This window comes from Paenibacillus thiaminolyticus (genome assembly GCF_003591545.1).
In the GTDB taxonomy this organism is placed as follows: Bacteria; Bacillota; Bacilli; order Paenibacillales; family Paenibacillaceae; genus Paenibacillus_B; species Paenibacillus_B thiaminolyticus_A.
Genome location: NZ_QYZD01000013.1, coordinates 57,672 through 115,342 on the forward strand (window position 1 = coordinate 57,672; position 57,671 = coordinate 115,342).

The window sequence follows — 57,671 nt, forward strand, 5'->3', positions numbered from 1 at the left end:
TCGATGTCGGCGCAGCCGCGATGGCGACCGTATGCGTTGAATTCGAGGGGAGATAAGGGCATGGCGAACCATTTATCATTCCGGGAAGACGGCACATTCAAAATATTGCAGTTCACCGACGTTCATATCGGCGACGGCACGGATGGGGCGGAGCAAGATAGGCAATCCGTTGCCTTGATGGAGCGGCTGATCGAGCAGGAGCAGCCCGATCTTATCGTGTACACGGGAGATCTGTGCTGGAGCCACGGCGTGGACGATCCGAGGAAAGGCTTGCGCCTCGCTATTTCCCCCGCCGTGCGATCCGGCCTTCCCTGGGCGGCCGTGTTCGGCAATCATGACGCGGAAGGAAGCGTAAGCCGCGAGCAGTTAATGGATGTGATGCGGGAGAGCGCCACATGCCTGGCCGAGCCGGGACCGGCCGATCTAAGCGGCGTTGGCAATTATTCGCTGCCCGTTCATAGTTCGGCCGGGGAGAGGGAGGCGGCGATGCTGTATTTTCTCGATTCCGGCTGTGAAGCGCCGAAGCATATCGGCGGCTACGAATGGATTCACAGCGATCAGGTGGAATGGTACGCGCAGGTGTCGAGAGAGACGACGCAGCGCAGCGGGGCGCCGCTGCCTTCCTTGGCCTTCTTCCATATTCCGCTGCCGGAATATGACGAGGTGTGGCGGGCCGGAAATATCAGCGGCAATAAATTTGAACGGGTGTGCGCGCCCAAATTAAACTCCGGCCTGTTCGCGAAAATGGTGGAGATGGGCGATGTGATGGCTACTTTCGTGGGCCATGATCACGATAATGATTATATCGGAGCGCTACAAGGCATATCGCTCGGCTTCGGCCGTACGACGGGCTATAACTGCTACGGCCGCTTGCAGCGGGGCGCGCGGGTCATTGAATTGGCGGAAGGCAAGCGCGACTTCCGTACCTGGCTCCGTCTAGACGATGGCACGGTGCAGTCATGAAGTTCACGATAGGCAGCACAGAAGCGGCACAAGTCATTATCTATCCTATTTTCCTGGAAACGGCAGCAGCTCCCTTTCAATCGCTTCCGCTCCATCAACATATGGGTGAGCGCGGGGCCGTCACCTGGTATTACGACAAGCAGGACGAGCAGCATCAGCTGCTCGTCGGGCTCGGAAGCCTGCAGTCGTTCGAACCGGAAGGTCTGCGCGAGGCTGCCGGCAATGCGGCGCGCGCCGCGGAGCAGCACAAGCTGTGCACCGCCGCGGTATGCCTGGACGGATGCGAGGACATCGGCGACATGCGGGAGGCGGTGGCCGCCTGGGTCGAAGGCTGGCTACTGGGGACGTATGCCTTCGACAAATATAAATCGAAGCAAGCGGTCCGATATGTGGAGACCGTCCGCCTCGCTCTTGAGCCTCAGGCCGGCTTGGAGGAGGCGATTGCGCTTGGGGAGGCGCGCGCCGCGGGCATCGCGTTTGCGCGCGATATTGGCAACGAGCCGGCCAATCATATGCGGCCGAAGACGCTCGCAGAGCGCGTGGCGGCACGGTTCGCCGCCAGTGGCGTGCAGGTGGCATGCTACGAGGGCGAGGAGCTGGCGGCGCGGCAAATGTGCGGGTTGATCGGCGTCGGTCAAGGAAGCCCCTATCCGCCCGTCCTGATCGAAATGCGTTATTGCACTGATCCGTCCATGGAGCTTATTGCGCTCGTAGGGAAAGGAATAACCTTCGATACGGGCGGAATCAGTCTGAAGCGGGATCATGATATAAGCGATATGAGAATTGACATGGGCGGGGCGGCCGCCGTCATCGGCGCGATTGAGATTATCCGCCGCAGCGGAATCCGGGCCAATGTGGCGGCAATCATCCCCGCCGCCGAAAATATGCCGGACGGCAGCGCGCTGCTGCCGGGAGATGTATTGACGTACCCGAACGGCGTCTCGGTTCAGGTCGGCAATACCGATTCGGAAGGCCGGCTCGTGCTGGCGGACGCGTTGATTTATGCGAATGCGATCGGAGCTAAGGAAGTAGTCGATATGGCGACGCTGACGTACTCCTGCCAAGGCGCACTCGGTTCGAAGTATGCGGGGATCTGGGGAGACGAGCCCACCGTGTCGGCGCTCCGGAGCCTGGGCCGGGTCACGGGGGAGAAGGTATGGGAGCTTCCGCTCGCGGAGGAATATGCGGGCTACTTGGCAAGCGATTATGCGGATATATGCAATATCAGCCGGGTTGGCGAGGCCGGAGCGATTACGGCGGCGTTGTTCTTGCGCCACTTCGTGCATCCGTCCATGAGATGGGCTCATATTGATATGGCGGCCATGAAGGAGGCCGCGTCCACGGCCGGGTACGTCGCTGCCGGAGCCACAGGCTACGGGGCCCGCTTGCTGGCCGAATTTGTGGCGGAGCGTTCGCGTTCGTCGTAAAGCTTGTTACAGCAACGTACGTCCCAGCACAAGCACGTCACAGCAAAGCACGTCACAGCGAAACACGTTCACAGCAAAGCATGTCACAGCGAAACACGTTCACAGCAAAGCTCGCTATAAAAGCTCGTTCACGAGAAGGAGAGACAGGTGGGGAGAAGCCGTGATTAAAGCGATCTTGTTTGATTTTGACGGACTTATTCTGGATACGGAAACGACCGAATTTATCGCTTTTCAAGAAATATGCAGGCAGTATGATTATGAGATGCCCCTGGACGTATGGAGCCAATGGACGGGATCGACCGACTCGGTGCAGCGCGCTTGCCGCCATTTGGAGCAGGTGATCGGTACTCCGCTTGATCACGACGAGATTCGGTCCCGCCACGGAGAAGTCTTTCGCGGCATGATCGCCACGGCAGACTTGTTGCCGGGCGTCGTCGAGAAGCTGGAGGAGGGCAAGCGGCGCGGGCTGCGGATCGGATTGGCGACCAGCGCCCATTATGATTGGGCTGTCGGCTATGTGAAGAAGTACGGGCTGCTGGATTATTTCGATTGCATTCGCACGAAGGAGGACGTGATCCGCTCCAAGCCGGATCCCCAAATCTATCGCGAGGCCCTAGCCGGACTGAGCATCCAGCCACAGGAGGCGATCACGTTTGAGGATTCGTTGTTCGGGCTCCAGGCCGCCAAAGCCGCGGGTGTCTATTGCGTTGTGGTGCCGAATGCGCTCACACAAGGATTTACGTTTGAGCAAGCCGATTTGCGGCTGCAGTCGCTCCTTGAGATGGATCTGGAGCAGATCATTGCCCGCGTGACTCGGCACTAAAAGGGAGGGACATCCGTGACACGAAAATTTCCTATGGTAGGCGCGCATACCGGGGGAGGAGCGGCTCCGGACAATACGCTGGAGTCCTTCTGGGAAGGAGTGCAATCGGGCGCCGATATCGTCGAGATCGATCTGAGAGCGGCCGCGGACGGCACCGCCGTTCTGCTGCACGATGCTTCTCCGTTGCTGCGCCAGCGTACGTATGAGCAATTGAACCGGGTGGAGAACCGGATTCAATTAAGCCGTATCTACGAGCATCGGGATATCGTGAAGCTCGACCACATTCTCGACATCGCCAAGCCGCAAGGCATCAAGCTCAATCTGGATATTAAAAACGAGGAAACGGTGGCTCCGGCGATGGAATGTGTCCTCCGGCACGGCATGGAGAACCAGGTATTCGTAACGGGGTGCAGCATAGGGATTGCAGGCACATATAAAGGGATCCGCGTCGTATACAATACGCCGGATGAGTTAAGCGAAGCGGATATCGCCGATTACGGGGCGTTCGCGCAGCGGGTGTGCGACGAAGCGCTGCAGTACGGCGCCTACGGCTTGAACATGGATTACCGGACATGCCGCAGGGAGCTGGTGGAAGCGGCGCATGAGCGACAATTGGCGGTCTGGGTGTATACGGTGAACGCGGCAGATGATATGAAGCGATATATCGGCATGGGTGTCGATGCGATTACGACGCGAAGGCCTCTTGCGCTCCTGGCATTGAAGCCGTCAACCGGGCGATAACGGGACGGAATGCCCCTGTCCCGCCCATATGTGAACGGAAATGTTGCTTTCTCGGCTCGCGCACGATATAATGTACGGCATTAACCGCATATCAGAAGACGATGATCGGGAGAGTACCGAACGTGCAGCCGTCAGCAGAGAGCCGGAACAGGTGGAAGCCGGCACGGCAGCGTCAGGGAAGCGGACCCGGGAGTTGAAGGCCTGAACCGAAGCCGCCGCGCAATGTAGCGGAGAGGCGGGAAGTAGGGCATTCCGGCGCAGCCGTTATTCGGGAATAAGGGGAACCAGGCATCAGTATGCCCAGTTCAATGAGAGTGGTACCACGGATCTAATGCCTCCGTCTCTTTGCAGACGGGGGCTTTTTCTATTTTGATGAAAATGTAATGGAGGTTGTTGTCATGTTAAAACACGATGCGGCCGAGCTGCTGCAACCCTTCGTGCAATTGCCGATGGAGGATCTGTTGCGCAGTCTGGAGCTGCCGCCGAAGCCAGAACTGGGCGATTATGCATATCCTTGCTTCCCGCTGGCGAAGCAGCGGAGACAGGCCCCGCACCAGATTGCGGCCGAGATCGCCGCGCAGGTGAACGAGCAGGGCGGGGACGGCGTCCGCGCCGAAGCGGCTGGCGGATATGTCGATCTGTTCTTCGATCCGGCCGCGCAGGCGCCGAAGCTGCTCGAGCGCATGCTCCAGCCCGATTATGGACGCTTGCAGACCGGAGCCGGCAAGCGGGTCGTCATTGACATGTCGTCCCCGAATATCGCGAAGCCGTTCGGCATCGGGCATTTGCGTTCCACCGTTATCGGCAATGCACTGGCCAATCTGTATAAGCAGGCCGGGTATGAGGTGGAAAAAGTGAATCATCTCGGCGATTGGGGCACCCAATTCGGCAAGCTGATCGCGGCCTACAAGCATTGGGGCGATGAAGAGACGCTCCGCCGCCAGCCGATTGAAGAGAGTCTGAAGCTGTATGTGAAGTTCCATGAGGAAGCGGAGCAGCAGCCGGAACTGGAGGACGAGGCGCGCGAATGGTTCCGCAAGCTGGAGCAGGGGGATGCGGAGACGCTGGCCTTATGGTCGTATTTCGTCGATGTGAGCATGGAGGAATTCAACCGGGTGTATGAGCGGCTGGGCGTTCAGTTCGATCATGTGCTCGGCGAGAGCTATTACAATGACAAGATGGGGGCGGTCGTAGAGCGGCTGACGGAACTGAACCTGCTGGAAGAGAGCGATGGCGCCATGGTCGTCCGTCTTGATGAGGAAGGTATGCCCCCTTGTCTTATTCTGAAATCGAACGGGACGACCATCTATCCGACACGCGATCTGGCTACGGCGATCTACCGGAAGGAAGTAATGGGCGCCGACAAGCTGCTGTATGTAGTCGGTGCGGAGCAGCAGCTTCATTTCCGCCAAGTGTACGCGGTGCTTCGTAAGATGGGGTATGCCTGGGCGGAGGATTGCGAGCATGTCGCCTTCGGCTTAATGACCTTCAACGGCAAGAAGATGTCGACGCGAAGAGGCAAGGTTGTCTTTCTGGATGAAGTGCTGAATGAGGCGGTCGGCAAGGCGATGGCGATTGTCGAGGAGAAGAACCCGCAGTCTCCGGACAAGGAGAGCATCGCGGAGGCGATCGGGGTTGGAGCGATCGTGTTCGGTGACGTGAAGCACAGCCGGATGCTGAGTGTGGACTTCCAACTGGACGAGGCGCTGCGCTTCGAAGGGGAGACCGCCCCTTATATGCAGTACACGTACGCCCGCACACTGCGTCTGTTGGAGAAGGGGCAGGAAATGAACGGAATGGGTGCACAGGACGGTGCACAAGACGCTGCCGAAGCAGCCGCTGCGCCGCTTCCGGGCCTGCACTTGTCCGGTCCGGAAGCATGGGCCTGCGTAAAGACGCTCTCCCTGCTCGAGGAGACGGTCGCAGCCGCCGTCCAGCATAACGAGCCTTCGCTATTCGTGCGCATGCTGCTGGAAGTGGCGAAGCAGTTCAACCGCTTCTATCACCATGAGCCGATTCTGGTGGATGATCCGGAAGCGAGAAGAGCGAAGCTGGCGCTGACCGCCGCTGTCTCCCGCATCCTCCGTCAAGGGCTGCACATTATCGGAATTCAGACCCCCGTACGAATTTAGCGCTTGGGACGCTGCGGATTACGGGCCGCTTCCTCACCGAGGAGCGGCCCGATAGATGCGGCGAACCGGCATTAGTAGGCGCGATTCGTATAGGATGTCGCCGCGTGGGACGGCTGAACATAGCTAAGGTTGCTGACGCTTTGCATCGACTGCTCCATTTGCTGGCAGAGCTGGGTCACATGCTGCATTTGCTGCATTGCCGTCTGATGGCCTTGCAGCGCCGTCTGGATAATTTGAACCGCTTGGCGCTCGCGCTGAGCCAGTTCCTCCAGACGGGAAGCGTTCTGCTGCTCCTGCTGCATCAACTGCTGGTACATTTGCGATGCTTGCTGCGTTTGGCGCATCATTTGAGCAATGATTTGCTCGCACTGATTGATTTGAGATGAGATGGATGTATTGTACATCGTTATTGCCTCCTCGGTGTTGTTAATTGTTGCATACTTGGTTAGTGTTGCGCATACATGAGAAATTATGCATAAATCGGTTTTTTCCGTTTCAAAGCGTTACATGCGGATGAAAACGCTTTTATAAATTTTGGGCAGACCATCCCCTATAATAGCCTCAAACTGATTTAGTCATCATGATTTCATAACGATGCATATGGATGAAGGAATGGCAATCATGACCGACAAATTGCGTTGGGGCATACTCGGGTGCGCCAGCATTGCGATGCGCGCCGTCATCCCCGGCATTCGCGCTTCCGAGACGGGGGAAGTGGCGGCGATCGCAAGCCGCGATCTGATCAAAGCGGAGGAGACGGCCCGGAAGCTCAACATTCCGCACGCGTACGGAAGCTACGAGGAGATGCTCGCTGATCCGGATATCGATGCCGTCTATATTCCGCTTCCGAATCATCTTCATATGGAATGGACGATTCGGGCGGCGGAGCGATGCATGATGTCGGCTGTTATCCCATCAGCGCGCCCGGTATGTGGTCGGCATGGAGCCGGTCGCTGCGACGGTGCAGGCGTTCTTCTCCCGGAGCACGGGGATGTGGATATGATGGCGTCCGGCCTGCTGGAGTTCCCGAACGGGGTAGGCCTGACATTCGATTGCGCCATGTGGGCGGCCTCCCGTAATACGCTGGAGATTCTCGGATCGGACGGACGGATTGTGCTGCCCTCGGCTTTTGTCGGCAATCCGGCCTTCACTGTATACGGCATGAACGGGACACGGGAAGAAACGCCGCCGGAGCTGAATACATATGCGCTGCAGGCCGACAATCTGGCGCGGGCCGTCTGGGGCAGGGAGAAGCTGCTGTTCGAGCCGGAGGATGCCGTGCTCAATATGAAGGCGGTCGACGCCTGCTTGGCCTCCGCCCGAGATCGGCGGCGAGTTGCCATTCACGATATGTGACGGACAGGGAGGAGCATACCGAATGAAGATGCTGGACATTCACGGGCTGGATCAGCCTGTAAGGCGAAGGAACCGTATTGGCCGGACTGCATCAGCGCCGATGCGGAGACCATCGGCTGGCACCGCCGGACGGGGCTGGCGCTTTTATCCTGGTCCTCCCAGGCGCGCGGATTTTTCACGGGCCGTTACACGAGAGAGGATTGCCTGGACCCGGATCTGGTGCGCGTCTTCTACAATGACGCCAACTGGGAACGTTACGATCGGGCCAGCAAGCTCGCCGCGAGCAAAGGAGTAGAGACGATACAGATTGCCCTTGCCTACGTCCTGCATCAGCCGTTCCCGACGGGAGCCATTATCGGCGCCCGCAACCGCAAGGAGCTGGAATCCTGCTTTGCGACAGCACGGCTGTCGCTAACCGAACAAGAGATTGCATGGCTTGATTTACAGCCTGCATGAAGTCATGCTTGAAGCACCCGCTGTCCCGTGAGGGAGGGCGGGTGATTTGATGTCTAGAGGCGGAATTACGGAAGGGGCCTGCGAATCCCGGCACCGCTGCAGTTCCTCAAACAGATGCCAGAGCGCCGGGACGGTCATCAGCGCTTCCGGAGAACATGATGCATAAAGCTTGACAATGAATCGCGAATGTGAAAAAATCTAACTAACGTTAGTTAGGTAAAAGAATGGAGGAATAACGCATGACGGCCAATCGTATTCTGGAAGCCGCCTTGGGACATTTCGCAGAGAGCGGCTATGAAGGAGCTGCTCTGTCCGATATCGCCCGCCAGGTCGGTATTCGAACGCCATCGATTTACGCGCATTTCAAGAACAAGGATGATCTGTTCTTGAGTGTCATCGACAAGGCGGTAGCGGATCAATTGGAACGGCTGGCGGTTTACTTTGCTCAACAGGGGGAGAAGAATACCATTCAGGATCAGTTGTATGGGCTGATTATCGATTACGAGGAACGGTATCAGAGCGACAGTAATGTGAAATTCCTGCTTCGCATGATGTTTTTCCCGCCGCCGCCTCTGCTGGCTCCGGTTATGGAGCGGGTGAATGGCTACCTGGACGAGATGGAACGCATGCTGGCCGGAGTGTGCGAACAGGGGATGGCGAACGGGCAATTGGCCAAGCTTGACTTGAATACCGTCACCGCCGCCTTCATGTGCTTGCTGGACGGGGTGCTGGTGGAGATGCTGTTGGGCGGCCCGGTGCGCTTCCAGAAGAGACTGGATGCATCGTGGACGATGTTCCGGCGGAGCATCTCCCCGTAATCGGCTGGGAATGGATAAGCCATACTACGCATAGAGGCGGGCAACAGGAGGGGTGAGACTTTGAATATTCATTGGATCAAAGTATTTATCGCTGCATTTTTTGAAGTGTTTTGGGTCATTGGCTTGAAGCATGCCAGCAATGTATGGGAATGGATAGGCACAATCATTGCCATTATCATCAGCTTCTACATCATGATTATGGCGGGAAAGAAGCTGCCGGTGGGCACCGTATATGCGGTGTTCGTCGGCCTCGGTACCGCCGGAACGGTATTCTCCGACATTGTCTTCTTCGGCGAACCGTTCAGCGTCCCGAAGGTTCTCCTTATTCTCTTGCTCCTGGGCGGAGTCATTGGTCTGAAAATGGTTACGAAGGAGAAGGGCAAGGAAGGAGCTGCATCATAAATGGCATGGATCTCGCTGCTGTTGGCAGGGATATGCGAAATGGCTGGGGTAACGATGATTAACAAGTTTCATGTGGAAAGAACATGGCAATCCGTAGTGTACATGATGATCGCATTCGGAGCGAGCTTCGCTTTTTTGGCTTATGCGATGGAGACCCTGCCGATGGGTACCGCCTATGCTATCTGGACCGGTATCGGCGCATCGGGTGGCGCAATTGTCGGGATGCTGGCCTACGGCGAATCCAAGGACTGGAAGCGGCTACTCTTTATTTGTATGGTGCTGGGAGCCGCCATCGGATTGAAGCTTGTATCTTGATGTTATTATGTTATGTGCTGTGATGTGATGTGCAGTTGTTGATTTAGCGCGTTTTACGCTGCGGGAAGTCCCGGTCGATATGGCCGGGATTTTTTTGTTCGAACAGGGTCGGTTGTTCCATGTCTTTTGTCAACTCTCCCTATGACTCAGAAGCATGAATCACCTGCTACTCGGGTAAGGCCTGACAGGGAGCTCGAACATATATTTTTGGTTTTGTCGAATAAGTGGGGTGCTCTGTGTGCTCTCTTATGTTCATTCTCCCCTTGACTCAGCAACCCACATGATGAGCGGGATCAAGACTCAATCAGATGGTGGTGCGCCATGTTTTTTCCATCAATCAGCATACTTAGACTTCCGTGATGAGCGGCAACCAGTTATGTGATCTTGCAGGATCAGGATAAGGGGGATAGCGATGTAAATGTGCTTGCTGAGAGAAGGGGATAGCGATGCAATAGGTTTGCTGATGGAGCGGGATAGCGATGCAACGGGTTTGCTGATGGAGTGGGATAGCGATGCAATGGGCTTGCTGATGGAAGGGGATAGTGATGCAATGAGCTTGCTGTGAAGACAAGGATAGCGGCAAAAAAGGGCAGGAAACGTGAACATAATGTGAACATAATGAGAACGTAACGAAAAACGAGAAGAAAATTTTGGTCACAGGCAAACTTTTTCCTTGTCTTATGAATCTATTAAGTAGGTACATAAATGAGGAGGAAATGATACTATGGCATCCTTTCAAAAAATGAGTGCCGTGCTGGCCGTATTATGCATGCTGGTCATAACATCGCCGGCCGGCCAGTATGCCGCTTTGGTTATGCCTGCCGCGGCGGAGCAGAGTAACCGGGATGTACAGATAAAGCCGGAGCAATTGGACAACGAGATTCTGAATAAGCTGGATTGCCTTTATCAGGAATTGTCCGGTTCGCCGGATACGAACATGTCATGGAAGAGGGTTAGCGAAGGACCAAACGGATTGTATGTTCTAACGGATGAGGCAGGCAATTACGCGCAGGTGAAGCGAGAGACCGGGGAAGTATTCATGGCGGTCCTGTATATGAAGGCGGAGCAAGTCGGCGAGGCACTCCGGATCGCCGCTGCCAAGGCTTTGAAGGAGCTCGATCCGTCATGGAACGGGGCATTCGATCAAGCGCAGCGCAGCTATCATAAAGAACGCGACGTATTCACGTCCTTGAGCGGGGATTCGTTTTCGGTAACTTTTGAGGGCGGCAATGTAACGGGGATTGACGTGACGTGCTCATACGCGAATATGCCTCAGGCGGTGAAAGAAGGCGCAGAGCGTCTGCTGCAAGTACTGAGTAACAAATCTTATTCTATCAAGAAAGCGGTGATGTACTCCTCGCAGAATAAGCTGGAATGGAGGCTTGAAGCAATGAATAATAGCAACAAAGAAAGGATTCTTATCTCGCTCAACGCCGTAACCGGCGAAGTGGACGGATATCATCCGTTCTAAAGTCCGTTGATTGCGTTGGCTGTCCCGTAATAAGCGGGCAAGGGGGAAACGGCAAGCGAGGTCATGTTCGGGAAAAAGGATGACAACGGCTTCATCAATGAAAAACAGAACTCTAGCAGCTTCGTATGCTGACATAAGAAACACGGTACGCACGCATTTGCTTTCTGGCAGGTGTGTGCTTTTTTTGTGAGAAAAAATTGAATAAATAAAAAATAAAAAACTATTCCAGCCCTACCCGTATCTAAGAAATGAAATCACATCATTACTGAGGGGGACAACATGAACACGTACAAGAAAGTTATCGCGGCGCTAGCTGTATCCGGCATGATGCTTGCCTCACTAGGACCTGCTCGGGAAGCGGCAGAGGTCACCGCGGCAGCCAATGGATCAAAGTAAGTGGAACAGAAGCAAGTACCGGCAGAGAAAACGATTGCCGATCTGGACGCGAAGCTGCTGCAAACCCGCTCGCAAACGATGCGCCAACTGGCGGGCAAGGATATAGAATTGGCCAGCGCGACGGAGTCGAACGGCACATGGTTCATTTATCCGAAGGGGAGGAGCGCAGTCAGGGCACATTGTCAATAACGGAAAGACAGGCCAAGTAACGAGCGCCCGTGCCGAGTTGTCGTATGCGGAATTTGGGTGCTACGATGCAGAAGCAGGCAATGGATGCGCTGAAAAATATCGCCCCGGGCAAAACGTTCATGTTGGACAAGGTACAGCGCAGCATATCGTTCCTTGGAACCGAGGATGATGGCGTTATCTATACTCATGTCAACGGGAAGGAGTATCTCATTCCATAGAAGTCGAGCTGAATAAGGGCAACACGGTGACGATGCTCCGAGTCACGCCAGCCAAAGACAGCAAGATGAATTAGCGCAAAAGTCGTCGTTCATCATGAGATTATGCGAACCGTAAAAAATTCTTTTTGCTTCAAAACCTACGCGCATCTAAGTGATGACCCGAAGGAGGAGGAATTATGGATCAGAAGATGCTGATTATCCGTGCGGAGCAAGGCGATACGAACAGCTTCGCGCTCGCGGTGCAGTTCCGGCGGGGGTGAATCAGAAGCTTGAATTCACCATCCCTCCGCTGGCCGAAGAGCATGAACGGGTCGGGAGCTTGACGGAACCGAAATATAGCAAGACAGTGAAAGAATTGGATGCTTCGATATTGGAAAGGGCGAAGCGGACTATCCGGGAAGCGGCCGGACGCGACGTCGAGTTGTACGGAGTCGAGGAATATGAGGGAGCAGCTTTTCATGACGTTATCGTATACAGCAAAGACAATAAGAGCCGCGTCGCGCTAGATGTGGCCAACGGAACATCAGATATAAGCCTTGCGCTGTCTTATGCCGAGCTTCCTGCTGACATCAAGCGCATCGTGGAGACGGACACGGGGTCGAGCGGTCAACATTGCCGCTCTCGCCACAGAGGTTGCTCTAACGCGGGGAAGGCATGAGCGGGAGGTTCATACCTTGATAACAGGTCCGGAATTCAGAGTCGAGATGGTTGGCAGCCGCAATCACGAGCATGGGGTATGATATTCCGATAGAACAGGTTAATGCACAGGCGCTTGAAGCGGCGAAGGAAGCCGTACTGGTTACGTTAGGCAAGCCTGTGCCGCTCGTTCAGGCGAGCCGATCCTATAATGCGGATAGGCGCCACAGCAATTCAAGCGATGTGTACAGATTCAAGGATGAGGTTATACGTCCAGACGGGTTCTCTCTGTGTACGCGTCCGGGCTACTAGAGACGGGGACGAACTATTATGCGTTCATGAAGGAAGGCGGCCCGACCATCGAAGGAGAAATGAACCGCCACTTCCAGTTCTATCGCTTCGATATGACACGCAACAACGGAACGATACAGTAAATATAAAAAAGGTTAGAAGGGCTGGCCTGTAAGCAAGTTGCTTATAGGTCAGCTTTTGCGTTGCATATACCTATTCCGGGCTCTCCCCGCGTACATAATATAGAAGAGTATCCGAAGTACGGATGTCAGCATCGGAAGGTGGGAGGACTCGAACGCCTGCAGCAAGGTGCAGGGGCGACAGGAGGGATGCTTGATGATTGGCTTTTTGATCTGGGTGCTGAGCTGGGTATGCTTGTTCTGGATATGGGGAGAAGCGACGGAACGCAAGGGGAAGCAGGTCGGCTGCCTATGGGCGATCGTCGTCTTTTTGCTTGGTCCGCTCGGCATCATTGTATACCTTATTCTTCGCAATCTTGACTAGCAGATAGACTTTAGAAATGAGCGCATGAGGAAGAGCTGTCTCCTGCCTATCGATGCGGCACCGGGGATGGTTCTTTTGATTTGTTCGGGTTGGACTTCGATAATATTTTGCTGGAAAAGGACAATACGCGCTTGACGGATCGGGCGGTGCGTGATACGCTTTGTTTCGATTAATCGTAATGCTTACTAATAATATGGAATGGGATAGGACAAGCTCTCCATTCGGCCTTCGTCGTCCTGGAGAGAAGCGGGAAAAGAGGAGGTAACTATTGATGAACGTCCTGTTCCGTTATGGCACATACGCGGTGACTGTTGTGTGCGCTGCCGTGCTGTATCTTTTGTTCACGAATCAGCGCCTAGCTGATATATCTTTTCCGGTGGACCCGGATTTCCTGCGCAGCGTGACCACGATCGGAATCAGTCTGGTCATCGAGGCGCTGCCCTTCCTTATGCTTGGCGTTGCGGTGTCGGCCATTTTGCATGAATTTGTGCCGGAAGGGTTCATTCCACGCTGGATACCGCGCCATCCGCTGGCCGGGGTCGTGGCGGCCTCTCTGATCGGCGTGCTCCTGCCCCTGTGCGAATGCGGGATGGTGCCTGTCGTACGGCGGCTCATTCAGAAAGGAATGCCCGTCTACGTCGGGGTAACGTACATACTGGCTTCACCGATCATCAACCCGATCGTGTTCGCCTCGACATCGATGGCTTTCCGCAGCCAGCCGGAAATGGCTTATTACCGGATGGGGCTAGCGTTCGTCATTACGGTCATCATCGGTCTTGTGCTGTACGCGACCGTGAAGCGCAATCCGCTTAAGGAGGCCCCGGGGGACCATACGGGGGGCTGTCGGCACGGGGATCATAAACCGCATCATGCTGGACATCCGCATCCGGCGAAGGCCTCGCTGCGAACCAAGCTGCAAGCGAGCGTCTACCATATGGGGGACGAGTTTCTTGATATGGGCAAATATTTGTTAATGGGCGCGTTCATAACGGCATTTATCCAGAGCGGCATCGGGCGGGATTGGCTGGCGTCTGCCGTGCCCGAAGGAGTCGGCTCCCATCTGTTCATGATGGGCTTCGCGTATCTTATCTCGCTCTGCTCGACATCCGACGCATTCATCGCCGCTTCGTTCAGTTCCATGTTGGCGGCGGGACCGGTGCTGACCTTTCTCGTCTTCGGGCCGCTGCTGGATCTGAAGACATCGCTCATGCTGGCCGGCGTATTCCGCACCCGGTTCGTCGCTGGACTCAGCCTTCTGATAGCGGTCACGGTGTTAGCCTGCTCCCTTCTATGGCAAGCTCTGTTCCTGTAATATCCCGCCGGATACATCATGCCTAGCCGGCGTCTATATTTCATCCTAAAAAGGAGTGAGTTCGCATGTCCATACATAAGCGCCCATGGCGGCAGGCGCTGGTCTATTTGCTGCGGTCAGTCACGATGTTCGCCTGGTCCTTATTCATTTTATCCCTGTTCTGGCAGGACAAGGTGCAGTATTATATCGCCCCTCGCATGGAAATCTGGGTACAGTGGGGAACCGCTGCCCTCTATGTGTTGGCCGCCTTCCAGCTTTATCGGTCGCTTATCCTGTTCTTCTCGCCGGAGGACGGAGGCGGGCATGCCGGCTGCGGTTGCGATCATCACCCGGGCGGCTTCCGCATCGGAAGGCAGGCGGGATGGTCCCTCGTGTTTGTGCTCCCGCTGGCGGCGGCCGTATTGCTGCCGGTCTCCTCGCTCGGCAGTGCGATGGCGGAGAAGAAGGGGGTGCAATATTCCATCGCCCAGGAGCGGACGGGCGGCCCGGAGCGTGATCAGATGCTGGGCACGGTGGAACGGTCCTCCGGGATGCGGGCAGACGGAACACTTGCATCAGAGCTTCCGCTCGTGATGGTGGATTCGCCCGGCGCGACACGGCAGGAAGCAGGAGACCCGGAGGGTGCGGGACAATCGGTGCAGCAGGAGGAAGAAATGCTGTGGAACGGCCGATTTCCTTATGACCGGTACACGCTGATCTATGCGAAGCATGCAGCCAGGCTTATCCAAGAGAAGGAGATCGAGATTCCGGAGAAGCTGTTCATCGAGACGATTACGGCGCTCGATCTGTATAAGGAACAGTTCCAAGGCAAGACGGTTACGCTGCGGGGCTTCGTGCACCGGAGCGAGGGGATGGGGCAGAACCGGTTCGCCGTCGTGCGTTTCGCCCTGGAATGCTGCGCTGCCGATGCGTTCCCGTACGGCATCATGACCGAAGTGGCCGGTGCGGCACGGTTCACCGATGACAGCTGGGTTGAAGTGACCGGCACGTTGTCGAAACTAAAGCTGGACGAGGATACGGAAGTGATGAAGCTGGAAGCGGACAACGCGGGCATTCGGCTCATCGAGGCCCCGCAGGATCCTTATGTGTATATGAACCCGGACTTTTATTTCGACAAAAAATAATGCGGAGGCGGGCCGGGAGAACTCGCCTGAGGCCGTATCTCCGCTGAAGGCCCGCCGAGGCTGTGTCCTCCGCTGAAGGCCCGCCGAGGCCGTGTCTCTCCGCTGGAGGCTCGCCGAGGCCGTGTCTCCGCTGGAGGCTCGCCTGAGGCCGTGTCTCCGCTGGAGGCTCGCCTGAGGCAGTGTCTCCGATGAAGATCCGCCTGAAGTCATGTCTCCGATGGGAGGACGGCGGGACAGGCTGGGCTTCCGCATTGACGCAGCGAGGGAATGGTGGTAATATACCCATAGGGGTATATAGAACAACAAAGGAGGGGCAGCGATGTTCGGATGGTTCTTCAAGTCACGAGCGAGCAAGTCTTCTGCGATTACGGCGCAGCAGCTGGAAGCGCTGCTGCCGCTGCAGGACGCGGTCATCGTGGATGTGCGCGAGGCTTCGGAGTATGCCCAAGGCCATATTCCGTCCGCACTGAACCGGCCTCTGTCCCGGCTTGCGGCTAAGGTGAGCGGCATCCCGCAGGGGAAGAAGCTGTACGTCATCTGCCAGAGCGGGATGCGAAGCGCCCGGGCGGCAGGTCTGTTGCGGCGGCATGGTTATGCGGATGTCGTCAATGTGCGCGGCGGCATGAACCGGTGGACGGGACCGCGGAAATAAGCTCTTTTTTACATCAAAATATACCCTATGGGGTATTTGGGGAGTGGATGGATAATGAAACAGCGCAAAATTGTAATTGTCGGCGGAGTTGCGGGCGGCGCGACGGCGGCTGCCCGGCTGCGACGTCTGGACGAGCATGCGGAGATCATCATGTTCGAGCGAGGGGAGCATATTTCGTACGCGAACTGCGGGCTTCCCTATTATATTGGAGGCGTCATTCCGAAGCGTCAGTCTCTGCTCGTGCAGACCCCCCAAGGCATGTCGAAGCGGTTCCGGCTCAATATTCGGACAGAGCAGGAAGTAACGGCCATCGATCGGGAGCGCCATATTGTCTCCGTTCGGAATGGCAAGACGGGGGAGCAGTACGAGGAATCGTATGACACGTTGATTCTGTCTCCAGGGGCGAAGCCTATCGTGCCGCCGATCGAAGGGTTGAACGAGGCGAAGCAGACGTTCACCCTGCGAAGCATCCCGGACACGGACCGGATTAAGGCACATGTCGACGAGACGTCGCCGCAGCGGGCCGTTATTATCGGCGGCGGCTTCATCGGCCTGGAGATGGCGGACAGTCTGGCCCATCGCGGCATCGCAGTGACCGTCGTGGAAATGGCCGATCAAGTCATGGCTCCGCTTGATCCGGAAATGGCGGCCATCGTGCATCATCATCTGCGGGAAAAAGGAATTGAGCTTATACTGGGAGACGGGGTCAGCGCGTTCCAGGACGAGGGGCGTTCCATCGTTCTCGCCAGCGGGCGCGTGCTGCCGACAGATATGACGATTCTGTCCATCGGTGTCCGGCCGGAGAATGAGCTTGCCCGTTCGGCGGGGCTGGCGCTCGGCGGGAGAGGCGGCATTCTCGTCGATGAATATTTGCGCACGGCGGATCCTGACATTTGGGCCGTCGGCGACGCCATTGAAGTGAAGGATTATATTCACGGCACGCCAGCGATGGTGCCGCTCGCCTGGCCGGCGAACCGTCAGGGCCGACTGGTCGCGGACAACATATACGGGAAGGGCCAGTCATACCGGGGGACGCTCGGAACTGCGGTGGCGAAGGTGTTCGATCTGACGGTTGCGGTGGCGGGCAGCAATGCGAAGACGCTCCAAAAGCTGGGCGTTCCGTATGAATCCGTTCATATTCATCCGGCTTCTCATGCCGGGTACTACCCTGGCGGGTCTCCTATCTCGCTCAAGCTGACCTTCCATCCGGAGACCGGCGCCATTTACGGAGTTCAGGGCGTCGGCATGCAGGGGGTGGACAAGCGGATCGACGTAGTGGCCACCGCCATCAAGGGCAATCTGACGGTGCATGATCTGCCCGATCTCGAATTGGCCTATGCGCCTCCCTATTCGTCGGCAAAGGATCCGGTCAATATGCTCGGCTATGTTGCCTCGCATGTCGTCGACGGCGATGTGAAGGTTGTTCACTACGACCAGATCGACCGGATGGTGCGCGAGGGCGCCTGCCTCATCGATGTGCGGGAATCCACCGAGCGGGAAGCGGGCTATATTGAAGGCTCGATCCATATTCCGCTTGGCGATCTGCGCAGCCAGCTGGATGAGCTGCCGCGGGATCGGCCGATTGTCGTCAGCTGCCAGGTCGGGCTGCGCGGCTATCTGGCGACCCGTATCCTGGATCAGCACGGCTTCGAGAGCATGAATCTGAGCGGCGGGTACAAGACTTATGCGGCTTACTACGGGCCCCGTAATCCGGCAACCGCTTGCGCGAAGTAAGCGGGAGGCACGGTCCTTCATACCATCGTAGAAGTATCTTATAGGACAGGGGCGTGATCAGAACCTGTATTCAAGATCTCCTTAGAAGTGTGGCGAGATGGGAGATGATGGTCATGTTTTCAGCAGAAAGTTTTGTGATTTCATAGTCTTTAGATAAGCGGCGAGATCCGTTCATTTCCTTTAGTTCAACTTATATAGATAAGTATTTTACGGGGGAGTCCCTCGACTATAAACAAATTATAGCAATTATTATTCCAATCCTGGTTGACCAGGCTTTTATTATTTTAATGAGCTTGTTAAATACGGCCATGATTAGTTCGTCCGGGGTTGCTGCGGTTAGTGCCGTGAGTATGGTAGATTCGCTTAATATTTTTATCATCAATGTATTTGTGGCCGTAGCTACTGGCGGCACTGTGATCGTAGCGCAATATAAAGGCAGCGGAAATAATGAAATGGTGTCCAAGGCCGCTGCGCAGGCGATATCTGCGGTAGCAATTTTGTCCGTATTCATCAGCGCGTTTGTAATTACTTTTCATACGCCGGCTTTAAATTTATTATTTGGACGGGCTGAAGCTGACGTGTTCCAGAATGCGAGGATTTATCTGATCGGCAGCTGTATTACTTACCCGTTTATTGCAATATTTCAAGCGGTAACCGGTGCGCTCCGAGGTGTAGCGGAGACGAAGGCATGCCTGGGCTTATCGTTAATCATGAATGTCACTTTTCTGTGCTTGAATGTGCTGTTCATTACGATTCTCGACATGGGGGTAATTGGCCTTATTATTTCGATGCTGACCGCCAGAATTCTGGGAATGGCAGCTTCGATGATTTATTTACTGAAGTTCAACCAAACCTTACGTTTTCGAATCCAAAATGCACTGCGGCTTAATTTCCCGATTTTAAAGAAAATTATGTTTATCGGAGTTCCATTTGCGGCGGAGCAGATGTTCTTTAACGGCGGCAAGCTGTTGACCCAGACTTTTATTGTACAACTGGGGACGCTCGCTATTACCGTGAATGCGATTAGCGGCTCTATATCGCTAGTATTTCAAATCGGTGCCAATGCCTTGAGCATTGCGATCGTGACGGTAGTCGGCCAATGTATCGGAAGAAGAAATATCGCCGATGCCAGGAAGTTTGTCAAATCATTTCTCGGGCTATCTGTGGCATTCTTCCTTATTATGGACATCATACTGCTGCCGATGTTCCCGCTGATCGTCAAATTGTTCTCTCCGCCGGCAGAGATTATTCCGGATATCTTCTCGCTAACTTTGCTGATTGCGGTGGCACAGCCTTTGTTCTGGTCGTTCAGCTTTATTACACCGTCAACGCTTCGTGCGGCAGGGGATTCCAACTTTACGTCGATCTCTTCCTTGCTCTCGTTGTGGCTGCTCCGTGTCGTTCTGGGATATGTCCTTGGAATTACGCTTGGTTTTGGCATTATGGGGTATGGATTGCTATGATTACGGAATGGGTCGTTCGGGGCTCGGTATTTATGTGGTGGTTCAAGGCAGAGAAATGGTACAGCCGCCAGCTAATTTAAACTGGGAAGGATCGGATATAGCTGCTCCTATTCAAATAGTATTTGTTAAAATCGCTGATGCCAGTAGCATTGGCGATTTTTTGCGAGCTTTTATGTGAATTAATTCACGACATTATTGCTTAGTTTCCCTTTAAGATATTACTAGGACGTGTTCAAAAAGGTCGGTTTTCAGCACCGAGAAGGTTGGATGAAGCTAGGGACTGAGGAGCGGAGCGTACGTAGTTGGTACGTGAGCACCGGAAGGCCCGGCTGAATTCAAGATTCGATGCCGAGCCCACTTCCTGATTTACTTCGTGATCAGAAGCGAACTTTTTGAACTACCTCTATTAAGGTGTTTATCGAATTGGGGGACTGGTATGAGATATTCCATCGGAGAGTTTGCAACGATTGCCGGTGTTTCGACGGATACCTTGCGGCTGTATGAGAAGCAGGATATTATAAGGCCGCTAAGGGATCATAGCAATAATTACAGATATTATAATGACCTGGATGTCCGCAGCCTGCTGATGAGCCGATGGTATCGGAGCATGCAAATTCCATTGCAGGACGTATCAGAGCTTATCAACAGCGGGACCTCGCATCAAGTGATGGACAGAATTGACCAGTCCAAGTTCAATCTGGAGAAACAAATCCGCAAGAGTACATTGCTCTTAAATAAAATGAAAGAGATCCAGGCCGAGCTTGACCAAATCGAGGGGAGGCTGCATAAGTGTCAGATCAAGCAATTGCCGGGCAGATACCGGCTTAAGCAAACGAATCAGAATCGTTTATTGAAAGTGCCTTTTCTAAAAGGAGTCATAAACGAATGGATGGAGCTGCTGCCGTTTAGTTTCTTTTGCTTGCGGATTGAGAACTGGAATGAAGCGCCGGATAACGATAGGTTTGAGTATAACTGGGGAGTCACTTTGACGGAAGAAGATTTGCAGAATTTGAATGTTGGGATCAGTGACTGCGTGGAATACCTTCCTCCGGTCCGCTGTCTGTCTTCGGTGATTCGGACTTCAGCGCAGGATAGCTTCTCGGTCGATTCCTTCCGCTTTATGTTAGTTGAATTGGCAGACCGAGGCCATCGGGTCGTGGGAGATATTACGGGGAAATTATTGCTGAACGAATATATTCAGGAGGATCCCGGTTCCTATCTCGAAATAAACATTCCTTTTTAGAAACGTTATATTTAGTCCGATCAATCAGCTTGCTAATGATGTTGCATGCTAACTGACGGATCATAAAATCTCAAGGTACGCCGGTGTTTTTTGGCTGACTTTGAGATTTTTTTCACATAATCGCCATTGACCTTGGTGCTGCACCAAGGTTTACGATTCTGGTGTAGCCTTGAGCAGTAAGAGAAGAGGGGCTGCGGTAAACAATCATAGGGGGGACATAAGTGCGAAACAAATCTGTAGTTAAATTTATGATGATTTCTATATGCCTGGTCTTGATTTTGACGATGCTGGGCGGCTGCAGCGAAAACTCGAATTCGAACAAATCGCAATCAGAAGGTGCGGTTAGCAGCAATTCAGAACAGTCTTCATCAAATGGGAAGGATACTGCAACGAAGATGTCCTTTACTCCGGGGACCTATACGGGAGAGGCCAAGGGTAAAGAAGGAAATATTAAGGTTGAAGTTACATTTACAGAAGACGAGCTTATCGATATTAAAATAGTTAGCCAAGGAGAAACTGCAGGGATTGGCGATGCTGCGATCGACACCTTGAGAGAACAAATCATTGATAGCCAAACGCTGGCGGTAGATGCTGTGTCCGGTGCTTCCGAGACAAGTGCCGGTTTGCTGGCAGCTGTAGAGGATGCGGTTAATCAAGCGGGCGGCGATGTGGAAGCCTTCAAATCCAATGCAGTGAAAAAAGCTGGAGGAGGCAAAACGGAGCAGCTCTCTGCAGACGTAGTAGTCGTAGGCGCAGGGGCATCCGGTGTATCCGCTGCCGTATCGGCGGCAGACAAAGGCGCGAAGGTTATCATCGTTGAGAAAACGGCAACCATCGGCGGTGCGAGCAACCTGTCCTGGGCAGGCAAATTCTACAATTCTTCAGCATCAATCAATGAGGGGCTGAAGATTAATGTTGAGAAGGAAATAGCTGAGTGGATATATAACAATCACTGGCGTGTTGATGCAGCTGCGATCCGCCAATATGTGACGAAATCAGGAGACACCTATGATTGGTTGGCGAATAAGGGTTACAAAACAACGTTCCTGAACTTCGCTGGAGAACCTCTGCATGTGCTTCCTGCTTACGATACTCGTCAGGAATTGCTGAGAAATATGCTGGCGGAATCTGTTGAGAAGAACGGTGGTCAAGTTATTACAGAGACTACAGCCCAGAAGCTGATTACAGGCACCAATGGTGAGGTAACAGGTGTAGTAGCTGAGAAGAAGGACGGAACGACGCTGGAAATCTCGGCGAAGAGCGTAGTTATGGCAACAGGCGGCTATGCGGCCAACCAAGATATGGTTAAGGAAGCCTTTGGATTTGAAGGAATCAACGGCGGTTTGGGCCAAAATGTCGGCGAAGGCCTGAAAATGGCTTGGGAAGCCGGAGCTAAGGTTCCGGACAATTTTGGTGGTCAAATGCTGCACCAAACGTTAGCAAGAGCGACTGATAAGCTGAAAGAGAAGTATTCTTCCTTCGAAGCAAGCTATCCGATGATGCTGAGCTACTTGCCGAACTTCATGAACGTAGGGCCATCCGGTGCGAGATTCCGTGATGAAGCAGCTACACTGGAAGCAGTAGCGGCTGCGAACACAAGTGCTTTTAATGGAGCTTATCATATGGTCATCGTATCTCAATCTCAAATCGATGCATTGACGAGTCAAGGCATGAACGGCGTACAAGCGCCGAAGCTTCCAGGCATGCCGCCAGAATTCTACGCAGACTTCATGGATCAATTCAAGCTGGATACCCCTTGGAAGGATGCGCAGCAAGTATTTGATACGATGGTTGAGAATGGTGATGGCTTTAAAGGCAATACGATCGAGGAGCTTGCTGCAAACGCTGGCATGGACGTTGAAGTCTTCAAAGATGCTTTCGTTAAATATCAAGAAGCCATCAAGACTGGTATAGATACCGAATTCGGGAAATCTAAGGAATATTTGCAATCGATGAGTGAGAGCGGTCCTTACTACGCTATCATCGCTGAGATCAATAACCTTGGTTCGGTAGGCGGTCTGCTCGTTAATACCAGCTTCCAAGTATTAAATGATGATCGCATTCCAGTACCAGGCTTGTTCGCTGTAGGTTTGGAATCGGAAGGCGTACTGTTCAATGATACGTATGTTGGCAATGGCGTCGGTATCGGTTACTCCTTCACTTCCGGACGGCTTGGCGGTGAGAGCGCGGCAGATAAAGCGCTGGCGAAATAATAACTTGTGCTAATGATTGAAATAGTTTAACTAGAAAGCGGCTCTTTCCATCTTTAATGATGAGAGGGCCGCTTTTAATATAATGATATGGCAGGTAGAATGGTCTATAGAATTCAAGTTGAAGGAGGAATACATACATGAATATTTTGATTACCGGTGCTGGCCGGGGGTTAGGCTATGAAATGACCGCTGAAGCTCTTGAACGCGGCCATGCCGTTATTGCCGGAATACGAAATCCCGATGATCCAGGCGATAAAATGAAGGAGCTTGCAGGTCAGTATGGCGATAAAATAACAGTTGCCAGATTGGATGTTGAGGACGAGGAAGGCATAGCTGATCTGGCTGCTAAACTCGCAAGTGAAGGACGTACCCTCGGCGCGATCGTGAATAATGCCGGGATTCTTCTTGCCCGGGACACAGGGATAGAACAATTAGATATGAAGGATGTGGCTGCTTCGTTCGAGATCAATTTGTTTGGGCCGATACGGGTAGTGAAGCATTTTCTGCCGCTCCTTGTTGAGCCGCAAGCCTCGCTAATCAATATTTCCTCTGAAGCGGGCAGCCTGACGATATGCATATCCGAATGATTATCCCTATGGAATGACTAAGACGGCGCTGAATATGTTTACTCTGCAGCTGCATAGTTTACTCAAGGGGCGTGATATTCAGGTGCTAAGTGTTCATCCGGGCTGGATGAGAACCGATATGGGAGGAGAGCGGGCAGCTTTGGACCCTCAGGAAAGTGCTCAAAGCATTCTTGATTTGATTGAACGCAAAATCGTACCTGATGCTAAATATCATTTTGTGGACTATGCAGGGAAAGAAATGCCGATTTAACCATCGCGTTCTTGCTAATGTTTGTCCTAATTTCGCTTCTTCTACATATAGATGTGTAGAGGAGGGTGAGGCGAATTGGATAAAATAGTGAAGTAGTATTATCAGCTTAAGCAGCAGCAGAAGGAGACCGAGCAGCAACTTGCGGAATTGCGGGGGGAGATCATTAACTACTGTAGTGAGCAAGGCGTCTCTTCTTTGGAGGTTGGGCATTACAAAGTGAAGCTGGTTCAGCAGGAACGGAAGGAATTTGATGACCAGAAGCTATACGAGGCGCTGCCTGACCCTGAGGTGTGGCGCATGCTGTCAAAGGCGGATCCATCTAAAGTTGCCAGTTTGATCAAACTGAAAGCGATTTCCGATGAGAGCATCAAGGGAACCTTTTCATTGAAAAATATTACGCTGCTGCAAGTGGACAAGAAATAATACTGGATTTAAGCTCAAGCGCAGGGGGGCAAAGCCCTCCTGTTTGTTTTGAGCTTTTTTTGCTTAACGGATAGATAGACTGAAGCAACAATAGAGAATTTGCTAGTTATAGCATATTTAGACAAGAAAAAACTAGTTTAGTCGAGAGAATAGGCTGAATAAGTCTAATTTTAATAGATTATCCCGATTAATTTAATGGGATTTATAGAAGGAAAATTATAGTAGATATAGAATTTAATATTACTAATAACAACAGGTGAACTAAGCTCAGAAAATCTTTTGAAGGAGAGTGAGGATTTGAAGAGGAGAGTTGTTGGTAGTTTACTAAGCTTCTTATTAGCCTTCACGCTAATATTGCCGGCAGTAGGAGCGCAGGAAGACACTTCGCATGATACAGGCGGAGTTCAGAAGTTCGTCTCGCAATTAGATCCAAAGGCTATTTCGCTTGATTTAAACGGTTTGGATCAGAAGGTTAAACTGGAGAAGCCATCAAAGAGCGCCGCAGCGCTGAGGTCAGCGGATCAGCAGGCGTATGGCCTGCAAATTGAAAAGATAGACACCCTCGATTCAGCACCAATTCAATCGATTCAACCTCAAAACTATGTTCCCCTCTCAGATAGTACAGAGCGCATTTCCGTCATTGTAGAATTGCAATCCGAGCCGCCAATGGAGAACAAGGTGTCAAAGGCGTAGCTCCGAAAACTGAAATTCATGCATATAAGGTACTGGGACCGTACGGCAGTGGTTCAACGGAAGACGTGATTGCAGGGATTGACAAAGCTGTAGCTGACGGGATGGATGTGATCAACCTGTCGCTTGGTTCAGAAACCAATAACGAAAGATCAGCAGATTCCGTAGCTGTTAACAACGCGATGGTTGCAGGAACGATTACTGTTGTATCAAACGGAAACAGTGGTCCAACTGAAGCTACAGTAACCGACCCGGGGACGGCTGAACTGGTCATTTCTGTTGGTGCATCGAAACCGCCGTTAGTGACTCCGATCATGAAGATCGTTGGATCGGATGATCCTTAGAACCTGTACTCAATAAAGCTCAAGATCTCCCCGATATAGTTTATGGAATGTAATGGGAGGAGAAGGCATTGAAGTATCCGAGCGACTTAACGACAAAACAGTGGAACATAATAAAGCCCTTATTTGAAAGAGAAAAGCGTGGTAAGCACTTTCAGGTTCACAGCAAACGCAAGCTTGTAAATGCTGTTCTGTATATTAACAAAACAGGCTGTCCATGGAGACAGTTGCCGCATGACTTTCCCAAATACACCACAGTATCATCGTTTTATCAACGCGCCGTCAAAAACGGGTTGTGGGCAAAGGTTCTCAAAAAACTAGTACAAAAAACTCGCACGGAAGCAGGTAGAAACGCTGAACCAAGCTACGCATTAATTGATTCGCAAAGCGTGAAAACCACATCGGGAGCAGAAGATCGCGGTATGGATGGCGGAAAAAAACAAAAGGTCGCAAACGTCATATTGTGACAGATATTATGGGTAATTTGCTGTGCGTTGTTGTTCATGCGGCAATATTCACGATACTGTTGCTGGAGGTGAGGTTATACGTGCCGCATTGTCAAAATACCCATCAATAAAAGGAGTTTGTGCTGATGCCCGATACCGTAAAACCTTCAAAGGATATACTGAAAAACTAGGATTGAAGGTAGATATTTCGGAGCGAATCAAAGCGGGATGGAAAATACCTCCTAAACGGTGGCGTGTAGAGCGGACCTTCGGTTGGATGAACGGCTCTCGCCGCTTATCTAAAGACTATGAAATCACAAAACTTTCTGCTGAAAACATGACCATCATCTCCCATCTCGCCACACTTCTAAGGAGATCTTGAATACAGGTTCTGATCACGCCCCTGCTGGCGTTGTGGGAAAAACCGGGATGAACACAGCAATCTGTGGTAGGATGTGGAAAAGGGGAGATGGAGGAAAGCACTCGATGAACGCGGAGCTGTTATATGATGCCAGAGCGGAGCTTGGCGAAGGGCCGGTATGGGATGAGCGAACGCAGCGCCTGTACTGGGTTGATATTACGGGAATGGCGATCCATTTTGCAGAGCCTGTATCCGGGAAGGGGGAGACAGTCGCAATGCCGGGCTGTGTCGGGGCGGTCGCCTTGACGGAATCGGGACGCCGCCTCCTGTGCGTGCTGCAGGACGGCTTTTATTTTGTTCATCCGGATACGAAGGAGGTTGACCGCATCGGCGAGCCGGTTCTCCATACGGGACAGATGCGGTTCAATGACGCGAAATGCGATCCGGCCGGACGTCTGATAGCAGGAACGCTAAGCCTGTTCGATGGAAAGCTGAGCCTGTCCAAGGGAGAAGGCGAAGCTTCCCTGTACCGGCTGGACCCGGATGGCAGGGTCGACCTCCTGCTGGAAGGCATCACGCTGTCGAACGGGATGGGCTGGAGTCCGGACGGCGGAACGATGTATCATATCGATACCCCGACGATGCGAGTCGACGCGTTCGACTATGATGTGGCGCGTGGCGTGCTCGGCAACCGCCGATCCGCCATCCGCATCCCCGATGGAGAAGGGATTCCCGACGGGATGACCGTCGACGCCGAGGGGATGGTATGGGTAGCCCATTGGGGAGGAGCGCGCATTACGCGCTGGAATCCGGAGACAGGAGGGCAGCTCGCAGCCGTGCCGATTCCGGCGGTGCATACGACCTCGCTCTGCTTCGGCGGCCCATCGTACCGCCAGCTGTACGTCACGACAGCACGCATCGGGATGAAGGTGGAGCAGCTCGAGCAGCAGCTCTATGCGGGCGGCGTGTTCCGCGTCGAGCCCGGACCGCCCTCGAGCCGCTTCGATGACCGGCTGCTGCCGTGAATCGCGGAGCGAGCCCCGATGCGGGCGAAGGATTGGGGGCTCGGCCGGGCGGGCGAGAGGCTCCTCGGGGCCGCGGCGGCATGGCGAATGTCATCAGATGTCCATAATGAAGCATGGCATCGGTCTGGCCGCTATGCTAGAGTTACAGTATAAGGGCCAGTGGCGGCCTGGCCGCCTCGCAGGGCTCCCGAACCGGGGGAATTCATGTTGGCGGCGCGATGCGAATGCGGGAAGGGGAATTTCTTTTCGGCGAATTTTGTTACCGATAACTCTAAACCCAGGTTAGCTTTTCAACCTGGTCGCCTCGTCCTAACCAGCTACGAAGATCTACAGCAGATGAAGGAGTGATTACGCATGAAGAAGCGCAGTAAATTGCACGGTATTATTCCGCCGGTCATTACCGTACTCGATGAACACGGTCAGCTTGATACGGCAGGCATGGCGCGGATGATTGATTTTTTGACGGAAGCCGGAGTTCATGGCTTGTTTTTTCTTGGTTCAGCGGGTGAATTCTTTCACATGTCGGCTGGGCAGCGTAAGCAGGTCGCTGAATTCGCGATCCGGCACACGAACGGACGCCTTCCGGTTCTCATTGGAACCGGATCGAGCCGGACGGATGAAGCGATCGAGCTCAGCCGCCATGCCGAGTCGGCCGGCGCGGATGCGGTCGTGGTCCTCAATCCGTACGCCGCGAAGCTGAGCGACGAGCAGCTGTACCGCCATTATGCCGACATCGCCGAATCGGTGTCGCTGCCGATATATATCTATAATTTTCCGGGTCTGACCGGGCAGGAAGTGAAGCCGTCCATCATCGCGGCATTGGCCGCAACGTATCCGAACATTGCGGGTGTCAAGCAGACGGTGCAGCAGATCGAGCCGATTTTGGAGGTCATCCGCGATGTGAAAGGGCAGCGGCCGGAGTTCGCAGTGTTCGCCGGCTACGACCATCTGCTGCTGGAGACGCTGATCGCGGGAGGCGACGGCGCGGTTCCGGCGAGCGCCAACTTCGCCCCGCATCTGACATGCGGGCTGTACGAGGCATACCGATGCCGCGATCTGGCGGTCATCACCGGCATTCAGCGCAAGCTGTTCCGGATCGTGACGGAGGTGTATCCGCTTGACGCTCCGTTCTTCCATACGATTAAGGAAGCGGTCCGCGCTTCCGGCGTTGAGATTCCAACTCATGTCATGCCCCCGGCCCGGCCGCTGTCCCCGGAGCTGCGTCGGGAATTGCTGCAGCTGCTGGAGCGCCATGAGCTGCTGCGCATCCTGCAAGGAAGCTGAATGAAAAGCCGGCCTTCCGACAGCTAGGGCCTGGCCTGACAGCATGCGGGGTTCTGTGCTGCGGCCATGAAGCTGACCGAATTGCGGCAGCCCTTGTCCTCTCCCATTGGAGCAGGACAGGGGCTTTTGTTGTGTTCAGGAAAGGAAGGCACTAGAACTATCACAATTGTTAAGCTCTTCTTCATCTTTTCTTCATCAAATGTTAGCAGGCTGTTCATCAGCGGCAGCTATACTGGTACTCATATTCCAGCTGTTGAAGGGTATCTGTACTGTTCGGAACAAGCAAGGGAGAAAGGGAGGAGCTTATGAATCGGAGTATACGAAGTCGGATAGGGGATCGTCGGCCTCAGGAAGCTCGGGAAGCCAGCCGCTTGTCAACGGGACGAGGGGGAGACCGGCTAGACGCGGCCCGCTTCCTGTGGAAGCTGCTGTTTATTGTGGGAATTTGCTTGTGCGGCGCATTTGCGCTCACCATGTTTGTATTGTTTGCTTTCCGATTCATTATGCATGCGGTCGATATTCCGCCGCTGTGGAAGCTGTACCGGCTATTTTCTTCAACCATTGGTCTGGAAGGAATGGCGCTGCTGGCGACGGGGGTGCTGTTCATCGCCAGCCTGCTGTGGCTCATCGGCACCGAGGCGGTATATTACGGGCAGATCAAGGACAGTCTCGTCCGCCTCGCCGATGGGGAAGAAGCGATGCCGCTTCCTGTCAAGCGTTCGGCGGCGGAGCTGGACGAAGCGGCAGATGCCGTCAACCGGCTGTCGCGGCAGATGTCTGCGGCCAGGGAGAACGAGGAGGCGACGGCCGAGCGGATGAACGCGCTGATGACCGCACTGTCGCATGATGTGCGCACGCCGCTGACTTCGATTCTGGGCTATTTGCAGCTGATCGCGGAAGACGGCTACCGGGATGAAGTGGAGCTGCGCCACTATGTTCAGATTGCGCGCGACAAGGCGCTGCGCTTGAGCCGGGCCGTCGATCGGCGGTTCGAATTATCGAGGCAGCCGCAGGTTCCCGAACGGGAGGGGTGGCATCCCGTCGATGTGCGCCGGCTGCTGATGCAGTTGGCGGAAGAGTACCGTTTCCGCTTGAAGCAGCCGAGGATCACGATAGCGTTGGACTTCGCTGAGCCGGATGGGCAGCCGATGATGATTTACGGGAACGGGAGCCGGCTCATGGAAGCGTTCGAGCTGCTGATTGCCGAAGCGGCGCGAACGGGACGGCCTTCTGGGCCGATCCGAATCGGGCTGTTCGGTGCGGAGGAGACTGCCGTCGTGCACATTCGCAACGATGGGCAGCCCGTTCCCGGAACGGATACGCCTCTCCAGGAGGACGGCGTCTTCCGGCCGGCTGCCCGAACGTATGCGCCGCCTGCGGAGGATGAATGGCTCGACGGCAGATGGGCTGACGCCCGGGGCATTGTGGCATCGCATGGCGGAACGGTTGCCGTATTTGGCCATCCTCCGCGCGCCGCCTATGAGGTCCGGCTTCCTTTATGGCGCACCGAGGATGCTGCCGAGGCTTGACCGGGTGGCCTCAGGCCGCGCCGGCGGCATCTTTTCCCGTCCAAGGGGTCAATGTTATAATGGAACCCAACTAACTTAAGATAATGAGGTGAATCACCCAATTGCTTAATGAATGGATTCCTGGCATGTTAGAGACTATGGATTGGAGCCGGTGGCTGAGCGCCGCCGGGGTATTGCTGCTGTTTTTGCTATTCCGCAAGCTGTTCACGAACTATCTGTTCGCCCTGCTGATGCGCGGATTGTCGCGCTCGAAGGGGGCCACACATTTTTTGGCGGCGTTCGAGAAGCCAATGCAACTTTTTTTCGTCCTGATCGGTATCTATCTGGCCTGCAAAATGGTCATTCCTCCAGGCGGAGCCTTGCTGCCCGCCATCGATAAAATTTACCGCAACGTCTTCATCGTCCTCGTCGCTTGGGGACTCTACCATGCGGCGGCCCGCTCTTCCAGCATATTCAGCGGGCTGTCGGCGCGGCTCGGGCTCGATGAGTCGAGCATGCTGATTCCTTTCTTATCCAAGGTGCTGCGCTTCCTCGTGGTCGTTATTGCGCTAACGATGATCGCCTCGGAGTGGGGGTACAGCATTAACGGCGTCGTCGCGGGACTTGGCCTGGGCAGCCTGGCGATAGCGCTGGCCGCTCAAGACACGCTTAGCAATTTTCTGGGTGGCATCGTCATTATTACGGAGAAGCCCTTCTCCAAGGGCGATTGGATTATGACTCCGAGCGTCGAAGGGACGGTCGAGGATATTACGTTCCGCAGCTCGAAAATCCGCACCTTCGCCCATTCGCTCGTTACGGTGCCGAATGCGACGCTGGCGGGCCAGGCGATTACGAATTGGAGCCGGATGGGCAAGCGGCGGGTCACGTTCACCTTGAACGTCGCGCTCGATTCGGATCGCGAGCGGCTGCAGGCCGCCATCGCCCAAATGGACGCGCGCCTGCGGGAGAACGAAGCGGTAGACCCGGACGTTATTATGGTGCGGTTCAGCGAATTCAACGAGAGCAGTCTGGGCATCTTTTTCTATTATTTTACCAAGACAACGGTATGGGCCGAATATTTGCAGCATAAGGAGCAGATCAATCTGATGATTATGGAGGTGCTTGAGGAAGAGGGAATTTCGCTCGCGCTGCCAAGCCAGCGGCTCTATGTAGAAGCGGCCCCTTCGCCGCAGCGTTTTCCGCTGTAGGGCTGTTAGGTCCGGCCATTTGCTCAGCATGGAGATGCCGGAGTATGTCAATGAGAGAGTGCTTCGGTTCCTTGAAGCTTGAGAGGCTGCAGGGACATAGAGACTCGTAATAATGAATGGAAAAGGGGAGCCAGCGATGGAAACGGTCGTCATTGTGGACTATGACCCGGACTGGGTACGCGACTATGAGCAGGAAAAGCGGGTTATCGAGGAGGCGCTGACAGATATCGTCGCCGCGGTGGAGCATATCGGCAGCACCTCGGTTCCCGGTCTGGGTGCCAAGCCGATCATTGATATTATGGCCGGCGTTCATCGGCTGGAGGTGCTGACCGAGGTGCATATCGAGCGCCTGGCCGCGATCGGCTACGAGTATGTACCGAAGCCGGAATGGCCGGAACGCCGGTTTTTCAGGCGTGGACGCTGGCGGGCCGGTACGCATCATTTGCATATATACCGGCATCGGGATCCCCATTGGGAAGCGCACTTGCTGTTCCGCGATTATGTAAGAGCCCACCCGGATGTCCGGGAGCAATATAGGCAATTGAAGCTTGAATTGGCCAGCCTGCATCCGCATGATCGCGTCGAATATACGCGGCGGAAGGCGCCGTTCATCGAGCGTGTGCTGCGTCTAGCGCGCGAGGAAGACCGAAGCCCGTCCTGATCCGGACGGGCTTCGCCATGTGCGGCCGTCCCTGCCTGGCTTGCAGGGGCTGCTTGCAGATTAATCAGTACTCATCATTCCAGTACGGCGTAATGTCGTCGCGTGCTATCGTTGGGACCGTTGATCCGGGATAACCCAATAGCCGATGCTCCCTGACCGTTGAGGAGTGCAGCAGATCGCTCGATTCCGCTTCTCTGTTGTCACCGATGAATGATCTTGGCGCGGGCAGGCCAAGCTCTCCAGGCTGCGCAGGAAGAACTGAAGCATCGCCGGCTTCTGATACACGGAACTGCCGATCAAGATGCAACACAGATATCACCCCCTCAATCGCGCTTTGGAGGCAGCTCTCCGAAGCGTTTTTTATGATTATCCCTTTTGTTCAGTTATTGTTTAGTATATTTGACTAAGATGAAAGCGTTCGTGCCTTTCGAATTAGGTCTCAGGTCTAAAGCAAAAGGCGCAGGCTGTTTCTTTTTCTCCCCCATCGCTTTATAGTGAAGATGACCGTATGGTCTAGCGGCGAGATCCATGGAGGAGCAGCAGGCTGCGCGATCCGCTTCGGCATCGTCGATGCGGGGGGCAGGAAGGGACGAGCCGGCCGTTCCGCCACGGGAACATGCATGATTCCGGCGTGTCCGATGGATGAGGGGGAGGCCGCTGCGGTCAAGATTGCAAGGGGGAAGGAATATGAAAGCGATCCTTGTCGATGATGAGATGCTAGCGCTGCGACGTATGGAAAAGCTATTGAAGGAGCAGGATGGAAAGGAAGTGCCTATTGAAATTGTCGGTTCATTTCAGAATCCGCATCTGGCCTTGGAAGTGGCGGAACGGGAGACGTTCCATCTTGTCTTCCTAGATATCGAGATGCCGGAAATGGATGGAATGGAACTGGCAGAACGTCTGTTGCGCATTCAACCCCACCTTCATATTGTATTTGTGACGGCATATAACGAATATGCGGTTGAGGCATTCGAGCTGAATGCGTTAGACTATTTATTGAAGCCGGTGCAGCGGACCCGCATCGAGAAGACGCTGAAGCGGCTTGCTAAGCCGGTGCAAGTTAACGATGAAGGGAAGCACAGCCAGCTTGAGGGGATGCTGTGCACATTGTCTTATCTGCATTATATTACTCCCCAACAGGAGCTGAAGACCTTCCACTGGCGGACGGTCAAAGCACAGGAGCTATTTGCCTATCTGCTTCACCATCGGGAGCAGACGCTGCGCAAAGATACGATTCTCGATTTGCTATGGCCGAATTACCGCATTGAAAAGTCATCAGCCCATTTACATACGACGATTTACCAGATTAGGCAGGTCATTAAGCAGAGGGCATTACGAATCCACATCAAATATATGGATGAGGGGTACCGGCTCGAATTGGGCGGCATGAAGCTGGACAAGGAGGAATGGGAAAAGGCGGTGCGTCTGGCCCCGCAGGTGTCTCCCGAGACGATCCAGGAGCATCAGAAGCTGCTGAACGCCTATCGGGGCGATTATTTGGCGGAGCATCAATATTTGTGGGCGGAAGGCGAACAGGAGAGGCTTCGGTTAATCTGGTTCAATCATGCGAAGCAGGTGGCCGAATGCTTGATGCGGATGAACGCATATACGGAAGCGATGCCCCTTTACAAGCAGATTCAGGAGAAATATCCGTATACCGAGGACAGTTATTTCGGACTGATGAAAATTCATGCGCAGTTGGGCAACTACGGGGAAGTCATCAAGCAATTTCAACTGTTAAGCCACAATTTAAAAGGAGAATTAGGCATTGAACCCAGCAGAGAAGTTTTTGCTTGGTACATGGAATGGAAAAATAGCATTTAATCGCGCCGACCGTCGTGGATTCTGCTTCCGCGGCGGTTATTTTTCTTGGGAGGACGATTCAGTATTTGTTCAGTAGGCCATCATAGAATAGTCGATGTTTATGAGAAAAAGTCGAAATTTTAGGTAAAAAATCCAATTCATTGTGGGAGTGAAAACCAATCAACATGAAATATACGGGCAGAATAATAATGACTGCCATGACGCTGTGCGGATGGGTCGCACTCATCGCATACCTCATGTCGGCAAAAATGATGAATCCGATGTTGGCCGTGCTCACCATTATGATGCTTGGTGTATCTTGGCGATGCGGCAAACGGTATGATGTCGTGAAGTATGAATCGGAAATCGACCCTATGACATTGGCGTATAACCGCAGAAGTGCCGATGTAATATTTCAGAGGCTGGCTGGCAAACACCGCAAAAATGGACAAAAAACCGCCGTCTTTTTCTTCGACGTGGATCGGTTCAAAGAAATTAATGATACGTATGGCCACAATGCGGGAGATCGGGTGCTGCGACTCATTTCGACCGTGCTGCTGAATACATCGGGCAGCGAGACCGCGGTCGTTCGCTGGGGAGGCGATGAATTTGTGTTCATGGTGCCCTGCTCTGACCGGTGCGAGCTGCGGAGCATCCGCAGCCGCATAATGAACAAGCTGGCCTTGACTGCAGAGCAGGCCTCGGTTCCTTTTGCGGTATCTTATGGCTATGCGGTCTATCCGGAGGAGGGGACATTATTAAGCGATATTGTGGAGATGGCGGACAGACATATGATGCGAATCAAACGAAGCAAGCTCCGCTGCGGCTCTCAGGATACCTCCAAAATGCAGCTTTCACTACAGTAGGGAGATTGGGCAAATGGCAAAACGATATGTTGTTCGACTCGTCTTTGCACTCGTGACCATTCTGTATGTTGTGTTGGCCGGCGGTTTCTTACGGGAATGTGAGGCATTTCCGAAGCCGGTGCAGGGGGTGCTTGATCTTCGCGGCAGCGGGTGGGAACAGGGGGGCCTTATCAAGTTGAAGGGGGAATGGGAATTTTATCCGGACAGGATATTCTCGAACGCTTCACAGATTGAGGCCCTCGGTGCCAAGCCCGTCTTCATCCAAGTGCCGGGCCTCTGGAGCATCGACAGCGCATGGACGGGACCCCGGCCATTCTCTACATACGGCACGTACCGATTGCAAATTATTCTTGACAACAGCGCGGAACAGATATTTTCTTTTTATGTGAAATCCATTATGAGTTCCCACAGCATGATCGTCAATGGCCTGCGCATCGGCAGCAGCGGGCTCTCCCCGGACGATTTCCATTCAAATACGCTATACAACACCTCCTATGTTGCCTATGCGCATACGAATAGCAATGTTATCGATCTGATGATCCAGATCGACAGGTCAGACTCCGTCTGGCAGGGGGCCATCACCAGGCCGATATCGTTTGGACTGCCGCAGCAAGTGAACTTGGAGCGGAACCTTGAGCTTATGCTGGAAATGGGCATTCTGCTGACCTTATTGTTGGGCGCTTTTCATACGATACTTATTTATCTGTTCCGATTGCCGCAGCCCGGGTGGCAGTATTTTGTTCTTTTTTGCATGTCTGCGATATTGTTCGTTCTTATTTTCGGAGAAAGATGGGGAGCGATGCTGTTCCCGATGCTGTCCTTCTATTGGCGCTACAAGCTGATGATAGTGACGTCGATCGGCATGAATCTGTTCCTGCTGCTCTATGCATCGCGAAGGCGCCGATGCTATGTTCATCCGCAGATAGCCCGATTCGCGGCATACGTCTCTCTGCTTGGAACCATCGCCGTTTTGCTAGTGAATTATAACCGCGGTATCATTGCCGTGTCCACGGTAACTCATGGAATATTTCTAGCCTTATATCTGTATTTATTCTATAGGCTGGTACTCGGTTCACTGGTTGCCGGAAAGACCTTTCCTTTCTTGCTGAGTATCGCATTCGCGGCTGGAGGATTGGCGGTATACGGTGGAGTATTCGGCGTCCATGAGTCGCTTTATTGGTGGTATTTGAACTTTATCATCTTTATTTGCGTGCTTGTCTTCCTTCAGGCAAGGCAGCATTACGTCGCCTATCGAAGAGAGAAGGAATTGGCCGAAGCATTGTCGAACCATAGGCGCTCGAATGAAGAATTTATGGCAGCGACAGCCAAGGAATTGAAAACGCCGCTGCTTGCGATTATGAATTTGGCGCAATCCCTGCTGGAAGGCAGCCGTGGCAACTTGTCGGTCAAGCAAGAGGAAGATTTGCATATCGTTGTATTTGTCGCGAAGCATATGACCAGATTGGTTAGCGATCTGCAGGATTGGTCAGAATTGAAGGAAGGAAGGATGCTCATCCATGTGAAAGTACTTGATCTGAGGAGAACTGTCACCGCTGTGATTGAGATTACCCGTTATATTACAATGCCTCGAGACATTGTAATATGCAACAACCTGGATGACAATCTGCCGCCGGTGCTGGCTGATGAGCAGCGATTGATGCAGATTATGTCGCAATTGCTGCACAACGCGGTGAAGAATACGAAGAAGGGCACAGTGACGGTATCGGCCCTGGCATTGGAGGAAGCAGTGGAGGTTCGTATCTCGGATTCGGGAGGCGGAATGACACAGGCGGAGATGGAAGGCATCTTCGATGCTTATGAGCAGGATGTGCCGCATCGTTCTTCTTTTTTTGACAGAAGGCTCGGTCTGAATGTCACGAAGCGGCTGGTGGAGCTTCATGGCGGAACCATTGGCGCGACTTCAGCTATAGGCCGCGGCTCAACGTTCTATTTCCGTCTGCCAATCGCTGAACAACAGCAGGGGGATGAGGGGGAACTTATGGGGAAGGAGGATGACAAGGCGGCATTTCCCGTGCGGATGCCGCTGGAATATCAGGAGCAGTTCGGCTGGGAGATTGCGGAAGAGATCGTGTTCGATGCGCCTTCTCCTTCTTTCACGGTCGACGAGATTGGCGAGGCCTGCATTCTTATCGTCGACGATGATCCGATTCATCAGAAGGTATTGGAAAATCTGCTCTCCCCTGATCGATTCCGGCTTACCACGGTCTCCAGCGGGGAAGAGGCGTTATTGCAAATTCGGCACATCCGGAACTGGGATCTGGTGCTGCTCAATCTGATGATGTCTGGCATGTCGGGCTTGGAAGTATGCCGGCGCATTCGGGAGATGCATTCCTTGTTCGAGCTGCCGGTACTTATGTTAACGGGAAGGGGGCGAACCGATGATGCACTTGCCGCCTATTCGGCCGGAGCGAATGACTTTGTGGCGAAGCCGATCGACTCCGCCGAGCTGCGGGCCCGCGTGCGGACGCTGCTGCTGATGAAGCATTCGGCGAATGAGCGGTTCCGTATGGAGATGGCTTTTTTGCAGGCGCAAATCAAGCCCCATTTTATTTTCAACACGTTGAACTCGCTTGTCTCGCTCAGTGAAGACGATCCCGAGCAGATGCGCGAGCTGCTCGTCGAATTCAGTAATTATTTGCGGCAGAGCTTCCGCTTTGATAATGTGGAGCCATTGGTACCGCTCGAACGTGAGCTTCAACTGGTACGTTCTTATTTATACATAGAAAAAATCAGGTTCGGGGACCGGCTTCAATTTACGATCGATCTGCCTGAATCGCATCGGCTGCGTATCCCGCCGCTATCCATTCAGCCGATCGTGGAGAACGCCGTCCACCACGGGATTATGAAACGGATGGACGGGGGCACGATTCATATTCGCGTCTATGCGGAGGACAAACATTATTGCATCGAAGTCTGCGATGATGGGGTCGGCATTTCGGCCGATCGGCAGGAGGAGCTGTTGGCGAAGAGCGCGACCGGCGGAATCGGGCTCAAAAATATTGATTACCGATTGCGGCAGCTGTTCGGTACGGGCATATCGGTGCGCAGCGCTCCGATGGAGGGGACCTGCGTCAAATTTTGTATTCCGTGCGAGACAGATAACTAAGCAGGGGGCTGCCTTAAGGTGTTGTTGACCTTAAGGAGCCCCCAAGCTGTTTTATCGATGCAATTGAACGATTCGCTCAAGGTCAGGAGTGACAGGGATATCATCATTTTTCTTTTTTTGTGCTGCCCGTCTCATTTGATGATAATGGCGCTTGCACAAGTTTTTCGCATAGTGACGTTCCTTGCAGCCATCTTCACTGCACAATCGTTGTGTTGCCATTCTAGGTCTGCCCATGAGTACCTCCCCTTTTGACTATGTATTAATACCTAATTGTAGATGTTAAGAATGAACAATTTCTGAACGAAATAAGCCAAAAGATACTGGAAAACATAAAAAAAGGATTTATTTGAATAAAAATTTAAACTTTTTTTATATCGTCAACTATAATAATAAGTTTCTGTGTTGTCCTTTTACAAGAATTAAATAAAAAGTTGTGGTTCCAAGGTCTCGGGAAACGGGTGTTCCCAAAATATGCCTTTGGTTTTGGATAAGGAGGTGTGATTCGAGGTTCCCCCTGGCCGCAATTTCTGATAGGATAGTTCGTGGAAGCCTTTCCACAATAAATATTAGAGGCGATGGATGAAAGAGAGGTGCAGTGCGATGAGTGCAGATTATTCATCACGCAGCAGCAATGACAAGCAGCATGTACTGGAAGATTGGTCAGCGGCCCAGGAGACACCGAGAGGGCCAGGGCAGCCATACCTCCATGGCTACAATGCCAAGGAATTGAAAGCGTGGTCACCCGACACGGATCCGTATGCCCGTTTTTTTCGCTCGCGGGTGCCGCTCGCGAAGCGGATAGCACCGTTCGCCCCGACTCAAGCGCATCCCGCGCTAACGTATCAGGCGAAGGTGATGAACTTGTCCGCCGATTATGACAAGGAGGAATGGTTCGGAGCCTACCGCTATAATGACAGCTTCAGCAGGAATGTCCTGAAGTTCTGGCAGTACCAAGATATTTATGCGGCATGGCACGGGCTGCCGGTATATGGTTCACCGGAGGAAGAGCGGCAATACGGCGTCGTGAATCTTCCGAATCCGGCGTATACCGACGCCGCGCACCGCAATGGTGTCATTAGCCTGGGCGGCTGGTTCTGGCCGCGTGACACCGATTTCGGCGAACTGATCGAGGAGACGGAAGATGGACGCTTCCCGGTCGCCGACAAAATGATTGCGATGGCGGAGTATTTCGGGTTCGACGGCTACTTCGTCAACCAGGAGGCAAGCATAAGTGAAGAGCATGCCGCCCAACTGATGAAGATGCTGAAATATATGCGCGAGAGCGGACTGTACTTCAGCTGGTACGATAGTCTGTCGCGGAATGGCGAATTGCAATATATCAATTTCTTCAATGAGATGAATGCGCCATGGGTTCTGGACCAGCGGGACGGCCGCCAGCCGAACGACAGCATATTCATTAACTACGCGTACACGCCGGAGCGGCTGGAGAAGAGCAATGCTTATGCGAAGGAGATTGGACTTGATCCGTACGAAGCGCTTTTTTCCGGTGTGGAAAATGATAAGTTCCGCTTCGAGCGCGGCAATGAGCTGAAATCCATTTTCCGGGATGACGAGGCCCGTACTCCGCGCACGAGCGTGGCGCTGTTCGGCACCGACATGGTATGGCACCGCGGACCGAATCCGTCGGATCCGAAGATGCAGCAATATATTGAGCACCGCGAGCGCATGTACTGGTCTGGCGCCAAGGGCAATCCTGCACAAAGCGGACGCGGCATCGGCTCGGAAGGAGAGAGCTGGGACGGATTGGCTCATTTTATACCGGAGCGCTCAGTTATCGGTTCGTATCCGTTTGTCACGCGCTTCAACAACGGGCACGGGCTCGCCTTCTTCTTGAACGGAGAAGTGGCAAGCCGCACAGGCTGGAACAATGTAAGCGCTCAAGAACTGCTTCCGACTTGGCAGTGGTGGGTTGCTTCCGAAGGGAATCCGCTGGATGTAGATTATGATTACAGCACAGCGTGGAACGGCGGCTCGTCCATCATAGCAGAAGGACTGCTGGAACCGGGAAGCAGCACAGACATTCGCCTGTACAAGACGGATTTGCCGGCAGACATGGACGTGTTGTTATCGCTAACCTGCAAGCTTGGCTGGTCGTATGCCGGGTATCATTCGCAGGATAACGAGGCGTACTCCGATCTGGTACAGCTCCACATGCTCTTATACTATGAGGACGAGCCGGAGACGCCGGAAGTGTTGTCTTTCGATGCGGCGCCAGGCACAGAGTGGACTACGCTTGCGAAGCGGCTTGCCGGTGGGGAGAAGCGCCGGATCGCCGCCATTGGAGTCCGCATCTCATCCCTAGCGGAGAAAAGTGTCGCCGTCAAGGTGAACCTGGGTGAACTGAAGCTGACCGAGGAAGCGGCACAATTGCCAGTGCTGAAGGCCCCAGCCGGCTTCCAAGTAGAACAGGCATACTTCAGCGAGGAGCAAGCCTCCCTCATATTGTCCTGGCAATTCGCCGATGATTGTGTTATCGATAACTTATGGTATTACGATCTGTACCGTGTGAAGGATGGAAAGCGGGAAGCGATAGGCAGAATCTTCGATAACGTGTACTACGTCAAATCCGTAGAGCGGCTCGGAGAGAACGAGCTTACCTTCGAAGCGGTGGCCGTGAACACAGAAGGAGTTGCAGGACAGCCGGCCGTCGCCGTATGGTCGTGGGGAGACGGCGAAGCCGTCGATGCTCCAACTGGGCAGCACCCGGCAGAGAGCCTACAGCCTCAATTCAACACGGAAGAGGATATTGTGCTCGAGCCAGGCTGGAGCCGGTATTTGAATATTCGCGTCGAGCCGGCGTGGGCGGATAATCTGTCGCTGATATGGACCTCCAGCAATGAGCGCACCGTGACCGTCAATGAGCGTGGCCAGATTACGGCCGTTGCACCGGGCGAGGCGGTCATCACTGCGGCTACGGGTAACCTGGGGGGACAAGAGGGCCCATCGCTGCAGATGAAAGTGAGTGTCGTCGCGCCAGAAGCGGCTCCGAAAGGCGGCGTCACGCTGGAAGCGGAGCAATACAACCGCTCGAACGGACTGTTCATTCCAGGCACGTATGTGCATGTGCGCGATTTGCATTTTGCCGACTGGATGGCGTTCGATGATGTCGACTTTGGTGCGGAAGGCGTGAGCCGCATTACCGTGCGCGCTGCCGTATTGACGGAAGAGACGCGGATCTTCATCCATATCGGCGATGCGGAAGGTCCGCTGGTTGCGGATATGGAGCTGCCGTTGAAGGACGGCAAGCTGGCTCCGTTCTATCATAACTATTCGATGGAATTGGCTCAACCGCTTACCGGGCGTCAGACGCTCTATATCACCTTCCAGAATCCGAATATCCGCCGTTGGCAGATCCGGGATACGGGGATTGCGGACATCGATTGGATCCACTTTTCATAAGATGGCATAGGCTGCCGGCCCTGGACATGAGTCCAGGGTTGGCGGCTTTTTGGATGTATGGAGAGAGAAGCGCACTTTAGGGTTGTTTGTCGAAGCTAGGAGCTTCCGTTTCAAGTCCTTTTCGTCACTCTCCCTTCGACTCAGCTTATGGCGGCGCGGCATGATAAGCTGTGTAGTGGGAACGTTAGCTGTCACCCATGCCTTCCATACCAGCCTACCTAGTAAAGTATCTTTTCCCCGGCATGCATAAAAGTTCCTAATTCATATCAAGTTCGTATGACCCTATATGACATCACAAAACAAAGCTCATATAAAACGGCAGGAACACAAAGAACAAGCCCTTATGACTCGAAGTATCATCACAAATAAGGCAAGCCCATCTGACTCGATGTAATATCGGAATAAGTAAAGCTCAACTGACATGACGTAATATCGGAATAAGCTAAGCTCAACTGACTCGACGTAATTTCGCAAATAAGGCAAGCTCAATATCGCAAATAAGGCAAGCTCAACTGACTCTATATAAGATTGCAAAATACGTAAACTCATAAGCGGGATCACAAAATAATAGAAGCTCGTATGACTCTATAGAAAATCGCGAAAATAGAGGACGCTCATATTACCGAAAAATCGGAATAAAGTGGCTCTTATGACTATGGAGGATGACGAGATATAGAGTTCATAAGATGCATGAGAGCGCCAAAATTAAGCCGCCTTCCGAGTGTATGGCCGACTACGAAGAGAATGTATGGAGTGGCCAGGAAGGAGTGGCCGGATAGCTATCGACATGCACAGATGAAGAAGCTGCTGCATGGTGCAGTCGTGCTCAACGCGGGCATTATATCGAAAGCAATATTCGTCCAAATAAGCCTGCAAATATTTTGATCCAATCCCGTGAAATGTATCGTTCATCCAGCGCCAAGCTTGACGGAAGGTCTGATATAAGCGGCTGTTCCGGCGTACTTGGATATGGAAGCGGTTGATATAGGTTTCGCCTGCATTTTCCGCATGCCATGCTGCAAAATGGTCACAGCCGATTGGCAGCAAAAGTTTTTTGCTACAATGTTTTGGATCGACTTTCTTCATTTTTAATTTGCCAATATAGGCTGAAGAACCCGTCACCGATTCGGCGATAATCAATGGACATTCTTTCGGATGAAGCTGGATGGGAGACGGGATGGAACGTCCGTAGAACGCCACAATGCCCTGAACTATGCCAGGAAGGGGGTGATTGGCGTCGCTGTGACTGATTACAGCTCTAATCTTATGCAGGATTAACCAAGCTGTCTTGTAGGTGACTTGAATGATCGAGCGCAGTTGAACAGCGTTAATTCCTGTATCTGAACGGGAGACGAGCCACAGCGCGATAAGCCACTTCCGTAGGGACGTGCGGCTGCCCTCCATGATGGTTCCCGTTGTGATGGAGGCCTGATATCCGCAGGCGCTGCATTGATGGAGAGGGAGCCGGCGGGTTTGGATTAGATAGGCACGACCATGCCTGCACCGAGGGCAGATAAAGCCTTGTGGCCATTTCAGTTGGGTGAGAAATGCAGCACAGGCCGATTCCGTAGGGAAATGGTGCTCTAATTGCTCTATATTCTCGATAGACTCCCAATTGCACATCAAGACAACCTCCTTATCTTTATGAAATACAGAAATAAACGAGAACAAATGTTCCCTCTAGTTTAATTATACCGAACATTAGTTCTTGTGTCTAGCATAAATCGGTAATTCAAGGAAAAATTCTCTTCTTCCAAATCGTGCACTATCCTTTATGACCATATTACTTCACTATCCCCTTAAGACAGGAAGCAGATTTAATTTCGCCATCAAATAATAAAGAACATATAGCCTTAGTTAAAGGGGGACTGATGCAACGGGATAGTGAAGATAAGAGCGCTAATGATAGGTAACGATGCAAAGGGACAGAGATGGTGGGATACGGAAAAAAAGAGCATCAAGGTTGTGCTCAACATAGCGGTATTAAACTGACTGGATGGGATAGTGAAGATAAGAGGGCGTCAGGATGATAGGTGACGGATGCCATAGGAAACTGAGATGATGGGATAGTGAAAACAAGGGCACCAAGATGATGGGTCACGGTGAAAAAGAGCTGAGGCAGTGGAGCACGAATCGTATTGTTTTGTCCGGGATCAGATACCGGGTAGTGTCGAGCGTCAGGGGAAAAATTTGCTTAAATGGATGAAAAAACGCAATCGCGGATGAGAGCGGAGGAAAAGTTCTGTTTTAACGGCGGAAGACAGCGTATTTTGTTCGTTTTGTCAATTTACAACGCTTTAATTTCATTTGTCTTTTTAATAGAATGAAGGTAACGATCGACTAGATCATTGTCCTCACTTGATTCGATGAATGAGTTGTCCCTCCTTCACCTAATGCTCGTTCATCATTGTTAGTTCTTCTCTTCACGGCTTAAAGCCGATTCTTTTTGACAATGGCTTGCAACTCGATAACCTCATTGTAGCCAACCCTTTTGCGATAACATTGAATCATTTCCAACAACGGCAGCTTCGACTGCCTTACTTTGCCGTTCAGACATGTAAGGAGCCGCCTGAAGCTGTTCACCCAGTGTATTAAAATGCAAAAACGTGAAACTTTATGGACAGGTTTCATGAAAGAATGAAGTGTCCATTTCTTTTTTTCGGGCACATTTTCATCAGAATGACAACGGAACGGGAGGAGCATATATGAGATTGACACCTCGGGAACAGGAAAAGCTGATGATTGTGGTCGCAGCCGATCTGGCCCGCAGACGCAAAGATCGCGGCTTGAAGTTGAATTATCCGGAGGCCATCGCTTTGATTACATATGAAATTATCGAAGGCGCGCGGGATGGAAAAACCGTCGCGCAGTTAATGAGTGAGGGTGCGACCATCCTTACACGGGATGATGTCATGGATGGGATAGCGGAAATGATTCCTGATATTCAGGTTGAAGCGACGTTCCCTGACGGAACGAAGCTGGTCACGGTGCATGAGCCGATACGGTAGTCTGGCATAGGGAGTGGAAATGGAAATGCCGCTTGTATCCTGTTCACGTTGAAGGAGGAGTAACGCTTGAAACCAGGTGAATTTATTTTACGGGGCGATGAAATCGTTTGCAATGAGGGGCGCAGCCCGATTACCGTCTCGGTGCTGAATCTCGGCGATCGGCCGATTCAAGTCGGATCGCATTTTCATTTCTATGAAGCGAACAGCGCATTTCAATTTGAACGGGAGCTGGCCTACGGCATGCATCTCAATATTCCGTCGGGCGCAGCCGTCCGCTTCGAGCCAGGGGACCGGAAGGATGTTGAGCTCGTGCCATTTACGGGAACGCGACATGTATATGGTTTGAACAACAAGACGGATGGATCGCTGGATGAGCGGGTCGTATTGAATACGATTGGCAAAGATTTCGAGCAGCGTGAGTCCGAGACAAAGAAGAAGGAGACATTATCATGAGTTTTCGCATGAGCAGGCGCCAGTATGCGGACATGTACGGACCAACGGTCGGCGATGCGGTCCGCTTGGCGGATACGGATTTGTTCATCGAGATTGAGAAGGACTTCACTCGATACGGGGATGAGGCGAAGTTCGGCGGCGGCAAGTCGATCCGCGACGGAATGGGCCAGCATCCGCTGATTACCCGCCATGAGGGCGCGATGGATCTGGTGATCACGAACGCAATTATCGTCGATTATACAGGCATCTATAAAGCGGATATCGGGATCCGCGACGGAAAAATCGCCGGAATCGGTAAGAGCGGCAATCCGCTCGTCATGGATGGGGTCGATCTGATTATCGGGGCGAGCACGGAAATTCTCGCCGCTGAGGGGCTGGTTGTCACGGCGGGGGGCATTGATACGCATGTTCATTTTATTAATCCGGCGCAGGTCGAGCATGCTCTGGCCTCCGGCTTAACGACCTTGATCGGAGGCGGCACCGGCCCGGCTGAGGGCTCGAAGGCGACGACCTGCACCCCGGGGCAATGGAACATGCACCGGATGCTGGAAGCCTCTGAAGGGCTGCCTATCAATGTCGGCTTCCTGGGCAAGGGAAGCGGAGCAACGGAGGAGCCGATGGCTGAACAGATTCGTGCCGGAGCCATCGGCTTGAAGGTGCACGAGGATTGGGGAGCGACGGCATCCGCCATTGATCATGCGCTTCGTGTCGCTGACAAATATGACGTTCAGGTCGCACTCCACTCTGATACGCTTAACGAGGGCGGGTTCGTGGAAGATACGATTGCCGCCATCCGCGGCCGCATCATTCACACGTATCATACCGAGGGCGCCGGCGGGGGCCATGCGCCGGACATGATCAAAATGGCCGGCCTCGCCAATGTTCTGCCGAGCTCGACCAATCCGACCCGCCCGTTCACGGTAAATACGGTGGACGAGCATCTGGATATGCTGATGGTCTGCCACCATCTCGTTCCGAGCGTGCCGGAGGATGTGTCCTTCGCGGATTCCCGGATTCGCGCCGAGACGATTGCGGCGGAAGATATTTTGCATGATATCGGCGTATTCAGTATGGTTAGCTCCGATTCGCAGGCGATGGGCCGCGTCGGGGAAGTTGTCACGCGGACGTGGCAGACGGCGGACAAGATGAAGAAGCAGCGCGGCAAGCTGGCAGAGGATGCCGGCATGGTAGGAGACAACTACCGGGTGAGACGGTACGTGGCGAAATATACGATTAACCCGGCACTGACGCATGGCATCGCTGATTACGTCGGTTCGATCGAAGTCGGGAAAATGGCTGATCTGGTGCTGTGGAACCCGGCCTTTTTCGGAGTGAAGCCGGAGCTTGTGTTGAAGAATGGCTTCGTCGTCATGAGCTTGATGGGGGACGCCAATGCCTCGATTCCGACGCCGCAGCCGTATAATTACCGCCCGATGTATGCGGTGGTAGGCAAGGCGCTTGGCCGCAGCTCGGTTACCTTTATTTCCCAGGCGGCCCTTGACGAGGATGTGCCCGGGAAGCTGGGCCTGAACAAGATCGTACTGCCGGTGCGCGGCATTCGCCGCATCACGAAGTGGGATATGGCGTTGAACGGAGAGACGCCGGATATTTTCGTCGATCCGCAGACCTATGAGGTGCGGGTGAACGGAGAACTGCTGACTTGCGAGCCGGTAGATGTGGTGCCGATGGCGCAGCGGTATTTCTTGTTCTGACACATAACGAGGATGAGGTGAATCTATGATTATCGAACAAATCGCCGGCCGTTTGGCCGATTTGAGCCCCGAAGAGCGGACAGGCCGTCATATCGAAAAAGTATTTATGGCGAGCGAAGACATGTTGAAGACGATTCAACGGGTGACGACGGATCACGGCAACGAGATTGGTATTCGGCTCACGCAGCGGACCGAGCTCAAGGACGGAGACATTCTGTATATGGATGACAAAAATATGATCGTGATCGAAGTGATGCCGGATGATGTGCTTGTCATTCACCCCCGCTCGATCCGGGAGATGGGCGAGATCGCCCATAAGCTGGGCAACCGCCATTTGCCGGCGCAGTTCGAGGGTAATGCGATGGTCGTCCAGTATGATTATCTGGTGGAGGAACAGTTAACGCAGGACGGTATTCCTTTTGCCCGCGAGAACAAGAAAATGAAGAAAGCGTTTCGCCATGTCGGACATAAGCACTAGCTCGTTGTTCACGCTGCTGCAGTGGTGTGATTCGAACTTCCCGTCGGGCGCGTTCAATCATTCGTTCGGCCTCGAGACGTATATGCAGACCGGCGAAGTCACAGGCAAGGCGTCGTTCAAGCTCTGGTTGGAGGCGTATGTGCTCGAGCAGTTGGTATACAATGATCTGCTGGCTTGCCGTCTTGCCTATGAAGCGCTGGAGGGGAATGTGCTGAATGTAAATGAGCTGTATGCAAATGAACTGATGGGAGATGCGCTTGAGGCAAACGAGCCGGAGGATAATGAGCTGGAGGAAAATGAGCTGGAAGAGATATGGCGCCTGGATCGGCTGATGGCGATCCAGTGCATGCCGCGGGAAACGCGGGACGGCATTCGCCGTATCGGAGAGAGAATGGTGAAGCTGGCAACCGATCTGTACGATTCGCCAAATCTGGCGCAATACAGCAAGCGGCTGGCCGCAAAGGAATCGTTCGGGCATCCGGCCATAGCTTTCGCTATGATGGCATTCCACGTCGGCGTCGGGAAGGAAACGGCCGTCCTGTCTTGTCTGTACTCGTCCGTCTCCGGAATGGTGCAGAACGGGGTGCGGGCGATTCCGCTCGGCCAGACGGACGGGCAGAAGCTGCTCTGGGAGCTACAGCCGCTGCTTGAGCAGGCCGCACATCAGGTGCAGACGCTGACGATCGACGATCTCGGCGTCGTCGTGCCCGGTCTGGAATGCGCCCAGATGAGGCATGAGCAGCTTCATATCCGGCTGTTCATGTCCTGAGGGCAGCCTGGACGGAGGAGCAAATTTACATATAAGGAAGTGATGCAAGTTGAGTCTGATTAAAATCGGCGTAGGCGGCCCTGTAGGTGCAGGCAAAACGATGCTGGTCGAAAAGATCACTCGCAGAATGCAGGGGCAGTACAGCATGGCTGTTATCACGAATGATATTTATACGAAGGAAGACGCAAAGATTCTAATGCGCACCGGCGTTCTGCCGGAGGACCGAATTATCGGCGTGGAGACGGGCGGCTGCCCGCATACCGCGATTCGGGAGGATGCATCGATGAATTTCGCGGCGATCGATGAGCTGCTGTCCCGCCATCCGGATCTGGAGATCATCTTCGTCGAGAGCGGCGGCGACAATCTGGCCGCGACGTTCAGCCCCGAGCTCGTCGACTTCTCCATCTATATTATCGACGTGGCCCAGGGGGAGAAGATTCCGCGCAAAGGCGGACAAGGCATGATTAAATCCGATTTGTTCATTATTAATAAAACGGACCTGGCTCCTTATGTCGGCGCGGATCTGAAGGTGATGGAGGCGGACACGCTGATGTTCCGCGGCAATAAACCGTTTTTTTTCACGAATCTGAAGAATGAGCAGGGGCTCGATGAAGTCGTCGCCTGGATTGAAAAACATGCCCTGCTGTCCGGCTTGGAGTAAGATGGCGTCCTGGACAGGCCAACTGGAGCTGAAGGTTGAACATCGGGGCGGCCGTTCAGCCGCTTCCCGCCAATATCATCAGGGGGCATACAAAATCGCCCGTCCCATCTACCCGGACGGAAGCGGCCAAGTGTCTTATTATGTCATGAATCCGGGCGGTGGATATGTCGGCGGGGACCGGTACCGGATGGAGCTGGAGCTCGGGGAAGGCGCGTCCGCACTGATGACGACGCAATCGTCCACCAAAATCTATCGCACACCAAAGGAGCCGGTGTTCCAATTGACGCGCATCGCGCTGGAGGCAGGCAGCTACCTGGAGTGGCTGCCCGATTCGGTCATTGCCTACCGGGGCTCCCGGTACCGGCAGCAGACCGAAATCCGGATGGATCGAAGCGCAGCGCTTATTCTGGGAGAAATCGTAACCCCGGGCTGGTCCCCGGATGGAGCGCATTTCTCGTATGATGAGATTACGTTGAAGACGATGATTGAGATGGACGGGGTGCCCGTGCTGTTCGATCATCTGAGGCTGCGCCCCGGCGAGCAGCCGATTCGCGGACTTGGCCGCATGGACGGGCATACGCATGTCGGATCGCTGTTCGTCATCGGTCCGCTTGCGACCCACACGTTCATCGAGGAGTTGGCCGAGACGCTCGATCTGAACCGGATAGGCTGTATCGGGATGTCGGAGCTCATCATTCCCGGCTTCGGCGTCCGCATGCTGGGAGATTCGTCCCAGGCTATTGAGACGCTGTTCGGACGAATCGCCAATGCGGTGCGGGAGCGCTGGTTCGGTTGGGGGCCGATTTCCCTGCGCAAATATTGATTCCTATTCCAGGCTGTTCCATGTACAATGTACAAAGGAGCAGCCTTCTTCGTGCCGAGATAACCTGTTGGTTCAGGTGATTCTCTTCACATGAAAAGGATACATAGAGAAAGGTGGTACTGCTTCCATGAAGCCATTTATTTGTACATCATGCGAAAAACCGTTGAATGCGTCGCAATGGAGCAGCGACGGAAAATATAAGTCTTGTCCGAGCTGCAGCACGCGCAACGGAACGGAACACGTATTTTTCCCTTATCCCGACAGTTTCGGCACGACGCCAAAACGGGCTACGGCCGCTCACCCCGAAGGGCCGCAGAGCCACTGCACAAGCTGCCGCGGCACCGGGTCTTCCGCGGGCGAACCGATACTGTGCAGCGCCGTTGAGCGCTAGGGTGAATCAAGCCCGCCGGGCGAGTGACCGGCATTGCGGCCGCCGCCGTCGGCGTTGCTCCTTTTGGCCTTCTGCAACTGGATTCCTGCTCCGGTCCGCATGCAGAAGGCCGTCTAGCCCGGGAGTTCTCTGTTCCGCCCCCTTTTTAAACACCTGCCGTAAATCGCCCGTCTCTCCGTATTTCCCGCCAACGACAACTTTTTTGCATCCATTTTTTGATCAAATGTAATATTTGTCCGCCTCCTCCGATTAATTGGGGTATGAATCTTAAGGAGGAGGAAATGACATTCCGAATTTGGGTGAATATGGTACTGTAGAAGGAGATCATGCGAGTAGTAATAGTATAAAAGCGCTTAAATATATAATAAAAGGAGACTGACCATTGCGAAATTATATTATTTTCGGAGCCAGCAAAGGGCTGGGAGATGCTTTCGTCAAGGGGGTTCCCGAGCGGGGAGACCAAGTATGGATTGTATCCCGAAGCAGGCCGGACAGCATCGATTTGGTTGACGGCGTTCAAAAACACTGGATCGCGGCAGACTTGTCACAACAGGATGCCGTCAGCATCGTGGCAGAGGCAGTGAGGAGCGAGACGATAGATGTCCTTATTTATAATGTCGGGATATGGGAAAAAGAAGGCTTCGAGGGTCATTATAGCTTCGATCGGGATGAGCCGGCTGATATCGCCAATATCATTCAGGTGAATATCACCTCGACGATCACATGCATTCAAGCGTTGTTGCCGCATCTTAGACGGTCGCAAGCCGGCAAGATGATTTTGATTGGATCGACTGCAGGCCTGGATAACACGAATAATCCGCAGGTATCGTTCGTCGCTTCCAAATTCGGCTTGCGTGGCATCGCCCATGCCTTGCGGGAACATGTTCGTGAAGACGGGATTGCCGTCACCTGCATCAATCCGGGGGAGCTTGCCGCAGAAATCCCCTATGAAGAAGGCGCCGAAAAGGCGATTGCCGAATACGACGGCACACGGATTCCGGTTCAAGACATCGTTGCGCTAGTCAAGTGTATCGTAAATCTATCCAAAGTGGCTTGCATAAAAGAAATTCACGTTCCCGCGATAACTGATGTGAACGCTTGACAGCATTAGCATGTCGTGCAGCGGCGTGGAGGCGCATATAAGCAATAAGGAAGGGGTGAGAAGATGATTGTGCATATGACGACGTTCTATGTCAAGCCAGGAACGGCGAACGACTTCGAGAGCAGCTTTCGGGAAGCGTCGGCGATTTTGGCGGAGCGCCCGGGCTATATGAAGCACGAGCTCCATAAATGTGTGGAGGTTGCGGATAAGTACATTATGATCGTCCAGTGGAATTCGTTCAAGGATCATATGCCGGGCTTTACCGCATCGGAATCCTACCTAGAATGGAGCATTCTGTTGCAGCCCTTTTTTGAGCGCCCTCCTGTCGCGGAGCATTATGTCGGCATTAGACTGAAAAGAGACGGCCGGACGGCGGATGTGACGCAGGAAAGGAGCTGATGCGGAGAGGGCATAGGATGCTGCGAAGGCAATCGTTCATCAGATTTTGTCTTCATTTTATTTTGTATCCGCTTTCTTCGAGAACGGAAATGTTCAGTGAGGCGAGCAAGCCGAATGCGCGTTGGAGGAGAGCTTCTGTACATAAATCGATTGCATCGACGGGGCTGCTGCCGGACTTCCTGTACAAGGACGAGACAGACGGGCAATTCAAGCCGGTCAGCTACCGGAAATGGAATACCGATGACGGCAATTTCCTCGAATCGGAGCTGGACGGGGAGTATAATTACAACTCCTGCCGGACGCCACGGGGTCGTTCTTCAGAGAAGGGAACGCCGTGTTGGGCTTGTTTCATATCGTCGGTGGGTCAAGGCGAAGGGCGATTGGCGCGCCTGCATAAGTTTTCCTCCCTTAGGCATAGTAATCGGGGCGGGTTGTTCAGTATAATGGAGGAGTAAGACTACCTTTGAAAGGTTGTGTAAGGGCATGACATTTAGCGAGTATCGTTATGAGCGACCCGATATCGCGGAGATCGGCAAGCAGTTCAAGCAGCATCTGCAGGCATTCAACGCGGCGGAGAGCCTTGAAGAGCAGGATCGGGCCATGGAGGCCATCAACAAGCTGCGAAGCGTGTTCGATACCCAGATTCAGCTCGTCGGAATCCGTCATTCTATCGATACGAATGATGAGTTCTACAAGGCGGAGCAGGATTATATGGACGAGATCACGCCGATGTTCCAGGAATACATAACAGATTACTACAAGGCATTGACCGGATCTAAATTCCGGGCTGAGCTGGAACAGAAATGGGGCACCCAATTGTTCCAACTGGCGGAGCTGTCGGTGAAGACGTTCCATCCTGACATCATTGAAGATCTGCAGCAGGAGAACAAGCTGGCGACGGAATATAACAAGCTGATCGCATCGGCCAAGATTCCATTCGAAGGAGAGGAGCGCACGCTGGCGCAGTTGACGCCGTTCGAGCAGTCGCCGGATCGGGAATTGAGGCAGCGCGCGTTCGAAGCGCGTTACCAGTTCATGGCGGAGCATGAGTCGGAGTTCGACCGGATCTATGACGAGCTGGTGAAGGTGCGCACGAAGATGGCGAAGAAGCTGGGGTATGCGAACTTCGTGGAGATGGGTTATGCGCGGATGTGCCGCACCGATTATAATGCCGAGATGGTCGCCAACTTCCGCAAGCAGGTGTTGGATGGTATCGTGCCGATAGCGACCAAGCTGCGCGAGCGCCAGCGCAACCGGATTGGCGTCGATACGCTGCGCTTCTACGACGAAGGTCTCAGCTTCAAGACGGGGAATGCGACGCCGAAGGGCGATCCGGAGTGGATTATCGCGAACGGGGCGAAGATGTATGCCGAATTGTCGCCGGAGATGAACGAATTCTTCACGTTCATGATTGAGAACGGGCTGATGGATCTGGTCAGCAAAAAAGGCAAGCAGAGCGGAGGCTACTGCACCTATTTGAGCGAATACGGGGCGCCGTTCATTTTCTCCAACTTCAACGGAACTTCGGGCGATATCGATGTGTTGACCCACGAAGCCGGGCATGCCTTCCAAGTCTACGAGAGCAGACATTTCAAGGTGCCGGAATACAATTGGCCGACATTCGAGGCGGCCGAGATTCATTCCATGAGCATGGAGTTCTTCACTTGGCCATGGATGAACCTGTTCTTCGAAGAGGAGACGGAGAAGTATAAATTCGATCATTTGTCATCGTCCCTGCTCTTCCTGCCATACGGTGTATCGGTCGATGAGTTCCAGCATTTCGTCTACGAAAATCCGGACGCGACGCCGGCAGAGCGGAAAGCGGCTTGGCGCGATATCGAACGAAAATATTTGCCGCACCGAAATTACGAAGGCATTGATTACTTGGAGCGCGGCGGGTTCTGGCATAAGCAGGGACATATTTTCCAGATGCCGTTCTACTATATTGATTACACGCTGGCCCAAATCTGTGCCTTCCAGTTCTGGAAGCGCATGAATGAAGATTACAAGGCGGCATGGGCCGATTATTTGAAGCTGTGCCAATCTGGCGGCAGCCAGTCCTTCACCGGACTCGTCGCCGTAGCCGGCCTCATCTCGCCGTTCGAGGACGGATGCGTAGCTTCGGTCATCGGCGTTATCGAACAGTGGTTGAATGAGGTAGATGATACGAAGCTGTAGGCGCGGGACAATGGACTATCCGCGGGAATGGAAGACCACATGTGCGAAGAGCCCATGTGGTCTTTGTGTGTTGCAGGAGGGGGAACAGCTGGAACTTCCGCCATGACCCCGGACGAAATAATGGTATAATGTGATCGGTTCTTCGTGTTAGAGAAGGCGATGCAGGGAGGTAGTGAAATGAAGATCGAGCCAATAGGCATCGTTCATTCCGCCGTGAAGGAAGGGGTAGATGAGAACTGGGGGCCAGTTGTTGCCGAGATTCATCTGCGCCAGGAGTATGCGGACGGGCTCATTGGATTGCAGGAATTTTCTCATATCCTTGTCGTATATTATATGGATCGATCTACCTTCGATGCCGGCGGCGACCTGGTCCGCAGACCGCAGGGCCGCTCCGATATGCCGGACATCGGTATTTTTGCGCAGCGGGCGAAGCATCGGCCCAATCCAATCGGCATTACGTGCGCGAAGCTGATTGATATTGAAGGAGCGATCATTCGGGTGCAGGGGCTAGACGCGATAGACTATACGCCGGTGCTTGATGTGAAGCCGCATTTCCCGGCCTTCGACTCGCCCGCCAATCCGCAAGTACCGGCCTGGGTGAATAAGCTGATGGCGACTTATTTTTGACAATCGATGTTGGCGGAGAAGGAGGGTTCCGAGCCAGCGCGATATAACGGAGCTGTCCCGGGACGATCGTCAATAGCCGGGAAGCGGAAATTTGAGCAACCATGATGCATTTAATCTTATTGTCTGTTCGGAGTGATGCCGTTGACGTATACGCTAGTGATTGTGTTTATTCTTACTTTGGTTATTCATGCGTCCGAGACGCTGTCCTACTCGATCCGCTTCGCGGGTGTCCGGCTCGGCAAGCTCGCGGTCGCCTTGTCCCTGACCGGCATCGTCGTGCTCGTGGCGCGCACGGCCAACCTGATTCAAGCGCCGTTCACCGCCAATTTCATTGATTACGCCAAGCACCATCCGGAGTTCGATCCGCTGCCCTATCTGAGGTTCACGCTGGTGGCGGCTTCGGCCGGGACGCTGCTCGCGATCGCGGTATTCCCGACCTTCGTGCAGCTGTTCACGCGGATTATCGCTCGGCTGGAGGTGGCAGGCTCGATCCCGAAGCTGCTGTCTGGGGTTACGATCGGACAGTTGAGGCGGACGAAGAGCTACATCCGCAGACCGACCTGGTCCATGCTGGTCAGTCTTCGGTATTTGGGAATTCCGAAGCGGTTCATTCTGTTGAATATCGTGGTCACTGCGATCTATACGGTAGGCGTGCTCGCGTCACTGTATGCGGCCTATCTCGTTCCGGAGTTCAGTACGACCGCTTCCCAATCATCGGGGCTTATCAACGGAATGGCGACCATCTTGCTGACCATTTTCATCGATCCGCAGCTCGGACTGATTACGGATAAGGCGCTTCAGCATCCCGAAGAGCGCGGCCGGCTGGGCCGTATCTATGCGGTGCTGATGTTCTCGCGCTTCTTCGGCACCTTGCTCGCGCAGCTGCTGCTGGTCCCGGCGGCCTATTGGATCGCCTCTATCGTCCGGCTCATCAGTTGAGATCGCGACAAGGGCTTCGTAATTTTTCCAAGGAAAAGTTATCGTAATGCAGGAAACGTAAGGCAGTCTCCTGCGTATGACATGATGACAGGCAACGCGCCTGGTCACTACGCCAACAAAGGGGATACATAGAGCATGATAAGCATTCTGGGATATTCATCCGAAGACCGGATTCTGATTATACAGGCAGACGATGCGGGCCGATCCGCCGAAGCGAACGAGGCAGCGTTCGAGCTGCTGGAGAGAGGGGCGGTGACTTCCGCTTCGCTGATTACCGTCGCCGAGCATAGTCTGGCTGCCGCCAAGCGGGCCGTACCCGTAGCCGGTCAAGCTCCAGCGATTGGCATTCATCTGACACTGACGGGAGGCTACCGGCCGCGCTCGGCGCCGGATCGGGTTCCGACACTGCTGGACAATGGACGATTCCGCGACAGTGTCTCGCAGCTGGAGAAGCAGGGTGACCCCTATGAGGTTCGGCATGAACTGGCCAATCAGATTGAATGGGCCTTGAAGCAAGGGCTGCAGCCGACCCATCTTGACAGTCACCAAGGCAGCGTGTTGGGGTTGTTCACCGGCAATGACTTCCTTGATGTCATATTCGATCTATGCGACACGTATGAGCTGCCTTTTCTGCTGCCGCGCAACATTGTGCAGCAGTCCTTCCTGACCCAAGACCAACGGAGAAGGTTCGAATATATGATTCACGAGGCTGGGGAGCGAAATATTGCATTGATCGATGATCTGCTGCCTGACGCTTACGGGCTGGAGGAGGAAGAGACCTATGAGAGCTACCGTGAGGGTGTTGTCCGCGCCTTGGCGGAACTGAAGCCGGGGATTACCCAATGGACGCTTCATCCGGAACGGTTCTCTGCTCCGCCCTCTCTCCGGAAGCAGCAAGTGAAGCGGGAAATGGAATATCGTATCGCGTCCGACCCGGTCGTTCGGGAGGCGTTGGCCCGGGAAGGAATCAAATTGATGTCCTGGCAGCCGCTGCAGCAATGGCAGCACACGCAGGCTTCGGCAGCGAGCAGACGCTCCGGCCGCGGGAAGATACTGCGGTTCGGCTGAGGCCGGGTGCCGCCCGACGCGGCCGAACATAAAGGAGGTTCCCGGAATGCGGAACATCCGATATGGCACTGCGGATAGGAGCGCCAATTACATAAGGATGTCAGTTGGATCTGCCGCATCGATTATCCGGACCCCGCATCATCGGCAAGCCGCTCGAGCCTGTGAATGGGGACAAGTTCTAGGCATATCTACATAGGCCGTGTATGCTAGGAAAGCATATTACGGAATGGACCAAAATCATCTGGTAACGGAGGGATAAGGTGAAAATATTAGTGCTTGGCGGAACGAGATTTTTCGGCAAAAAGCTGGTGCACAAGCTGCTGGACAGTGGTGCCGAAGTAACGATTGCCACGCGCGGGGTGACACCGGATCCGTTCGGCGATCGGGTTCTCCGCGTCCAGGCGGATCGCAAGGACCGCGACTCGCTCCAGGCAGCGATCGGAGAGCAGGTCTGGGATGCGGTCTATGACAACATCTGTTATACGCCGCGGGAAGCGCTGATGGCATGCGAACTCTTCGTGGGGAAAGTGAAGAATTATATTTTCACCTCGACGTTGTCGGTATACGGCTGCGCTTCCGCCGCTCATCCGGAAGCGAATTTCGATCCCCATCGTTATCCTTATGAGATGGATCCGGAAAGCGAGGTAGACTATGGCGAAGGCAAGCGGCAGGCGGAGGCCGTATTCTTCCAGCGGTCCGATTTCCCGGTGCATGCGGTCCGATTTCCGATCGTGCTGGGGGAAGATGATTATACGCGGCGGCTTCATTTCCACGTGGACCGCATCCGGCAGGGGGAGCCGATTGGCATCCCGAACCGGGAGGCGAAGATGTCGTTCATCAGCTCGGATGAAGCGGCTTCGTTCCTGTACTGGCTGAAGGATCAGACCGAAGCGGGACCAATCAATGCTTGCTCCAACGGAGAGCTGTCGCTCGATCGCATCCTTGCCATCGTGGAAGAGGCTGTCGGGAGAACGGCGATCGTGGAGCCGCCGGCGGAGGGGAACCGTTCGCCATTCGGCGTTCCGGATCATTGGTATATGGATAATCGCCGGGCGCGGGAAGCCGGATTCGAGTTCCCTGAAGTGACGGATTGGTTCATTCCGCTCGTGCGCACGCTGGCGCGGAATTGACTAGGTTAGCAGGAGGAATGTAAGAATGTTCATTAATGTAAAGCCACGGCTGCGGGAGGCGGTCATTCGCAATCTCATCGAGCTATGTGTATTTCCCGACCCGGACAAGGTGGAAGCTGTATTGAAGACGTATGAGCAGCATCCCGGAGATGAGTTGTGGGGGTATGAGAGCGAAGGCGAGATTGTAGGCATCGTCGGCATCCGGAAGCATGGGAAGGAGATCGAGATTCTTCATCTCGCCGTCCATCCGGAGCTGCGAGGCGCAGGATTCGGCAGGGGCATGATCTTGGAGCTCATTCATCAGGAGCAACCGGATGTCGTCAAGGCCGAGACCGATGAGGAAGCGGTCGATTTTTACCGGAATATCGGATTTATGATTGAGAGCCGGGGCGAAGCCTATCCGGGTGTGGAACGGTTCACTTGCACGTATGAGATTCATCCGGAAGGGTAATAGGAGCCTTGCTCCAGTGCAGAAGAGAGACGCACTGCCATGTGCGCTCTCTTCATCTTTTTGACCTGTTCGTCAATTCTTCTCCTTGTCATCTCCTTGATCGTCATCTTCTTCCTTATCTTGTTTCTCCTCGTGGAATTCCACCGAAGACTGGCCCTTCCAGACATTCCTTGACTTTCAACCTGGATTTGCGGAGTATGAAGACTATTGTTATTGTGTACATATCGCGAGCAGCGGTGCCTGGTGTTTATGGGCGACGAATATGATGACAAAGGAGACATAACATGATTGCATGGTCTCATCGGGACGGTTCCTTCCTGCTCAGAGTGGCGGGAGTGCTGATCCATGACGGGAAGGTGCTGATGCAGCGCAACAAGTCAGGGGATGCATGGGTTCTACCGGAGGCAGAGCGGAGTGGAATGAGCCAACAGAAGAGGCTGTCATCAGGGAATTTGCCGAGGAATTAGGCATATGCGTACGGCCGGTCAGGCTCGTATGGCTGATCGAAAACTTCAATGCTTACCGGCAGGACGGCTTGCACGAATTCGGTAGATAAATGAAGTCCATGCTTGCCCTGGGGAACAAATCGATATTCCGGACGGC

At 53.6% G+C, this 57,671-nt stretch carries 62 protein-coding genes, 3 pseudogenes and 1 other annotated feature (1 of these 66 only partly in view); of the genes and pseudogenes, 61 read left to right on the top strand and 4 right to left on the bottom strand.

The genetic code is table 11. The features are described from left to right. The 6 genes from DQX05_RS15365 to argS all read left to right on the top strand — a co-directional run. Positions 1-56: the 3' portion of an alpha-mannosidase gene (locus DQX05_RS15365; protein WP_119794442.1), read on the top strand. 2,797 nt of this gene lie to the left of the window's left edge; only the last 56 of its 2,853 coding nucleotides appear in the window; its start codon lies off the left edge, out of view; its stop codon occupies positions 54-56. Between the two features lie 4 nt (positions 57-60). Then, positions 61-963, top strand: coding sequence for a metallophosphoesterase family protein (locus DQX05_RS15370; RefSeq protein WP_119794443.1), 903 nt, complete (start codon positions 61-63; stop codon positions 961-963). Beyond that, positions 960-2,390, top strand: coding sequence for a leucyl aminopeptidase family protein (locus DQX05_RS15375; RefSeq protein WP_119794444.1), 1,431 nt, complete (start codon positions 960-962; stop codon positions 2,388-2,390). The genes DQX05_RS15370 and DQX05_RS15375 overlap by 4 nt, the downstream gene beginning before the upstream one ends. Positions 2,391-2,550: 160 nt before the next feature. Beyond that, positions 2,551-3,213 (top strand): HAD family hydrolase, encoded by a 663-nt coding sequence (locus tag DQX05_RS15380; RefSeq protein ID WP_119794445.1) that lies wholly within the window; start codon positions 2,551-2,553, stop codon positions 3,211-3,213. A 15-nt stretch (positions 3,214-3,228) separates the two neighbouring features. Then, complete coding sequence (locus tag DQX05_RS15385) at positions 3,229-3,954, top strand: glycerophosphodiester phosphodiesterase (protein WP_119794446.1); 726 nt, start codon at positions 3,229-3,231, stop codon at positions 3,952-3,954. A 92-nt stretch (positions 3,955-4,046) separates the two neighbouring features. Then, positions 4,047-4,302: a binding site (T-box leader), on the top strand. Positions 4,303-4,352: 50 nt separating this feature from the next. After that, entirely contained in the window at positions 4,353-6,086 is a 1,734-nt protein-coding gene (argS, locus tag DQX05_RS15390) for an arginine--tRNA ligase (RefSeq protein ID WP_119794447.1), read from the top strand. A 71-nt stretch (positions 6,087-6,157) separates the two neighbouring features. Here argS and DQX05_RS15395 read toward each other — a convergent pair whose 3' ends face one another. Beyond that, on the bottom strand, positions 6,158-6,490 hold the full coding sequence (locus DQX05_RS15395; protein ID WP_087441317.1) for a hypothetical protein: 333 nt from the start codon (positions 6,488-6,490) through the stop codon (positions 6,158-6,160). Between the two features lie 217 nt (positions 6,491-6,707). Here DQX05_RS15395 and DQX05_RS15400 point away from each other — a divergent pair, with 217 nt between their 5' ends. The 32 genes and pseudogenes from DQX05_RS15400 (at position 6,708) to DQX05_RS15530 (ending at position 31,663) form a co-directional block, all read left to right on the top strand. Next, a complete protein-coding gene (locus DQX05_RS15400; RefSeq protein ID WP_119794525.1) occupies positions 6,708-7,442 on the top strand; it encodes a Gfo/Idh/MocA family protein in 735 nt (244 codons plus the stop codon). 51 nt (positions 7,443-7,493) lie between these two features. Beyond that, positions 7,494-7,898: pseudogene (locus DQX05_RS15405) on the top strand (aldo/keto reductase); the annotation flags it as partial. A gap of 239 nt (positions 7,899-8,137) precedes the next feature. Then, positions 8,138-8,716: a TetR/AcrR family transcriptional regulator gene (locus DQX05_RS15410; RefSeq protein ID WP_119794448.1), complete on the top strand. Its 579-nt coding sequence runs from the start codon at positions 8,138-8,140 to the stop codon at positions 8,714-8,716. Between the two features lie 60 nt (positions 8,717-8,776). Continuing rightward, on the top strand, positions 8,777-9,118 hold the full coding sequence (locus DQX05_RS15415) for a DMT family transporter (RefSeq protein WP_206108485.1): 342 nt from the start codon (positions 8,777-8,779) through the stop codon (positions 9,116-9,118). After that, positions 9,119-9,433, top strand: coding sequence for a DMT family transporter (locus DQX05_RS15420; protein ID WP_119794449.1), 315 nt, complete (start codon positions 9,119-9,121; stop codon positions 9,431-9,433). It begins immediately after the preceding gene. A gap of 418 nt (positions 9,434-9,851) precedes the next feature. Beyond that, positions 9,852-9,998 carry a hypothetical protein gene (locus DQX05_RS30820; RefSeq protein WP_182914768.1) on the top strand — a complete coding sequence of 49 codons (147 nt, stop codon included), beginning with the start codon at positions 9,852-9,854 and terminating at the stop codon, positions 9,996-9,998. 159 nt (positions 9,999-10,157) lie between these two features. Continuing rightward, positions 10,158-10,904, top strand: a complete 747-nt coding sequence (locus tag DQX05_RS15425) for a hypothetical protein (RefSeq protein WP_119794450.1) — start codon at positions 10,158-10,160, stop codon at positions 10,902-10,904. A 396-nt stretch (positions 10,905-11,300) separates the two neighbouring features. After that, positions 11,301-11,489 carry a hypothetical protein gene (locus DQX05_RS15430; protein ID WP_119794451.1) on the top strand — a complete coding sequence of 63 codons (189 nt, stop codon included), beginning with the start codon at positions 11,301-11,303 and terminating at the stop codon, positions 11,487-11,489. 65 nt (positions 11,490-11,554) lie between these two features. Continuing rightward, entirely contained in the window at positions 11,555-11,707 is a 153-nt protein-coding gene (locus DQX05_RS30825) for a hypothetical protein (protein WP_182914769.1), read from the top strand. Positions 11,708-11,963: 256 nt separating this feature from the next. Continuing rightward, positions 11,964-12,365, top strand: coding sequence for a hypothetical protein (locus DQX05_RS15440; RefSeq protein ID WP_119794452.1), 402 nt, complete (start codon positions 11,964-11,966; stop codon positions 12,363-12,365). 50 nt (positions 12,366-12,415) lie between these two features. Further along, positions 12,416-12,655 carry a hypothetical protein gene (locus tag DQX05_RS30330; protein ID WP_147385192.1) on the top strand — a complete coding sequence of 80 codons (240 nt, stop codon included), beginning with the start codon at positions 12,416-12,418 and terminating at the stop codon, positions 12,653-12,655. After that, a complete protein-coding gene (locus tag DQX05_RS30830; protein WP_182914770.1) occupies positions 12,634-12,777 on the top strand; it encodes a hypothetical protein in 144 nt (47 codons plus the stop codon). Before DQX05_RS30330 ends, DQX05_RS30830 begins: the two co-directional genes overlap by 22 nt. A gap of 193 nt (positions 12,778-12,970) precedes the next feature. After that, the gene (locus DQX05_RS30835; RefSeq protein WP_182914771.1) at positions 12,971-13,138 is read left to right on the top strand and encodes a hypothetical protein; all 168 of its coding nucleotides are present in this window, start codon (positions 12,971-12,973) and stop codon (positions 13,136-13,138) included. 271 nt (positions 13,139-13,409) lie between these two features. Next, positions 13,410-14,450, top strand: a complete 1,041-nt coding sequence (locus DQX05_RS15445; protein ID WP_119794453.1) for a permease — start codon at positions 13,410-13,412, stop codon at positions 14,448-14,450. Positions 14,451-14,515: 65 nt separating this feature from the next. After that, a complete protein-coding gene (locus DQX05_RS15450; RefSeq protein WP_119794454.1) occupies positions 14,516-15,574 on the top strand; it encodes a TIGR03943 family putative permease subunit in 1,059 nt (352 codons plus the stop codon). Between the two features lie 319 nt (positions 15,575-15,893). After that, a complete protein-coding gene (locus tag DQX05_RS15455) occupies positions 15,894-16,226 on the top strand; it encodes a rhodanese-like domain-containing protein (protein ID WP_119794455.1) in 333 nt (110 codons plus the stop codon). Between the two features lie 54 nt (positions 16,227-16,280). Continuing rightward, positions 16,281-17,960, top strand: coding sequence for a CoA-disulfide reductase (locus tag DQX05_RS15460; protein WP_119794456.1), 1,680 nt, complete (start codon positions 16,281-16,283; stop codon positions 17,958-17,960). A gap of 173 nt (positions 17,961-18,133) precedes the next feature. Then, positions 18,134-19,503: pseudogene (locus DQX05_RS15465) on the top strand (MATE family efflux transporter). Positions 19,504-19,859: 356 nt separating this feature from the next. After that, the gene (locus DQX05_RS15470; RefSeq protein WP_119794457.1) at positions 19,860-20,666 is read left to right on the top strand and encodes a MerR family transcriptional regulator; all 807 of its coding nucleotides are present in this window, start codon (positions 19,860-19,862) and stop codon (positions 20,664-20,666) included. Between the two features lie 221 nt (positions 20,667-20,887). Further along, on the top strand, positions 20,888-22,879 hold the full coding sequence (locus DQX05_RS15475; RefSeq protein WP_119794458.1) for an FAD-dependent oxidoreductase: 1,992 nt from the start codon (positions 20,888-20,890) through the stop codon (positions 22,877-22,879). 137 nt (positions 22,880-23,016) lie between these two features. Then, positions 23,017-23,466 (top strand): SDR family NAD(P)-dependent oxidoreductase, encoded by a 450-nt coding sequence (locus DQX05_RS32155; RefSeq protein ID WP_259392018.1) that lies wholly within the window; start codon positions 23,017-23,019, stop codon positions 23,464-23,466. A gap of 13 nt (positions 23,467-23,479) precedes the next feature. Continuing rightward, positions 23,480-23,716 (top strand): Rossmann-fold NAD(P)-binding domain-containing protein, encoded by a 237-nt coding sequence (locus DQX05_RS32160; protein WP_259392019.1) that lies wholly within the window; start codon positions 23,480-23,482, stop codon positions 23,714-23,716. A 96-nt stretch (positions 23,717-23,812) separates the two neighbouring features. Then, positions 23,813-24,139 (top strand): annotated as a pseudogene (locus DQX05_RS15485) (hypothetical protein); the annotation flags it as partial. Between the two features lie 297 nt (positions 24,140-24,436). Further along, positions 24,437-24,832: a hypothetical protein gene (locus DQX05_RS15490; RefSeq protein WP_119794459.1), complete on the top strand. Its 396-nt coding sequence runs from the start codon at positions 24,437-24,439 to the stop codon at positions 24,830-24,832. 14 nt (positions 24,833-24,846) lie between these two features. Further along, positions 24,847-25,173: a S8 family serine peptidase gene (locus tag DQX05_RS15495; protein ID WP_397335545.1), complete on the top strand. Its 327-nt coding sequence runs from the start codon at positions 24,847-24,849 to the stop codon at positions 25,171-25,173. A 68-nt stretch (positions 25,174-25,241) separates the two neighbouring features. Further along, positions 25,242-25,637 carry a transposase gene (locus DQX05_RS31420; RefSeq protein ID WP_119794461.1) on the top strand — a complete coding sequence of 132 codons (396 nt, stop codon included), beginning with the start codon at positions 25,242-25,244 and terminating at the stop codon, positions 25,635-25,637. 22 nt (positions 25,638-25,659) lie between these two features. Beyond that, positions 25,660-25,998, top strand: coding sequence for a transposase (locus DQX05_RS33185; RefSeq protein ID WP_119794462.1), 339 nt, complete (start codon positions 25,660-25,662; stop codon positions 25,996-25,998). Between the two features lie 104 nt (positions 25,999-26,102). Further along, on the top strand, positions 26,103-27,002 hold the full coding sequence (locus DQX05_RS15510; RefSeq protein WP_119794463.1) for an SMP-30/gluconolactonase/LRE family protein: 900 nt from the start codon (positions 26,103-26,105) through the stop codon (positions 27,000-27,002). Between the two features lie 354 nt (positions 27,003-27,356). Then, on the top strand, positions 27,357-28,286 hold the full coding sequence (locus DQX05_RS15515) for a dihydrodipicolinate synthase family protein (protein ID WP_119794464.1): 930 nt from the start codon (positions 27,357-27,359) through the stop codon (positions 28,284-28,286). Between the two features lie 371 nt (positions 28,287-28,657). Then, on the top strand, positions 28,658-29,815 hold the full coding sequence (locus tag DQX05_RS15520; RefSeq protein WP_182914772.1) for a sensor histidine kinase: 1,158 nt from the start codon (positions 28,658-28,660) through the stop codon (positions 29,813-29,815). Between the two features lie 125 nt (positions 29,816-29,940). After that, positions 29,941-31,002 (top strand): mechanosensitive ion channel family protein, encoded by a 1,062-nt coding sequence (locus DQX05_RS15525; RefSeq protein ID WP_259392020.1) that lies wholly within the window; start codon positions 29,941-29,943, stop codon positions 31,000-31,002. Positions 31,003-31,138: 136 nt separating this feature from the next. Next, a complete protein-coding gene (locus DQX05_RS15530; protein WP_119794467.1) occupies positions 31,139-31,663 on the top strand; it encodes a GrpB family protein in 525 nt (174 codons plus the stop codon). Positions 31,664-31,727: 64 nt separating this feature from the next. On the opposite strand, the gene DQX05_RS15535 is transcribed toward DQX05_RS15530, so the two are convergent. Beyond that, entirely contained in the window at positions 31,728-31,973 is a 246-nt protein-coding gene (locus DQX05_RS15535) for a hypothetical protein (RefSeq protein ID WP_147385193.1), read from the bottom strand. Positions 31,974-32,350: 377 nt separating this feature from the next. Between DQX05_RS15535 and DQX05_RS15545 the strand changes: the two genes are divergently transcribed. The 3 genes from DQX05_RS15545 (at position 32,351) to DQX05_RS15555 (ending at position 37,459) form a co-directional block, all read left to right on the top strand. Continuing rightward, positions 32,351-33,487 carry a response regulator gene (locus DQX05_RS15545; RefSeq protein WP_119794470.1) on the top strand — a complete coding sequence of 379 codons (1,137 nt, stop codon included), beginning with the start codon at positions 32,351-32,353 and terminating at the stop codon, positions 33,485-33,487. A gap of 188 nt (positions 33,488-33,675) precedes the next feature. Further along, complete coding sequence (locus tag DQX05_RS15550; protein ID WP_182914773.1) at positions 33,676-34,332, top strand: GGDEF domain-containing protein; 657 nt, start codon at positions 33,676-33,678, stop codon at positions 34,330-34,332. A gap of 13 nt (positions 34,333-34,345) precedes the next feature. Then, on the top strand, positions 34,346-37,459 hold the full coding sequence (locus DQX05_RS15555) for a hybrid sensor histidine kinase/response regulator (protein WP_119794472.1): 3,114 nt from the start codon (positions 34,346-34,348) through the stop codon (positions 37,457-37,459). Between the two features lie 51 nt (positions 37,460-37,510). On the opposite strand, the gene DQX05_RS15560 is transcribed toward DQX05_RS15555, so the two are convergent. Continuing rightward, positions 37,511-37,693 carry a hypothetical protein gene (locus tag DQX05_RS15560; protein ID WP_119794473.1) on the bottom strand — a complete coding sequence of 61 codons (183 nt, stop codon included), beginning with the start codon at positions 37,691-37,693 and terminating at the stop codon, positions 37,511-37,513. A 366-nt stretch (positions 37,694-38,059) separates the two neighbouring features. Here DQX05_RS15560 and DQX05_RS15565 point away from each other — a divergent pair, with 366 nt between their 5' ends. Beyond that, a complete protein-coding gene (locus tag DQX05_RS15565; RefSeq protein ID WP_119794474.1) occupies positions 38,060-40,879 on the top strand; it encodes an endo-beta-N-acetylglucosaminidase in 2,820 nt (939 codons plus the stop codon). Between the two features lie 705 nt (positions 40,880-41,584). Here the strand turns inward: DQX05_RS15565 and DQX05_RS15570 are convergent. Then, complete coding sequence (locus DQX05_RS15570) at positions 41,585-42,502, bottom strand: transposase (RefSeq protein WP_119794475.1); 918 nt, start codon at positions 42,500-42,502, stop codon at positions 41,585-41,587. A gap of 1,082 nt (positions 42,503-43,584) precedes the next feature. Between DQX05_RS15570 and DQX05_RS15580 the strand changes: the two genes are divergently transcribed. The 19 genes from DQX05_RS15580 (at position 43,585) to DQX05_RS33190 (ending at position 57,624) form a co-directional block, all read left to right on the top strand. Further along, positions 43,585-43,887, top strand: coding sequence for an urease subunit gamma (locus tag DQX05_RS15580; protein ID WP_119794477.1), 303 nt, complete (start codon positions 43,585-43,587; stop codon positions 43,885-43,887). 66 nt (positions 43,888-43,953) lie between these two features. Further along, positions 43,954-44,340 (top strand): urease subunit beta, encoded by a 387-nt coding sequence (locus DQX05_RS15585; RefSeq protein ID WP_119794478.1) that lies wholly within the window; start codon positions 43,954-43,956, stop codon positions 44,338-44,340. Beyond that, on the top strand, positions 44,337-46,052 hold the full coding sequence (gene ureC / locus DQX05_RS15590) for an urease subunit alpha (protein WP_119794479.1): 1,716 nt from the start codon (positions 44,337-44,339) through the stop codon (positions 46,050-46,052). The genes DQX05_RS15585 and ureC overlap by 4 nt, the downstream gene beginning before the upstream one ends. Positions 46,053-46,077: 25 nt before the next feature. After that, positions 46,078-46,530 (top strand): urease accessory protein UreE, encoded by a 453-nt coding sequence (gene ureE / locus DQX05_RS15595; RefSeq protein WP_119794480.1) that lies wholly within the window; start codon positions 46,078-46,080, stop codon positions 46,528-46,530. Further along, a complete protein-coding gene (locus tag DQX05_RS15600) occupies positions 46,511-47,299 on the top strand; it encodes an urease accessory protein UreF (RefSeq protein ID WP_119794481.1) in 789 nt (262 codons plus the stop codon). Before ureE ends, DQX05_RS15600 begins: the two co-directional genes overlap by 20 nt. A gap of 49 nt (positions 47,300-47,348) precedes the next feature. Further along, on the top strand, positions 47,349-47,960 hold the full coding sequence (ureG, locus tag DQX05_RS15605; protein WP_119794482.1) for an urease accessory protein UreG: 612 nt from the start codon (positions 47,349-47,351) through the stop codon (positions 47,958-47,960). Then, entirely contained in the window at positions 47,908-48,783 is an 876-nt protein-coding gene (locus tag DQX05_RS15610) for an urease accessory protein UreD (protein WP_259392022.1), read from the top strand. Before ureG ends, DQX05_RS15610 begins: the two co-directional genes overlap by 53 nt. A gap of 127 nt (positions 48,784-48,910) precedes the next feature. Further along, positions 48,911-49,174 carry a hypothetical protein gene (locus tag DQX05_RS30335; RefSeq protein WP_147385194.1) on the top strand — a complete coding sequence of 88 codons (264 nt, stop codon included), beginning with the start codon at positions 48,911-48,913 and terminating at the stop codon, positions 49,172-49,174. A gap of 382 nt (positions 49,175-49,556) precedes the next feature. Beyond that, positions 49,557-50,276 carry an SDR family NAD(P)-dependent oxidoreductase gene (locus DQX05_RS15615; RefSeq protein WP_119794484.1) on the top strand — a complete coding sequence of 240 codons (720 nt, stop codon included), beginning with the start codon at positions 49,557-49,559 and terminating at the stop codon, positions 50,274-50,276. Between the two features lie 63 nt (positions 50,277-50,339). Beyond that, positions 50,340-50,675, top strand: a complete 336-nt coding sequence (locus DQX05_RS15620; protein WP_119794485.1) for an antibiotic biosynthesis monooxygenase family protein — start codon at positions 50,340-50,342, stop codon at positions 50,673-50,675. A 17-nt stretch (positions 50,676-50,692) separates the two neighbouring features. Beyond that, on the top strand, positions 50,693-51,130 hold the full coding sequence (locus DQX05_RS30845; RefSeq protein WP_182914774.1) for a hypothetical protein: 438 nt from the start codon (positions 50,693-50,695) through the stop codon (positions 51,128-51,130). A gap of 28 nt (positions 51,131-51,158) precedes the next feature. Continuing rightward, positions 51,159-52,853, top strand: a complete 1,695-nt coding sequence (locus DQX05_RS15630; RefSeq protein ID WP_119794486.1) for a M3 family oligoendopeptidase — start codon at positions 51,159-51,161, stop codon at positions 52,851-52,853. A gap of 177 nt (positions 52,854-53,030) precedes the next feature. Beyond that, positions 53,031-53,480, top strand: coding sequence for a tRNA (N6-threonylcarbamoyladenosine(37)-N6)-methyltransferase TrmO (gene tsaA / locus DQX05_RS15635; protein WP_119794487.1), 450 nt, complete (start codon positions 53,031-53,033; stop codon positions 53,478-53,480). A gap of 135 nt (positions 53,481-53,615) precedes the next feature. Next, entirely contained in the window at positions 53,616-54,419 is an 804-nt protein-coding gene (locus DQX05_RS15640) for a lipid II flippase Amj family protein (RefSeq protein WP_373994923.1), read from the top strand. 135 nt (positions 54,420-54,554) lie between these two features. Then, positions 54,555-55,487, top strand: a complete 933-nt coding sequence (locus DQX05_RS15645; RefSeq protein ID WP_119794488.1) for a carbohydrate deacetylase — start codon at positions 54,555-54,557, stop codon at positions 55,485-55,487. Positions 55,488-55,747: 260 nt separating this feature from the next. Next, positions 55,748-56,617, top strand: a complete 870-nt coding sequence (locus DQX05_RS15650) for an NAD-dependent epimerase/dehydratase family protein (protein ID WP_182914775.1) — start codon at positions 55,748-55,750, stop codon at positions 56,615-56,617. 25 nt (positions 56,618-56,642) lie between these two features. Continuing rightward, on the top strand, positions 56,643-57,068 hold the full coding sequence (locus DQX05_RS15655; protein ID WP_119794489.1) for a GNAT family N-acetyltransferase: 426 nt from the start codon (positions 56,643-56,645) through the stop codon (positions 57,066-57,068). A 284-nt stretch (positions 57,069-57,352) separates the two neighbouring features. After that, the gene (locus DQX05_RS30850) at positions 57,353-57,535 is read left to right on the top strand and encodes an NUDIX hydrolase (RefSeq protein WP_182914779.1); all 183 of its coding nucleotides are present in this window, start codon (positions 57,353-57,355) and stop codon (positions 57,533-57,535) included. Further along, a complete protein-coding gene (locus tag DQX05_RS33190; RefSeq protein WP_119794490.1) occupies positions 57,457-57,624 on the top strand; it encodes an NUDIX domain-containing protein in 168 nt (55 codons plus the stop codon). The genes DQX05_RS30850 and DQX05_RS33190 overlap by 79 nt, the downstream gene beginning before the upstream one ends. Positions 57,625-57,671: the final 47 nt, after the last annotated feature.

Coding starts and splice junctions, on each gene's coding strand:
- DQX05_RS15645 (WP_119794488.1), top strand. CDS start 54,555: ATGATAAGCATTCTGGGATATTCATCCGAAGACCGGATTCTGATTATA.
- DQX05_RS33190 (WP_119794490.1), top strand. CDS start 57,457: ATGGGTTCTACCGGAGGCAGAGCGGAGTGGAATGAGCCAACAGAAGAG.
- DQX05_RS32155 (WP_259392018.1), top strand. CDS start 23,017: ATGAATATTTTGATTACCGGTGCTGGCCGGGGGTTAGGCTATGAAATG.
- DQX05_RS30850 (WP_182914779.1), top strand. CDS start 57,353: ATGATTGCATGGTCTCATCGGGACGGTTCCTTCCTGCTCAGAGTGGCG.
- DQX05_RS15655 (WP_119794489.1), top strand. CDS start 56,643: ATGTTCATTAATGTAAAGCCACGGCTGCGGGAGGCGGTCATTCGCAAT.
- DQX05_RS15550 (WP_182914773.1), top strand. CDS start 33,676: ATGACTGCCATGACGCTGTGCGGATGGGTCGCACTCATCGCATACCTC.
- DQX05_RS15630 (WP_119794486.1), top strand. CDS start 51,159: ATGACATTTAGCGAGTATCGTTATGAGCGACCCGATATCGCGGAGATC.
- tsaA (WP_119794487.1), top strand. CDS start 53,031: ATGAAGATCGAGCCAATAGGCATCGTTCATTCCGCCGTGAAGGAAGGG.
- DQX05_RS15425 (WP_119794450.1), top strand. CDS start 10,158: ATGGCATCCTTTCAAAAAATGAGTGCCGTGCTGGCCGTATTATGCATG.
- ureE (WP_119794480.1), top strand. CDS start 46,078: ATGATTATCGAACAAATCGCCGGCCGTTTGGCCGATTTGAGCCCCGAA.
- DQX05_RS15410 (WP_119794448.1), top strand. CDS start 8,138: ATGACGGCCAATCGTATTCTGGAAGCCGCCTTGGGACATTTCGCAGAG.
- DQX05_RS15530 (WP_119794467.1), top strand. CDS start 31,139: ATGGAAACGGTCGTCATTGTGGACTATGACCCGGACTGGGTACGCGAC.
- DQX05_RS15565 (WP_119794474.1), top strand. CDS start 38,060: ATGAGTGCAGATTATTCATCACGCAGCAGCAATGACAAGCAGCATGTA.
- DQX05_RS32160 (WP_259392019.1), top strand. CDS start 23,480: ATGACTAAGACGGCGCTGAATATGTTTACTCTGCAGCTGCATAGTTTA.
- DQX05_RS15470 (WP_119794457.1), top strand. CDS start 19,860: ATGAGATATTCCATCGGAGAGTTTGCAACGATTGCCGGTGTTTCGACG.
- DQX05_RS15455 (WP_119794455.1), top strand. CDS start 15,894: ATGTTCGGATGGTTCTTCAAGTCACGAGCGAGCAAGTCTTCTGCGATT.
- DQX05_RS30825 (WP_182914769.1), top strand. CDS start 11,555: ATGCAGAAGCAGGCAATGGATGCGCTGAAAAATATCGCCCCGGGCAAA.
- DQX05_RS15370 (WP_119794443.1), top strand. CDS start 61: ATGGCGAACCATTTATCATTCCGGGAAGACGGCACATTCAAAATATTG.
- DQX05_RS15600 (WP_119794481.1), top strand. CDS start 46,511: ATGTCGGACATAAGCACTAGCTCGTTGTTCACGCTGCTGCAGTGGTGT.
- DQX05_RS30335 (WP_147385194.1), top strand. CDS start 48,911: ATGAAGCCATTTATTTGTACATCATGCGAAAAACCGTTGAATGCGTCG.
- DQX05_RS15375 (WP_119794444.1), top strand. CDS start 960: ATGAAGTTCACGATAGGCAGCACAGAAGCGGCACAAGTCATTATCTAT.
- DQX05_RS30845 (WP_182914774.1), top strand. CDS start 50,693: ATGCTGCGAAGGCAATCGTTCATCAGATTTTGTCTTCATTTTATTTTG.
- DQX05_RS15620 (WP_119794485.1), top strand. CDS start 50,340: ATGATTGTGCATATGACGACGTTCTATGTCAAGCCAGGAACGGCGAAC.
- DQX05_RS15555 (WP_119794472.1), top strand. CDS start 34,346: ATGGCAAAACGATATGTTGTTCGACTCGTCTTTGCACTCGTGACCATT.
- DQX05_RS30835 (WP_182914771.1), top strand. CDS start 12,971: ATGATTGGCTTTTTGATCTGGGTGCTGAGCTGGGTATGCTTGTTCTGG.
- DQX05_RS15640 (WP_373994923.1), top strand. CDS start 53,616: ATGCCGTTGACGTATACGCTAGTGATTGTGTTTATTCTTACTTTGGTT.
- DQX05_RS15580 (WP_119794477.1), top strand. CDS start 43,585: ATGAGATTGACACCTCGGGAACAGGAAAAGCTGATGATTGTGGTCGCA.
- ureC (WP_119794479.1), top strand. CDS start 44,337: ATGAGTTTTCGCATGAGCAGGCGCCAGTATGCGGACATGTACGGACCA.
- DQX05_RS30820 (WP_182914768.1), top strand. CDS start 9,852: ATGTGCTTGCTGAGAGAAGGGGATAGCGATGCAATAGGTTTGCTGATG.
- DQX05_RS15445 (WP_119794453.1), top strand. CDS start 13,410: ATGAACGTCCTGTTCCGTTATGGCACATACGCGGTGACTGTTGTGTGC.
- DQX05_RS15400 (WP_119794525.1), top strand. CDS start 6,708: ATGACCGACAAATTGCGTTGGGGCATACTCGGGTGCGCCAGCATTGCG.
- DQX05_RS15525 (WP_259392020.1), top strand. CDS start 29,941: ATGTTAGAGACTATGGATTGGAGCCGGTGGCTGAGCGCCGCCGGGGTA.
- DQX05_RS15610 (WP_259392022.1), top strand. CDS start 47,908: ATGAAGTCGTCGCCTGGATTGAAAAACATGCCCTGCTGTCCGGCTTGG.
- DQX05_RS15460 (WP_119794456.1), top strand. CDS start 16,281: ATGAAACAGCGCAAAATTGTAATTGTCGGCGGAGTTGCGGGCGGCGCG.
- DQX05_RS15395 (WP_087441317.1), bottom strand. CDS start 6,490: ATGTACAATACATCCATCTCATCTCAAATCAATCAGTGCGAGCAAATC.
- DQX05_RS15515 (WP_119794464.1), top strand. CDS start 27,357: ATGAAGAAGCGCAGTAAATTGCACGGTATTATTCCGCCGGTCATTACC.
- DQX05_RS15510 (WP_119794463.1), top strand. CDS start 26,103: ATGAACGCGGAGCTGTTATATGATGCCAGAGCGGAGCTTGGCGAAGGG.
- DQX05_RS15560 (WP_119794473.1), bottom strand. CDS start 37,693: ATGGGCAGACCTAGAATGGCAACACAACGATTGTGCAGTGAAGATGGC.
- DQX05_RS15420 (WP_119794449.1), top strand. CDS start 9,119: ATGGCATGGATCTCGCTGCTGTTGGCAGGGATATGCGAAATGGCTGGG.
- argS (WP_119794447.1), top strand. CDS start 4,353: ATGTTAAAACACGATGCGGCCGAGCTGCTGCAACCCTTCGTGCAATTG.
- DQX05_RS15450 (WP_119794454.1), top strand. CDS start 14,516: ATGTCCATACATAAGCGCCCATGGCGGCAGGCGCTGGTCTATTTGCTG.
- DQX05_RS15545 (WP_119794470.1), top strand. CDS start 32,351: ATGAAAGCGATCCTTGTCGATGATGAGATGCTAGCGCTGCGACGTATG.
- DQX05_RS15570 (WP_119794475.1), bottom strand. CDS start 42,502: ATGTGCAATTGGGAGTCTATCGAGAATATAGAGCAATTAGAGCACCAT.